This is a genomic window from Micromonospora sp. LHW51205 (genome assembly GCF_003315815.1).
Classification (GTDB): domain Bacteria; phylum Actinomycetota; class Actinomycetes; order Mycobacteriales; family Micromonosporaceae; genus Micromonospora; species Micromonospora chalcea.
In genome coordinates this window covers 57,187-113,162 of record NZ_QMEZ01000001.1, presented here as the reverse complement: position 1 = coordinate 113,162, position 55,976 = coordinate 57,187, and the positions used below count along the sequence as shown (strand labels likewise).

58 protein-coding genes (1 of these 58 running past the window's edge) are annotated in these 55,976 nt (G+C 73.0%); 33 read left to right on the top strand and 25 right to left on the bottom strand.

Features of this window, described 5'->3' with window-relative positions:
- On the top strand, positions 1-1,884 hold the 3' portion of the coding sequence (locus DQE82_RS00540; RefSeq protein ID WP_113971752.1) for a vitamin B12-dependent ribonucleotide reductase. 1,014 nt of this gene lie to the left of the window's left edge; 1,884 of the gene's 2,898 nt are visible here — the last part of the coding sequence; its start codon lies off the left edge, out of view; its stop codon occupies positions 1,882-1,884.
- Positions 1,885-1,954: 70 nt separating this feature from the next.
- Here the strand turns inward: DQE82_RS00540 and DQE82_RS00535 are convergent, their stop codons facing one another.
- The 3 genes from DQE82_RS00535 to DQE82_RS00525 are packed head-to-tail and all read right to left on the bottom strand — an operon-like array spanning position 1,955 to position 3,209.
- The gene (locus tag DQE82_RS00535; RefSeq protein ID WP_082931023.1) at positions 1,955-2,137 is read right to left on the bottom strand and encodes a DUF397 domain-containing protein; all 183 of its coding nucleotides are present in this window, start codon (positions 2,135-2,137) and stop codon (positions 1,955-1,957) included.
- A 52-nt stretch (positions 2,138-2,189) separates the two neighbouring features.
- Positions 2,190-2,357 (bottom strand): DUF397 domain-containing protein, encoded by a 168-nt coding sequence (locus DQE82_RS00530; RefSeq protein WP_082931024.1) that lies wholly within the window; start codon positions 2,355-2,357, stop codon positions 2,190-2,192.
- A gap of 9 nt (positions 2,358-2,366) precedes the next feature.
- Positions 2,367-3,209 carry a helix-turn-helix transcriptional regulator gene (locus DQE82_RS00525; RefSeq protein ID WP_147265108.1) on the bottom strand — a complete coding sequence of 281 codons (843 nt, stop codon included), beginning with the start codon at positions 3,207-3,209 and terminating at the stop codon, positions 2,367-2,369.
- A 129-nt stretch (positions 3,210-3,338) separates the two neighbouring features.
- Here DQE82_RS00525 and DQE82_RS00520 point away from each other — a divergent pair, with 129 nt between their 5' ends.
- From DQE82_RS00520 to DQE82_RS00485, 7 genes are all read left to right on the top strand, one after another.
- Positions 3,339-3,527 (top strand): hypothetical protein, encoded by a 189-nt coding sequence (locus DQE82_RS00520; RefSeq protein WP_064447123.1) that lies wholly within the window; start codon positions 3,339-3,341, stop codon positions 3,525-3,527.
- Positions 3,524-3,703, top strand: a complete 180-nt coding sequence (locus DQE82_RS00515) for a hypothetical protein (RefSeq protein WP_069089355.1) — start codon at positions 3,524-3,526, stop codon at positions 3,701-3,703. The genes DQE82_RS00520 and DQE82_RS00515 overlap by 4 nt, the downstream gene beginning before the upstream one ends.
- Before the next feature lie 211 nt (positions 3,704-3,914).
- Complete coding sequence (locus DQE82_RS00505) at positions 3,915-4,094, top strand: hypothetical protein (RefSeq protein ID WP_064447124.1); 180 nt, start codon at positions 3,915-3,917, stop codon at positions 4,092-4,094.
- Positions 4,095-4,143: 49 nt separating this feature from the next.
- On the top strand, positions 4,144-5,079 hold the full coding sequence (locus DQE82_RS00500) for a DUF2332 domain-containing protein (RefSeq protein ID WP_113971750.1): 936 nt from the start codon (positions 4,144-4,146) through the stop codon (positions 5,077-5,079).
- 156 nt (positions 5,080-5,235) lie between these two features.
- The gene (locus tag DQE82_RS00495; protein ID WP_113971749.1) at positions 5,236-5,886 is read left to right on the top strand and encodes a class I SAM-dependent methyltransferase; all 651 of its coding nucleotides are present in this window, start codon (positions 5,236-5,238) and stop codon (positions 5,884-5,886) included.
- Positions 5,887-5,944: 58 nt separating this feature from the next.
- Positions 5,945-6,178, top strand: a complete 234-nt coding sequence (locus DQE82_RS00490; RefSeq protein WP_104114418.1) for a DUF5522 domain-containing protein — start codon at positions 5,945-5,947, stop codon at positions 6,176-6,178.
- An 86-nt stretch (positions 6,179-6,264) separates the two neighbouring features.
- Positions 6,265-6,813 carry a hypothetical protein gene (locus DQE82_RS00485; RefSeq protein WP_064447128.1) on the top strand — a complete coding sequence of 183 codons (549 nt, stop codon included), beginning with the start codon at positions 6,265-6,267 and terminating at the stop codon, positions 6,811-6,813.
- Positions 6,814-6,819: 6 nt separating this feature from the next.
- Here DQE82_RS00485 and DQE82_RS00480 read toward each other — a convergent pair whose 3' ends face one another.
- Positions 6,820-7,506 (bottom strand): metal-dependent transcriptional regulator, encoded by a 687-nt coding sequence (locus tag DQE82_RS00480; RefSeq protein WP_030502956.1) that lies wholly within the window; start codon positions 7,504-7,506, stop codon positions 6,820-6,822.
- A 98-nt stretch (positions 7,507-7,604) separates the two neighbouring features.
- Between DQE82_RS00480 and DQE82_RS00475 the strand changes: the two genes are divergently transcribed.
- The 3 genes from DQE82_RS00475 to DQE82_RS00465 are packed head-to-tail and all read left to right on the top strand — an operon-like array spanning position 7,605 to position 12,271.
- On the top strand, positions 7,605-8,462 hold the full coding sequence (locus DQE82_RS00475) for a sulfurtransferase (RefSeq protein ID WP_113971748.1): 858 nt from the start codon (positions 7,605-7,607) through the stop codon (positions 8,460-8,462).
- A 47-nt stretch (positions 8,463-8,509) separates the two neighbouring features.
- The gene (locus DQE82_RS00470) at positions 8,510-9,691 is read left to right on the top strand and encodes an acetoin utilization protein AcuC (RefSeq protein ID WP_043325704.1); all 1,182 of its coding nucleotides are present in this window, start codon (positions 8,510-8,512) and stop codon (positions 9,689-9,691) included.
- A gap of 24 nt (positions 9,692-9,715) precedes the next feature.
- Positions 9,716-12,271, top strand: a complete 2,556-nt coding sequence (locus DQE82_RS00465; protein WP_113971747.1) for a bifunctional GNAT family N-acetyltransferase/acetate--CoA ligase family protein — start codon at positions 9,716-9,718, stop codon at positions 12,269-12,271.
- Positions 12,272-12,401: 130 nt separating this feature from the next.
- On the opposite strand, the gene DQE82_RS00460 is transcribed toward DQE82_RS00465, so the two are convergent.
- The 4 genes from DQE82_RS00460 to sigB form a co-directional block, all read right to left on the bottom strand.
- A complete protein-coding gene (locus tag DQE82_RS00460; RefSeq protein WP_043325703.1) occupies positions 12,402-12,809 on the bottom strand; it encodes a VOC family protein in 408 nt (135 codons plus the stop codon).
- Positions 12,806-13,297: an SRPBCC family protein gene (locus tag DQE82_RS00455; protein ID WP_113971746.1), complete on the bottom strand. Its 492-nt coding sequence runs from the start codon at positions 13,295-13,297 to the stop codon at positions 12,806-12,808. The genes DQE82_RS00460 and DQE82_RS00455 overlap by 4 nt, the downstream gene beginning before the upstream one ends.
- The gene (locus tag DQE82_RS00450; RefSeq protein ID WP_199495896.1) at positions 13,294-13,635 is read right to left on the bottom strand and encodes a helix-turn-helix transcriptional regulator; all 342 of its coding nucleotides are present in this window, start codon (positions 13,633-13,635) and stop codon (positions 13,294-13,296) included. Before DQE82_RS00450 ends, DQE82_RS00455 begins: the two co-directional genes overlap by 4 nt.
- A 103-nt stretch (positions 13,636-13,738) precedes the next feature.
- On the bottom strand, positions 13,739-14,725 hold the full coding sequence (gene sigB / locus DQE82_RS00445) for an RNA polymerase sigma factor SigB (RefSeq protein WP_043325701.1): 987 nt from the start codon (positions 14,723-14,725) through the stop codon (positions 13,739-13,741).
- Between the two features lie 220 nt (positions 14,726-14,945).
- On the opposite strand from sigB, the gene DQE82_RS00440 reads away from it, so the two are divergent.
- Positions 14,946-15,734, top strand: coding sequence for a sporulation protein (locus DQE82_RS00440; RefSeq protein WP_043330535.1), 789 nt, complete (start codon positions 14,946-14,948; stop codon positions 15,732-15,734).
- On the opposite strand, the gene dtd is transcribed toward DQE82_RS00440, so the two are convergent.
- Both dtd and DQE82_RS00430 read right to left on the bottom strand, forming a co-directional pair.
- Entirely contained in the window at positions 15,731-16,153 is a 423-nt protein-coding gene (gene dtd / locus DQE82_RS00435) for a D-aminoacyl-tRNA deacylase (RefSeq protein WP_069089362.1), read from the bottom strand. The two genes, DQE82_RS00440 and dtd, sit on opposite strands and share 4 nt — an antisense overlap.
- Positions 16,153-17,637 (bottom strand): methyltransferase, encoded by a 1,485-nt coding sequence (locus DQE82_RS00430; RefSeq protein WP_199495894.1) that lies wholly within the window; start codon positions 17,635-17,637, stop codon positions 16,153-16,155. The genes dtd and DQE82_RS00430 overlap by 1 nt, the downstream gene beginning before the upstream one ends.
- A gap of 180 nt (positions 17,638-17,817) precedes the next feature.
- On the opposite strand from DQE82_RS00430, the gene DQE82_RS00425 reads away from it, so the two are divergent.
- A complete protein-coding gene (locus DQE82_RS00425) occupies positions 17,818-19,038 on the top strand; it encodes a S8 family peptidase (RefSeq protein ID WP_104114413.1) in 1,221 nt (406 codons plus the stop codon).
- A gap of 74 nt (positions 19,039-19,112) precedes the next feature.
- On the opposite strand, the gene DQE82_RS00420 is transcribed toward DQE82_RS00425, so the two are convergent.
- The 3 genes from DQE82_RS00420 to DQE82_RS00410 form a co-directional block, all read right to left on the bottom strand.
- Positions 19,113-20,312 (bottom strand): type II toxin-antitoxin system HipA family toxin, encoded by a 1,200-nt coding sequence (locus DQE82_RS00420; RefSeq protein WP_043325695.1) that lies wholly within the window; start codon positions 20,310-20,312, stop codon positions 19,113-19,115.
- Position 20,313: 1 nt separating this feature from the next.
- Positions 20,314-21,897: a DUF262 domain-containing protein gene (locus DQE82_RS00415; protein ID WP_069089363.1), complete on the bottom strand. Its 1,584-nt coding sequence runs from the start codon at positions 21,895-21,897 to the stop codon at positions 20,314-20,316.
- Between the two features lie 131 nt (positions 21,898-22,028).
- Entirely contained in the window at positions 22,029-23,378 is a 1,350-nt protein-coding gene (locus tag DQE82_RS00410; RefSeq protein WP_147265107.1) for a DUF2716 domain-containing protein, read from the bottom strand.
- Between the two features lie 101 nt (positions 23,379-23,479).
- Here DQE82_RS00410 and DQE82_RS00405 point away from each other — a divergent pair, with 101 nt between their 5' ends.
- Both DQE82_RS00405 and DQE82_RS00400 read left to right on the top strand, forming a co-directional pair.
- Entirely contained in the window at positions 23,480-24,064 is a 585-nt protein-coding gene (locus DQE82_RS00405) for an HhH-GPD-type base excision DNA repair protein (protein ID WP_043325693.1), read from the top strand.
- Between the two features lie 72 nt (positions 24,065-24,136).
- Positions 24,137-25,369 (top strand): low temperature requirement protein A, encoded by a 1,233-nt coding sequence (locus DQE82_RS00400; RefSeq protein ID WP_064447136.1) that lies wholly within the window; start codon positions 24,137-24,139, stop codon positions 25,367-25,369.
- A 4-nt stretch (positions 25,370-25,373) separates the two neighbouring features.
- Here the strand turns inward: DQE82_RS00400 and DQE82_RS00395 are convergent, their stop codons facing one another.
- Positions 25,374-25,685, bottom strand: coding sequence for a hypothetical protein (locus DQE82_RS00395; protein WP_030502972.1), 312 nt, complete (start codon positions 25,683-25,685; stop codon positions 25,374-25,376).
- A complete protein-coding gene (locus DQE82_RS00390) occupies positions 25,675-25,986 on the bottom strand; it encodes a hypothetical protein (protein ID WP_043325691.1) in 312 nt (103 codons plus the stop codon). The genes DQE82_RS00395 and DQE82_RS00390 overlap by 11 nt, the downstream gene beginning before the upstream one ends.
- A gap of 107 nt (positions 25,987-26,093) precedes the next feature.
- On the opposite strand from DQE82_RS00390, the gene DQE82_RS00385 reads away from it, so the two are divergent.
- A complete protein-coding gene (locus DQE82_RS00385; protein ID WP_113972333.1) occupies positions 26,094-26,450 on the top strand; it encodes a DUF3099 domain-containing protein in 357 nt (118 codons plus the stop codon).
- Between the two features lie 40 nt (positions 26,451-26,490).
- On the opposite strand, the gene DQE82_RS00380 is transcribed toward DQE82_RS00385, so the two are convergent.
- Positions 26,491-27,387, bottom strand: coding sequence for a carbohydrate kinase family protein (locus DQE82_RS00380; RefSeq protein ID WP_064447137.1), 897 nt, complete (start codon positions 27,385-27,387; stop codon positions 26,491-26,493).
- Positions 27,384-28,310, bottom strand: coding sequence for a pseudouridine-5'-phosphate glycosidase (locus tag DQE82_RS00375; RefSeq protein WP_043325690.1), 927 nt, complete (start codon positions 28,308-28,310; stop codon positions 27,384-27,386). Before DQE82_RS00375 ends, DQE82_RS00380 begins: the two co-directional genes overlap by 4 nt.
- Before the next feature lie 88 nt (positions 28,311-28,398).
- Here DQE82_RS00375 and DQE82_RS00370 point away from each other — a divergent pair, with 88 nt between their 5' ends.
- The 3 genes from DQE82_RS00370 (at position 28,399) to DQE82_RS00360 (ending at position 31,221) form a co-directional block, all read left to right on the top strand.
- On the top strand, positions 28,399-28,617 hold the full coding sequence (locus DQE82_RS00370) for a DUF3039 domain-containing protein (protein ID WP_030502976.1): 219 nt from the start codon (positions 28,399-28,401) through the stop codon (positions 28,615-28,617).
- 40 nt (positions 28,618-28,657) lie between these two features.
- Positions 28,658-29,308, top strand: coding sequence for a trimeric intracellular cation channel family protein (locus DQE82_RS00365; RefSeq protein WP_043325688.1), 651 nt, complete (start codon positions 28,658-28,660; stop codon positions 29,306-29,308).
- Between the two features lie 191 nt (positions 29,309-29,499).
- On the top strand, positions 29,500-31,221 hold the full coding sequence (locus tag DQE82_RS00360; RefSeq protein ID WP_043325686.1) for a DEAD/DEAH box helicase: 1,722 nt from the start codon (positions 29,500-29,502) through the stop codon (positions 31,219-31,221).
- A gap of 152 nt (positions 31,222-31,373) precedes the next feature.
- Here the strand turns inward: DQE82_RS00360 and DQE82_RS00355 are convergent, their stop codons facing one another.
- Complete coding sequence (locus tag DQE82_RS00355; RefSeq protein ID WP_013284786.1) at positions 31,374-31,607, bottom strand: hypothetical protein; 234 nt, start codon at positions 31,605-31,607, stop codon at positions 31,374-31,376.
- Between the two features lie 244 nt (positions 31,608-31,851).
- Positions 31,852-33,456 carry an RNA polymerase sigma factor gene (locus tag DQE82_RS00350; protein WP_064447138.1) on the bottom strand — a complete coding sequence of 535 codons (1,605 nt, stop codon included), beginning with the start codon at positions 33,454-33,456 and terminating at the stop codon, positions 31,852-31,854.
- A gap of 287 nt (positions 33,457-33,743) precedes the next feature.
- Here DQE82_RS00350 and DQE82_RS00345 point away from each other — a divergent pair, with 287 nt between their 5' ends.
- Complete coding sequence (locus tag DQE82_RS00345) at positions 33,744-34,565, top strand: inositol monophosphatase family protein (protein ID WP_043325683.1); 822 nt, start codon at positions 33,744-33,746, stop codon at positions 34,563-34,565.
- A 71-nt stretch (positions 34,566-34,636) separates the two neighbouring features.
- Here DQE82_RS00345 and DQE82_RS00340 read toward each other — a convergent pair whose 3' ends face one another.
- Positions 34,637-35,152: a LytR C-terminal domain-containing protein gene (locus DQE82_RS00340; protein WP_181373764.1), complete on the bottom strand. Its 516-nt coding sequence runs from the start codon at positions 35,150-35,152 to the stop codon at positions 34,637-34,639.
- 439 nt (positions 35,153-35,591) lie between these two features.
- Here DQE82_RS00340 and DQE82_RS00335 point away from each other — a divergent pair, with 439 nt between their 5' ends.
- A complete protein-coding gene (locus tag DQE82_RS00335) occupies positions 35,592-35,888 on the top strand; it encodes a DUF4193 domain-containing protein (protein ID WP_013284790.1) in 297 nt (98 codons plus the stop codon).
- A gap of 236 nt (positions 35,889-36,124) precedes the next feature.
- The gene (locus tag DQE82_RS00330; protein ID WP_369830126.1) at positions 36,125-36,967 is read left to right on the top strand and encodes a hypothetical protein; all 843 of its coding nucleotides are present in this window, start codon (positions 36,125-36,127) and stop codon (positions 36,965-36,967) included.
- 62 nt (positions 36,968-37,029) lie between these two features.
- Here DQE82_RS00330 and DQE82_RS00325 read toward each other — a convergent pair whose 3' ends face one another.
- The gene (locus tag DQE82_RS00325; protein ID WP_064447141.1) at positions 37,030-37,521 is read right to left on the bottom strand and encodes a DUF3093 domain-containing protein; all 492 of its coding nucleotides are present in this window, start codon (positions 37,519-37,521) and stop codon (positions 37,030-37,032) included.
- 85 nt (positions 37,522-37,606) lie between these two features.
- On the opposite strand from DQE82_RS00325, the gene dut reads away from it, so the two are divergent.
- The 4 genes from dut (at position 37,607) to DQE82_RS00305 (ending at position 39,983) form a co-directional block, all read left to right on the top strand.
- Positions 37,607-38,104 carry a dUTP diphosphatase gene (gene dut / locus DQE82_RS00320; RefSeq protein ID WP_030502984.1) on the top strand — a complete coding sequence of 166 codons (498 nt, stop codon included), beginning with the start codon at positions 37,607-37,609 and terminating at the stop codon, positions 38,102-38,104.
- 25 nt (positions 38,105-38,129) lie between these two features.
- Positions 38,130-38,753: a DUF3710 domain-containing protein gene (locus tag DQE82_RS00315; RefSeq protein ID WP_043325677.1), complete on the top strand. Its 624-nt coding sequence runs from the start codon at positions 38,130-38,132 to the stop codon at positions 38,751-38,753.
- Between the two features lie 172 nt (positions 38,754-38,925).
- On the top strand, positions 38,926-39,306 hold the full coding sequence (locus DQE82_RS00310) for an OB-fold nucleic acid binding domain-containing protein (RefSeq protein ID WP_043325675.1): 381 nt from the start codon (positions 38,926-38,928) through the stop codon (positions 39,304-39,306).
- Complete coding sequence (locus DQE82_RS00305) at positions 39,303-39,983, top strand: DUF3159 domain-containing protein (protein ID WP_069089369.1); 681 nt, start codon at positions 39,303-39,305, stop codon at positions 39,981-39,983. Before DQE82_RS00310 ends, DQE82_RS00305 begins: the two co-directional genes overlap by 4 nt.
- A 7-nt stretch (positions 39,984-39,990) precedes the next feature.
- Here DQE82_RS00305 and DQE82_RS00300 read toward each other — a convergent pair whose 3' ends face one another.
- Positions 39,991-40,674 (bottom strand): TrkA family potassium uptake protein, encoded by a 684-nt coding sequence (locus tag DQE82_RS00300; RefSeq protein WP_043325670.1) that lies wholly within the window; start codon positions 40,672-40,674, stop codon positions 39,991-39,993.
- 3 nt (positions 40,675-40,677) lie between these two features.
- Positions 40,678-41,343 carry a TrkA family potassium uptake protein gene (locus DQE82_RS00295; RefSeq protein WP_043325668.1) on the bottom strand — a complete coding sequence of 222 codons (666 nt, stop codon included), beginning with the start codon at positions 41,341-41,343 and terminating at the stop codon, positions 40,678-40,680.
- A gap of 158 nt (positions 41,344-41,501) precedes the next feature.
- Between DQE82_RS00295 and DQE82_RS00290 the strand changes: the two genes are divergently transcribed.
- The 5 genes from DQE82_RS00290 to DQE82_RS00270 all read left to right on the top strand — a co-directional run bounded on the left by DQE82_RS00290 (position 41,502) and on the right by DQE82_RS00270 (position 48,692).
- On the top strand, positions 41,502-43,571 hold the full coding sequence (locus DQE82_RS00290; RefSeq protein ID WP_069089370.1) for an APC family permease: 2,070 nt from the start codon (positions 41,502-41,504) through the stop codon (positions 43,569-43,571).
- A complete protein-coding gene (locus DQE82_RS00285) occupies positions 43,568-44,848 on the top strand; it encodes a class I SAM-dependent RNA methyltransferase (protein ID WP_199495892.1) in 1,281 nt (426 codons plus the stop codon). Before DQE82_RS00290 ends, DQE82_RS00285 begins: the two co-directional genes overlap by 4 nt.
- A gap of 45 nt (positions 44,849-44,893) precedes the next feature.
- Positions 44,894-46,054: an anhydro-N-acetylmuramic acid kinase gene (locus DQE82_RS00280; protein ID WP_113971743.1), complete on the top strand. Its 1,161-nt coding sequence runs from the start codon at positions 44,894-44,896 to the stop codon at positions 46,052-46,054.
- A 58-nt stretch (positions 46,055-46,112) separates the two neighbouring features.
- Positions 46,113-48,056 carry a 1-deoxy-D-xylulose-5-phosphate synthase gene (dxs, locus tag DQE82_RS00275; protein ID WP_064447144.1) on the top strand — a complete coding sequence of 648 codons (1,944 nt, stop codon included), beginning with the start codon at positions 46,113-46,115 and terminating at the stop codon, positions 48,054-48,056.
- 129 nt (positions 48,057-48,185) lie between these two features.
- Entirely contained in the window at positions 48,186-48,692 is a 507-nt protein-coding gene (locus tag DQE82_RS00270; RefSeq protein ID WP_233514555.1) for a GNAT family N-acetyltransferase, read from the top strand.
- A gap of 318 nt (positions 48,693-49,010) precedes the next feature.
- Here DQE82_RS00270 and DQE82_RS00265 read toward each other — a convergent pair whose 3' ends face one another.
- Positions 49,011-50,201: a hypothetical protein gene (locus DQE82_RS00265; RefSeq protein WP_064447146.1), complete on the bottom strand. Its 1,191-nt coding sequence runs from the start codon at positions 50,199-50,201 to the stop codon at positions 49,011-49,013.
- Positions 50,202-50,534: 333 nt separating this feature from the next.
- On the opposite strand from DQE82_RS00265, the gene DQE82_RS00260 reads away from it, so the two are divergent.
- The gene (locus DQE82_RS00260; RefSeq protein WP_233514606.1) at positions 50,535-52,286 is read left to right on the top strand and encodes a hypothetical protein; all 1,752 of its coding nucleotides are present in this window, start codon (positions 50,535-50,537) and stop codon (positions 52,284-52,286) included.
- On the top strand, positions 52,244-54,031 hold the full coding sequence (locus tag DQE82_RS00255) for a hypothetical protein (RefSeq protein ID WP_113971740.1): 1,788 nt from the start codon (positions 52,244-52,246) through the stop codon (positions 54,029-54,031). Before DQE82_RS00260 ends, DQE82_RS00255 begins: the two co-directional genes overlap by 43 nt.
- A 13-nt stretch (positions 54,032-54,044) precedes the next feature.
- Here DQE82_RS00255 and DQE82_RS00250 read toward each other — a convergent pair whose 3' ends face one another.
- Positions 54,045-55,913 (bottom strand): hypothetical protein, encoded by a 1,869-nt coding sequence (locus DQE82_RS00250; RefSeq protein ID WP_199495950.1) that lies wholly within the window; start codon positions 55,911-55,913, stop codon positions 54,045-54,047.
- Positions 55,914-55,976 lie beyond the last annotated feature (63 nt).

Genomic DNA, 55,976 nt, shown 5'->3' with positions numbered 1-55,976 from the left:
TGCGCCGACCCGGGCCTGCAGTACGACGACACCATCAACGACTGGCACACCTGCCCGGAGACCGGGCGGATCACCGCGTCGAACCCGTGCTCGGAGTACCTGCACCTGGACAACTCCTCGTGCAACCTGGCCTCGCTGAACCTGATGAAGTTCCTGCGCGCCGACGGCGGCTTCGAGGTGGAGAAGTTCGTCAAGTCGGTCGAGTTCGTCATCACCGCGATGGACATCTCGATCTGCTTCGCCGACTTCCCGACCGAGAAGATCGGTGAGACCACCCGCGCCTACCGGCAGCTCGGCATCGGGTACGCCAACCTGGGCGCGCTGCTGATGGCCTCCGGCCTGCCGTACGACTCGGAGCAGGGCCGGGAGGTGTCCGCCGCGATCACCTCGCTGATGACCGGCACCGCCTACCGCCGGTCCGCCGAACTGGCCGGCATCGTCGGCCCGTACGACGGCTACGCCCGCAACGCCGAGCCGCACAAGCGGGTCATGCGCAAGCACGCCGCCGCCAACGACGCGATCAAGCCGACCGGCACCGTGGGCACCGCCGTGCAGCGCGAGGCGACCAAGCAGTGGACGCTGGGCAACAAGCTCGGTGACAAGCACGGCTGGCGCAACTCGCAGGCCAGCGTGCTCGCCCCGACCGGCACCATCGGCCTGATGATGGACTGCGACACCACCGGCGTCGAGCCGGACCTGGCGTTGGTGAAGTTCAAGAAGCTGGTCGGTGGCGGCTCGATGCAGATCGTCAACCAGACCGTGCCGCGCGCCCTGCGCAGCCTCGGCTACCCCGAGGAGCAGGTCGAGGCGATCGTCGAGCACATCGCCGACCACGGCCACGTGGTGGACGCCCCGGGCCTCAAGCCGGAGCACTACCCGGTCTTCGACTGCGCCATGGGTGAGCGCTCGATCGCGCCGATGGGCCACGTGCGGATGATGGCGGCCGTCCAGCCGTTCATCTCCGGCGCCATCTCCAAGACGGTCAACATGCCGGAGCAGGCCACCGTCGAGGACGTCGAGAAGATCTACTTCGAGGGCTGGAAGCTCGGCCTCAAGGCGCTGGCGATCTACCGGGACAACTGCAAGGTCGGCCAGCCGCTGTCGGCGGCGAAGAAGAACAAGAGCACCGTCGAGACCCAGGCCCCGGCCGCCGAGCCGGAGAAGGTCGTGGAGAAGGTCGTCGAGTACCGCCCGGTGCGCAAGCGGCTGCCGAAGAAGCGCCCGTCGGAGACCATTTCCTTCTCGGTCGGCGGCGCGGAGGGCTACCTCACCGCCTCGTCGTACCCGGACGACGGTCTCGGCGAGGTCTTCCTCAAGATGTCGAAGCAGGGCTCGACCCTGGCCGGCGTGATGGACGCCTTCTCGGTGGCCATCTCCATCGGTCTCCAGTACGGCGTCCCGCTGGAGACGTACGTCAGCAAGTTCACCAACATGCGCTTCGAGCCGGCCGGCATGACCGACGACCCGGACGTGCGGATGGCCGCCTCGGTGATGGACTACATCTTCCGTCGCCTGGCGCTGGACTTCCTGCCGTACGACCGCCGCGCCGAGCTGGGCATCTTCACCGCCAAGGAGCGGGCCGCCCAGCTCGCGGCCGAGGCGGAGGCGGAGGCGAGCGGTGCGGACCTCACCGCGATGGCCGCCTCCGCCCCGGTCGAGGCGCCGGAGCCGAAGACCGGCCCGATCGCGCAGCCGGCGCAGGAGATGGCCGACGTCGCCGCGGTCAAGCCCGCTCCGGTGGTGGGTTCCAGCACGGAGCTGCTGGAGGCCGTGATCGGCAAGGCCGCCGACGCGCCGCTCTGCTTCACCTGCGGCACGAAGATGCGGCCCGCCGGTAGCTGCTACGTCTGCGAGGGCTGCGGCTCCACCAGCGGCTGCAGCTGACGACCGACCGAAGACGCGAGCGCGGCAGGGACCTCCCTGCCGCGCTCGCGCGTGCTTTGGCGAGTCGGGCTCAGCGCAGGGTACGGAGGAACACCTGCCACGGCTGACGCCCAAAGCGCAGAACCGGGCCGGACGCATCCTTGCTGTCGCGGATCAGGATGCTCCCGTTGACTGCGGCAATCTCAACGCACGCTCCGCCGTTGTTGTCGCTGCGACTCGATTTGCGCCACTTGATGCCGATCCGGTCTGTCATGCCACCTCCATTTCCTGCCAGCGCCTGGCACGAGCACCGCCGAGGTGGGCGCTCAGCGCAGGGTGCGGAGGAACGCTTGCCACGGCTGACGCTTGAAGCGTAGAACCGCGCCGCCTGCATCCTTGCTGTCGCGGACTTCTACTGCCTGGTCGGCGTATCTCGCTTCGACGCAGGCTCCGTTGGTGCCGCTCCGGGTGCTCTTGCGCCACTGCGAGTCCACGTCCGCCTCCTACTCCACGGGCAGCGCGCCTCGGATTGCTTTGATCATTGCCGCCGAGTCGGTTGGCGACAGGGCCGCGGCGCGCAGGCTGTTGAACACCACCGTACAGCGGCGCACATCCTCGCCCTCCGCGTAGAGATCGCCCGTCAAACCCTCGATGTACACCACGCTGGGGCCGTCAGCGAAGTTGAGGATGTGGAAGCTCGACAGCATGGAAGCGTAGGCACCTTCCCGGAACGGGATCACCTGGACCGTGACGTTCCATCGGCTGCCGGCGTCGAGCAAGGCGGTGAGCTGGTCGGCCATGACGGCTGCACCACCGATCTGGCGGTGCAGGACTGCTTCGTCCAGTACAGCTACCAGGCGGAGCTTGCCCGACGAGATCAGCTCCTGGCGGTGCGTCCGGACGGCGACTCGCCTCTCGACCGCCTCGGGTGAAGGTTCGAAGGCATCCTCCGCCATCATCGCCCGCGAGTATGCCGGTGTCTGGAGCAGGCCCGGCACGACAAGCGTCTCGAAGGTCTGCACCTCCTCGGCTGCGGATTCCAATCCGATGTACTGCCGATACGACGAGGGTAGATCCCCGTATTTCGCCCACCAGCCGCGCTGCTTCCCGGTGCGCGCCATCGACAGCAGCGTGTCGCGCAGTTCGGCATCGGTGACGCCGTAGCGATCAAGCAGCGCGTTGAGCGCAGGGCCTTTGATACCGACCCGACCGGCCTCGATGCGGCGCAGGGTGCTCGCGGTCACCTCGATTGCCGCCGCTGCTTCCTCGGTGGTGACATCGGCCTGCTCTCGCGCTTTGCGTAACTGCGCCCCGAGCTGGAAGCGAACGAAGGTCGGACTTTCCATGCCGGTGATTGTGCCGCCAGCCGGCGTGCGGTGGACACGCGACACGCCCGCACGACATGCGCGCACATCGTTGACTGACTGAAAATGCGCGCGCAAAATTATCCGCGCATGAACAAAGTAGGAGGCGGCATGCGTGCTCGTGTGTCGTACGAGGAGTACGTGTTGGCGGTCGCGCTGACCCTCGCCCGGCGGCACCGTCCGGTGTGGTCCTGGCGACGCTGGCGGTGGATCTGCCGCTGCGGTGCGGAACTGCCGTGCCGCGCACGCCATCGCATCCCGATCCGTCGCGGCCACTGGCCGGGTGAGGAGCAGACGTGACGGAGCCGCAGGTCCGGCAGATCCTGTCGGTACACGTACCCGGCGTCGACGGCTTCTGCACGGGGTGCCGGGCATGGTGGGCGCGTCTGTGCCCGTACCCCTGTCAGCAGGTCGAATGGGCGGCCCGCAGGCAGGCGCGGACCGCCACCCGGCGCTTCCTGGACGGCCTCCGGTGACCACCCACGGGCCGGTTCTTCCGGTGTGGAGCTGCGGTGGGTGTGGCGCTCCGTGGCCCTGCCCGACGCGGCGTCGCGAGCTGCGGGCCGAGTTCGCCGGAGCGCCGGTGTCGTTGAGCTTGTACATGGGGTCCTATCTGGTGTGGGCGGCGGAGGATCTGACCTGGGTACCGGCCGGGGTGTTGCATCAGCGCTTCCTCGGGTGGGTGCGATGAGTGTCATTCGGCCGGGCGACGAACGGTTCCACTACTGCGACGGCTCGCACCGGTGGGTGCCGCTCGATCCGGACTTCGACCAGGAGGTCTGGGAGGCCATGGTGCGCGAGCACCAACAGCGGCACCTGGAGGAGATCTCCCGAGGGCTTCGTCCCCGTCGGCCCAAACTTCCGTAGGTGCCCACTGTCACAGCCCATCGCGTACGCGAGCTGGAATGCTCGGGGGATGAGCACGACCGACATCTATCGGGCGTTCGCCGAGCGTGAGGCGCGCGGCGTGTCCCCGGCGTACGAGCGGTTGTCGCGCGCGGTGGCGGGTGACCGGAAGCTGCTCGCGCTGCTCGACACGCTGCCACCGGCCAAGCGTCAGCCGAACCTGCTGTTCGGGGTGGTACGGCTGCGCGGCGGGCCGGTGGACGACCCGGCGGCGTTCCGCGCGTACGTGATGGGGCACTGGCCGGACGTGGCGGCGCAGATGCGGGTGCGGGCGACGCAGACGAACGAGGCGGGACGCTGCGCGGCTCTGCTGCCGGTGCTCGCCGCGTTGCCGCAGCCGCTGGCGTTGCTGGAGGTCGGCGCCTCCGCCGGGCTGTGCCTCTACCCGGACCGGTACGCCTACCGCTACGGCGATCGGCGGATCGGCGACGGCGAGCCGTTGCTCGACTGTGACCTGACCGGCGCCGAGCCGCCGGAGCGGCGTCCGGAGGTGGTGTGGCGGGCCGGGCTGGACCTGAACCCGCTCGACGTCACCGACCCGGCCGACGTGGCCTGGCTGGAGGCGCTGATCTGGCCGGAGCACCGGCACCGCCGGGACCGGCTGCGCGCCGCGGCGGCGGTTGCGGCGGCCGATCCGCCACTGCTGGTACGCGGGGACCTGGTCGACGACCTGCCCGCGCTGGCGGCGCAGGCCCCGCCCGGGGCGACGCTCGTGGTGTTCCACAGTTCCGTGCTCTACCAGGTGCCGCAGCCACGGCGGGACGCGTTCACCGCGCTGGTCCGGACCCTGCCCGGCCACTGGATAGCCAACGAGGACCCGTCGGTGCTGCCCCACGCCGACCTGCCCGAGCCATTGGCTGAGGGCTTCCACAACGTCCTGGCCCTCGACGGCCGTCCCGTGGCCTGGACGACAGGCCACGGCCAGTCCCTCACCTGGTTCCGCTGACCGCCCACCCCCGCCCGGCCCGCCGTCCTCGTCGATCATGAAGTTGACGGCGCGACACGCCGATGCGGTGGCCGCTAACTTCATGGTCAACGAAGGCGGGCGGGCGGGGCGCGGGCGGGCGGGGCGCGGGCGGGCGTTGAACTAGGGTCGGCGGGCGTGACCGAACCTGCCTGGCTGGTCGAGACGCGTGCCGCCTACGACGCCGTCGCCGAGGACTACGCGCGGCTGCTGCCCGATGTGGTGGAACCACCGCTGGACCGGGCGCTGCTGGCCGCGTACGCCGAGACGGTCGGGCCGGGCCGGCCGGTGCTGGAAGTGGGCTGCGGCACCGGTCGCGTCACCGCCCACCTGCACCGGCTCGGCCTGGACATCGGCGGCGTCGACCTGTCGCCCGGCATGGTGGCGGTGGCCCGCCGCGCGTACCCGGAGCTGCGTTTCGAGGTGGGCTCGCTGACCGAGCTGACCGTGCCCGACGCCTCGCTGGCCGGGCTGGTCTCCTGGTACTCGATCATCCACCTGCCACCGGAGCTGCTGCCCGGGGTGTTCGCCGGTTTCCACCGGGCGCTCGCCCCGGGCGGTCACCTGCTCCTCGCGGTCAAGGCCGGTGACCGGTGCGTACGGCTGGAGCGGGCGTACGGCCACGACGTCGCGTACGACGTGCACTGGCTGCCGCCGGAACGACTGGCCGCGCAACTCGCGACGGCCGGGTTCACGGTCTCGGCGACGCTGGTCCGCGCGCCGGTCGCCACGGAGCGGCAGTCCCAGGCGTTCCTGCTGGCCGAGCGGACCATCCGTGGGGGATGTTAAAAGGGGGCCCCTCCTATGCAGAAAACGTTAAGCAGGGGCCCTTCCTTACACTTCAGCGGTGCGTGACGAGCTGGCGGACCGGCCGCTTACCGAACCGCACCCGTCGCGGCTGTCGCCGGATCACCCGGGGCGGGACCGGATCCTGGCCGCGCACGCCGCCGCCCTGGCCGCCGGGGAGGCCGGCTACCTGGACCCGGAGACCGGACTGTTCGTGCTCAGCGCGGGCTTCCTGGCCCGGCGAGGGACGTGCTGCGGGCGAGGATGTCGGCACTGTCCGTACGTAACCGATTAGGGGCTTCCGTCCCCGCGCGGGCACGCCGTACGGTGTCCGACGGAACTCCGGCGGGTCGGACCCGCCGCCGACCGCGGAGGTCTCCCGTGCGTGCCCGAATCTGGCTGGCCGTGCCGGCCGTCCTGCTCGCCGCCGGCTGCGCCGAGGAAGCCCCGACGGTCGACGTGCCGACGGAGCCGCGCCCACCGGTCGCGGTCGCGGCCGCCTCCTCGGGCGGCGCCTGCCGGCTGCTCGACTTCGCGGTGATCGCCGAGCACACCGGTGGCGAGTTCGACGTGGCCGCCGCCACCGAGCGGGGCGACACGCACACCTGCGTGGTGCGCGCGGCCGGGGCGGTGCTGCCGGAGCTGACGCTGTCGGTCACCGAGACGTCGATCGACGCGGCCACGTTCACCCTCGACGTGCAGCCCAGCGGCGCCACGAAGATCACCAAGCTGGGTAAGGCCGGCTACCGGCGCACGCTGCCCAAGACCGCTAAGGCGGGCCCGGTCGCCGAGGTCGGCTGGCTGGCCACCGAGGGCCGGCTCGCCACCCTGCGCTGGACCGCCCCCACCGGCACCGCCAAGGCGGAGGCGGACAAGACGGCCGGCAAGCTGGTCACGCTGGCCAAGGTGATCGACACCCGCCAGCTCTGACCCGGGTCAGCGGGCCGCGACGAACACCCGGGACGCCACCTCGCGGGGCAGGCGGACCCGGTCGCCGGAGCGGTCGATGGAGACGCCGTCGCGTTCCTGCGCCACGGTCACCGTCGCGCCCGGGTCGACACCGGCTGCGTGCAACTGCCGGAGCACGTCCGAGTCGGTCTGCACACTCTCGCAGATGCGGCGCACCACGACCTGGCCGGACAGGCCCGGGAAGGCCAGGTTGCGCTCGCTCTCGCCGGCCTCGACCGTCGGCTGGCCCGGGTCGCCCAGCTCCTCCAGGCCCGGGATCGGGTTGCCGTACGGCGAGCGGGTGGGGCGGTTGAGCAGGTCGAAGACCCGCTTTTCCACCGCGTCGCTCATCACGTGCTCCCACCGGCAGGCCTCTTCGTGGGCCTCCTCGTAGGGCATCCCGATCACGTTCACCAGCAGCAGCTCGGCCAGCCGGTGCTTGCGCATCACCGACACGGCGGTGTTGCGACCCGCCGGGGTGAGGCTCAGGTGCCGGTCGCCCTCGACCGTGAGCAGGCCGTCCCGCTCCATCCGCGCGACGGTCTGGCTGACGGTCGGGCCGCTCTGCTTGAGCCGCTCGGCGATGCGGGCACGCAGCGGCGGCACACCCTCCTCCTCGAGTTCGAGGATGGTGCGCAGGTACATCTCGGTCGTGTCAACAAGGTCGTGCTTCACGTCAGCGGCCTCCCGGGCACCGATGGTACCCGTTACCACCGACCATCGACGGCAGGCGAAGCCGGAGGTGGCGGCCCGGATGGTGTTGACTGGACCGCATGTCCGCCACCGCAGACCTGCTGGTCGAGCCCGACCGGCTCGCCGCCGAACTCGATCATGCCGATCCGCCGACCCTGCTCGACGTCCGCTGGCGGCTCACCGGACCGCCCGGCCGCGCGGACTACGCCGCCGGCCACCTGCCCGGCGCGGTCTTCGTCGACCTGGACACCGAGCTGTGCGGGCGGCCCGGCGCCGCCGGCCGGCACCCGCTGCCGGACCCGGCGGCGTTGCAGGCCGCGCTGCGGGCGGCGGGTGTCCGCGCCGGTCACCCCGTTGTCGTGTACGACGGCGGCGACGGGATGTCCGCCGCCCGGGCCTGGTGGACGCTGCGCTGGGCGGGCCACCGGCAGGTGCGGGTGCTGCACGGCGGCTACCCGGCCTGGACGGCAGCCGGCCTGCCGGTCGACACCGGCGTACCCGCCCCGGCGCCGGGCGACGTGACGGTGACGCCGGGCGCGCTGCCGGTGCTGGACGCCGCGCGGGCCGCCCGGCTCGCCGCCGCCGAGCCCGGGGTGCTGCTCGACGTACGGGCCGCGCCGCGCTACCGGGGCGAACACGAGCCGGTCGACCCGGTCGCCGGGCACGTGCCGGGCGCGGTCAACCTGCCCGCCCCGGAGTACGTCACGCAGGGGCGGTTCCCGGACGCGGACGCGCTGCGGGAGCGGTTCGCCGCCGCCGGGGTGGACGCGGGCGCGCCGGTCGGCGCGTACTGCGGCTCCGGGGTGACCGCCGCGCAGGCCGTGCTCGCGTTGCACCTGGCCGGCCGCCCGGACGCCGCGCTGTACGTCGGCTCGTGGAGCGAGTGGGTGGCCGACCCGGACCGTCCGGTCGCCACCGGTGGCACGTCCGGCCGGTGAGCGTACGTCAGGTGGGCGCAACCGGGCCCACGTGCGACGATGGCCGCATGGCCGACGACACGGTGGTGGTGTGGGACGAGGCTCTCCTCACCTACGACATGGGCGACCATCCGCTGGACCCGGTCCGGGTCGAGCTGACCATGGCGCTCGCCCGCGAGCTGGGCGTGCTGGACCGGCCCGGCGTGCGGCTGGTCAAGCCCGAGCCGGCCGACGACGCGCTGCTCACCCGCGTCCACGATCCGGCCTATCTGGACGCGGTCCGGGCCGCGCCGCGCGACCCGCTGTTCGCCGGGTTCGGCCTGGGCACCTCGGACAATCCGGTCTTCGACGGCATGCACGAGGCGAGCGCGCTGATCGCCGGCGCCACAGTGGCCGCCGCCGAGGCGGTCTGGCGCGGCGACGCCCGCCGCGCCGTGAACGTGGCCGGCGGGCTGCACCACGCCATGCCCGCCCGCGCCGCCGGCTTCTGCGTCTACAACGACCCGGCCGTGGCCATCGCCCGCCTGCTCGACCTCGGCGCGCAGCGGATCGCGTACGTGGACGTGGACGTGCACCACGGCGACGGCGTGCAGGAGATCTTCTACCGTGACCCGCGGGTGCTCACCATCAGCCTGCACGAGACGCCGCTCGCGCTGTTCCCCGGCACCGGGTTCCCGGACGAGACCGGCGGGCCGGGCGCGGAGGGCACCGCCGTCAACGTGCCGCTGCCGCCCGGGGTCGGCGACGCCGGTTGGCAGCGCGCGTTCCACGCGGTCGTGCCGTCGGTGCTGCGCGCGTACCGGCCGCAGGTGCTTGTCACCCAGTGCGGCGCCGACGGGCACCGCAAGGACCCGCTGGCCGACCTGCACCTGTCGGTGGACGGGCAGCGGGCCACCTACCGCACGCTGCGCGCGCTCGCCGACGAGCTGTGCGACGGCCGCTGGATCGCCACCGGCGGCGGCGGGTACGCGCTGGTCGAGGTGGTGCCGAGGGCCTGGACGCACCTGCTCGCGATCGCCACCGGCGAGCCGGTCGACCCGGCCACGCTGACCCCGCCGGGCTGGCGGGACCTGGCCGCGCGGCGGCGACCCGGGCACGAGGTGCCGCTGCGGATGACCGACGACGTCGACCCGTCGTACCAGCCGTGGCAGCCCAGCGGCGAGCCGAACGCGGTGGACCGGGCCGTCGCGGCCACCCGCAAGGCCGTCTTCCCGCTGCTCGGGCTCGACCCGCACGACCCGCGCGACTGAGCCGGCGGCAGGGAGGACCGACCGGTGACCACCGTCGAACAACCGGTGGACGTGCTGCTCAGCGACGGTACGACCGTCCAGCTGCGACAGATCCGTCCCGAGGATGCGCCCGAGATCGTGGCCATGCACGGCCGCTTCTCCGAGCGCACCCGCTACCTGCGCTACTTCTCGCCGTACCCGCGTATCCCGGAACGCGACCTGAAGCGCTTCGTCAACGTCGACCACCGCGACCGGGAGGCGTTCGTGGTGCTCGCCGGCGAGCGGATCGTCGCCGTCGGCCGGTACGAGCGCCTCGGCCCCGCCTCGCCGGAGGCCGAGGTGGCGTTCGTGGTCGAGGACGCCTACCAGGGCCGGGGCATCGGCTCGGTGCTGCTTGAGCACCTGGCCGACGCGGCCGGACGCAACGGCATCGTGCACTTCGTCGCCGAGGTGCTCCCGGCCAACGGGGCGATGCTGCGGGTCTTCGCCGACTTCGGCTACCAGGTCCAGCGCCAGTACGCCGACGGCGTGGTGCACCTGACCTTCCCGATCGCGCCGACCGAGGCGACCCTTGAGGTGCAGCGCGGCCGGGAGCACCGTACCGAGGCCCGCTCGATCGCCCGGCTGCTCGCGCCACGCGGCATCGCCGTCTACGGCGCCAGCACCACCGGCCAGGGCGTCGGCGCGGCGCTGCTCGGGCACCTGCGCGACGGCGGGTTCACCGGCGCGATCGTGCCGGTGCACCCGAGCGCGGCGACGGTGGCGGGGCTGCCCGCGTACCCGTCGGCGGCCGACGCCGGCCAGGACGTCGACCTCGCCGTGGTGGCGGTCCCGCCGGACGCGGTTACCGACGTGGTCCGCGACGCGGCCCGGGCGGGCGCGCACGGCCTGGTGGTGATCTCGGCCGGGTTCGCCGAGTCCGGCCCGGCCGGCGCGGCGGCGCAGCGCGCGCTGGTCCGCGCCGCGCACCTGGCCGGCATGCGGGTGGTCGGCCCGAACTGCCTCGGCGTCGCCAACACCGACCCGGCGGTACGCCTCAACGCCACGCTCGCACCGGTGCTGCCCGCGGCGGGCCGGGTCGGCGTGTTCAGCCAGTCCGGCGCGTTCGGGGTGGCGCTGCTGGCCGAGGCGTCCCGGCGTGGGCTCGGCCTGTCCAGCTTCGTGTCGGCCGGCAACCGGGCCGACGTGTCCGGCAACGACCTGCTGCAGTACTGGCAGGACGACCCGGCCACCGACGTCATCACGCTCTACCTGGAGACGTTCGGCAACCCGCGCAAGTTCGCCCGGCTGGCCCGGCGCATCGGCCGCAGCAAGCCGGTGGTGGCGCTCGCCTCGCTGGCCCGGCCGCCGGGCGTGGGGGAGGCGCCCGCGCTGGACGCGGCGGCGGTGAGCGCGCTGTTCGCCCAGTCCGGGGTGATCCGGGTGGACACCGTGTCCGAACTGCTCGACGTGGGTGTGCTGCTGGCCCACCAGCCGCTGCCCGCCGGGCGGCGCGTCGCGGTCGTGGGCAACTCGTCGGCGCTGACCGGGCTGGCCGCCACCGCCTGCGCCGCTCAGGGACTGACGGTCGCCGACGGGTACCCGCGGGACGTCGGGCCGAGCGCCGGGGCCGCCGCGTACGCCGCCGCGCTCGGTGACGCGGTCGCCGGCGAGCGGGTCGACGCCGTGGTGGCGGTGTTCGCGCCGCCGCTGCCGGGCCAGCTCGCCGACCCGGTGGCCGACTTCGCCTCGGCGCTGCCCGACGCGCGGGTCACCGGCAAGCCGGTGGTGGCGACGTTCCTCGCCGGACTGGTGCCGGCCGGGGTGCCGGCGTACCCGAGCGTCGAGGAGGCGGTACGCGCGCTGGGCCGGGTCACCGCGTACGCGGACTGGCTCCGGCGGCCCGCCGGGGTGCTGCCGGAACTTCCCGACGTGGACCGCACGGCCGGGCACGCCGCGCTGCGCCCCGACCGGGCCGACGCGGCGGCGCTGCTGCGCGCGTACGGCATCGACGTGGTGGAGTCGGTCCCGGCGACGACGACGGAGGAGGCGTTGGCCGCCGCCGAGCGGCTCGGCTGGCCGGTGGCGCTCAAGGCCGCCGCCCCCGGGCTGCGGCACCGCCTCGACCTCGGCGCGGTACGCCTCGACCTGGCCGACGCCGCCGCGCTGCGCCGCGCGTACGCCGAGATGGCCCCGGTGTTCGGCGCGGAGGTGCTGGTCCAGCCGATGGTCGCGCCCGGCGTGGCGTGCGTGGTGGAGCTGGTGGAGGATCCGGCGTTCGGGCCGGTGGTCGGGTTCGGGCTCGGTGGCGTGGCGACCGAGCTGCTCGGCGACCGGGCCTGGCGGGCGGTGCCGCTGACCGACCGGGACGCCGCCGAACTGGTCGACGAGCCCCGGGCCGCGCCGCTGCTGCACGGGCACCGGGGCGCCGCGCCGGTGGACCGGGCGGCGCTGGTCGACCTGCTGGTGCGGGTCGGGCGGCTCGCCGACGAGCAGCCCCGGGTGCGGTCGCTCACGCTGAATCCGGTGCTGGCCCGGCCGGACGGCATCTCGGTGCTGCACGCCACCGTGCGCACCGGCGCGGAGGTCGCGCGCCCGGACACCGGCCCCCGCCGCTTGTAAGGAAGGGCCCCTTATTAACGCCTCCGGTAGAGGAAGGGCCCCTTCTTAACAGCGCCCGCCCGCGCGACCCGCAGCGCCCGCCCGCGCGACGGCCGCGCGCCGCCGCGCCCGACCGCGGGCGCCGCTGCGCTCAGCCGCGGGCGGAGATCTGCTGCACCGACCACCCGTTGCCGTCGGGGTCACGGAAGAAGACGAAGCCGACGTTGTCCAGCGGGTGCGGCACCGGGTGCGGGTTCTGGCCCATCACCTGGATCTCGCTCACCTCGACGCCCCGCTCGACCAGTTCGGCGCGCGCCCGTTCCAGGTCGGCCACGACGAGTTGCAGGCCCTTGAGTGAGCCCGGCGGCATCTCCGGTACGACGCCCCGGCCGAGGACGATCGAGCAGCCGGAGCCCGGGGGAGTGAGTTGCACGATCCGCCCCATCCCGCCGAGATCGGTGTCGTGGTCGACGGCGAAGCCGAGCCGTTGCGCGTAGAACTCCTTGGCCCGGTCCAGGTCGGAGACCGGTACGACCACCACTTCCAGCGTCCAGTTCATGTTGTCGCTCCTGTCGTCGCAATGGTGTGCAGCACGGCGGTGAGCCGGTCGAACGCCTCGCTCAGGCCGCGGATCATCGGGTAGCGCAGGACGGTGTCGCGGCCCTGCGGGGTGGCGTAGCGCAGGTGGGTGACGACTGTCGTCCGGTCCGCCGAGCCGGTGAAGTCGTGCCGCACCAGCGTCTCGCCCGGGTAGGACTGGTCGTCGAAGAGTTCGGTGCAGACCAGCCGCGCCGGCGGGTCGATCTCCCGGTACGTGCCGCCCTGGGCCATCAGGTCGCCGTCCGGCCCGCGGGAGACGAACCGCCAGCGTCCGCCCACCCGCAGGTCCACCTCGCACTCGACGAGATGCCAGCCGCGTGCGCCCCACCAGCGCATCAGCAGTTCGGGGCGGGTGAAGGCGGCGAACACCAGATGCCGGGGAGCGGCGAAGTCGCGGCTGAGGCGGATCTCCCGGTCGCCGTGCAGGGTCACGGTCAGGTCGGTCACCGCTGCTCCTCGGCGGTCAGTTCGGCGAGCACCTCGTCCAGGCGCGCGTAGCTCTCGGCCCAGTAGTCCCGGTAGTTCGCCAGCCACGCCACGGCCTCCCGGAGCGGCCGGGCGTCGAGCCGGCAGGGGCGGCGCTGCGCGTCCCGGCCCCGGGTGACCAGGCCGGCGCGTTCGAGCACCTTGAGGTGCTTGGAGACGGCCGGCTGGCTCATCGCGAACGGCTCGGCCAGCTCGGTGACTGTGGCCTCCCCGGCGGCCAGCCGGGCGAGGATGGCCCGCCGGGTGGGGTCGGCGAGCGCGGCGAAGGTGGCGTCGAGCACATCCGGGGGCACTTTCATAACCTCCTGGTTGTTTAACCATTCGGTTCTATACGCTGGGAGTGCCCGGGTCAAGCGCGACAGGCCCCGGCGAACCGCCGGGGCCTGTCGGGGTAGGGGTGGCTCAGCAGGCGTACGCCTCCAGCCGGTTCGCCCGCTCCGGGTCGCGCAGCTTCAGCAGCGTCACCTTCTCGATCTGCCGGATCCGCTCCCGGGACAGCCCGAACTCGCGGCCCACCTCGTCCAGCGTGCGCTGCCGGCCGTCGTCCAGGCCGAAGCGCAGCCGGATCACCGCCTGCTCGCGCTGGGACAGCGTGGCCAGCACGATCCGGACCTCGTTGCGCAGCTCGCCGTTGGTGGCGGCGTCACCGGGCTCGGTACGCGGGTCGACGGCGGCGACGAAGTCGCCGAGCGCGCTCTCGCCGTCCTCGCCGACGGCCTGGTCCAGGCTGACCGGCTCCCGGTCGTAGGAGATCAGCTCGATCACCTGGAACTCGGGGATCTCCAGCGCCACGGCCACCTCGCTCACGGTGGGCTCGCGACCCAGCGACACGGACAGCTCACGGCGCACCCGGACCATCCGGTTGACCTGCTCGACCATGTGCACGGGGATGCGGATGGTGCGGGCCTGGTCGGCCATGGCGCGGGTGATGGCCTGGCGGATCCACCAGGTGGCGTAGGTGGAGAACTTGTAGCCCTTGGTGTAGTCGAACTTCTCGACGGCGCGGATGAGGCCGAGGTTGCCTTCCTGGATGAGGTCGAGGAAGGCCATGCCGCGACCGGTGTAGCGCTTGGCGATGCTCACCACCAGCCGCAGGTTCGCCTCCAGCAGGTGGTCCTTGGCGGCGCGGCCCTCGGCCGCGATCAGCGCCAGGTCCGCGCGCAGCTCGGCGGAGACGGGGGTGCAGGTGGCCAGCTTCTCCTCGGCGAAGAGGCCGGCCTCGATCCGCTTGCTCAGCTCGACCTCCTGCGCCGCGGTGAGCAGCTTGGTGCGGCCGATGCCGTTCAGGTACGCCCGGACCAGGTCGGTGGAGACGCCGCGCTCGTCGGTGGCGTCGAGGTCCGTGAGGGTGACGTCCATGTCCTGGTGCTCGATCATCTGCTGGGTCATCTCTGTTCTCCCCGTGTCCGACGTGCCTACCGGTCCCGTGCCGCCCACGCGGTGGGGGCCGATGACAAACAGCTTGGCGGTCGGGGCGTGAGACGGGAGTGAGGCGATCGGGGACCCGACAGGAATCCACGTGGGAATCCGGCATTCCCTTGTCCGGCGCGGTTACCGTGCCACCGACCGGCCGTCGGGGCCGGCCCGGCACTGATGATCGGAGAACGTGGTGGTCTTCAAGCGGCTCATGCAGGCGATGGGTGTGGGCGGACCGTCGGTGGAGACGGTCCTGGCCAACCCGAACTGTCGCCCGGGCGGCGTTCTGGAGGGCCGGATCCAGGTGGTCGGCGGCGACCACCCGGTGGACGTGAGCTACGTCGCGCTCGGTCTGGTCACCCGGGTCGAGGTGGAGAGTTCCGATTCGGAGTACGACGTCAACCAGGAGTTCGGCCGCGCCCAGATGACCGGCGCGTTCCGGCTGGAGCCGGGGCAGCGCTACGACGTGCCGTTCCGCTACCAGGTGCCCTGGGAGACCCCGCTCACCGACCTGTACGGCCAGCACCTGCACGGCATGACGATGGGTCTGCGTACCGAGCTGGAGGTGGCCCGGGCGGTGGACAAGGGCGACATGGACGCCGTGTCGGTGCACCCGCTGCCCGCCCACGAGCGGCTGCTGGAGGCGCTGCTGCGGCTGGGCTTCCGCTTCGCGCGCGCCGACGTCGAGCGTGGGCACATCTACGGCGTACGCCAGCAGTTGCCCTTCTACCAGGAGATCGAGTTCTACCCGGCGCCGCAGTACGCGGGCGCGATGAACCAGCTCGAGGTCACCTTCGTCACCGATCCGCAGCAGGTGCACGTGGTGCTGGAGCTGGACAAGCGGGGCGGCCTGTTCACCGAGGGCCGCGACGCCTTCGGCCGGTTCACCGTGGACCACGCCACGGCGGAGCAGACCGACTGGGCCGCCCAGCTCGACGGCTGGCTGCGGCAGTCGCTGTCCCGCCGTGGGCTGTTCTTCTAGAGATCGAGCACGAGGGTCCGGGGACCGACGTTGACGCTCTCCACCAGCATGTGGGCGCGGAAGCGGCCGGTCTCCACCTTCGCGCCCCGGGCGCGCAGCTGTTCGACCACCGCGTCCACCAGGGGTTCGGCCACCTCGGCGGGAGCGGCGGCGGTCCAGCTCGGCCGCCGGCCCTTGCGCGCGTCGCCGTAGAGCGTGAACTGGCTGACCACCAGCAGCGGCGCGCCGACGTCGGCGGCGCTGCGTTCGTCGTCGAGGATGCGCAGCTCGTGCAGCTTGCGGGCCATCGTGGCGGCCACCTGCGGGGTGTCGGTGTGGGTGACGCCGAGCAGCACCAGCAGCCCGTCGGTGATCTCACCGGTCACCTCGTCGTCGACTGTCACCCGGGCCCGGCCGACCGTCTGCACCACCGCCCGCATCAGTCGGTCACCGGCTCGATGATGCCGCGCTCGACCAGGTGCGCCACGATCGGCCCGGCCGCCTCGGCCAGCTCGTCCGGCGCCACGTCGTGCGCGGCGGCCAGCAGCGAGAGCTGGTCGCGCAGCGGCAGCCGGCCGTCCGCGCCGCCGACCAGGGCGAGCACCAGCGGGTCGATCTCCTCCGACCAGCGCAGCCCGCGCGGCATGGCCAGGACCTGCCGGTCCACCGCCCAGCCGTCGTCGCCCATGGTGGCCTCCTGCCGGAGCTGGAGCCCTTCGGCGGCGCGGTAGCGGGCGGCGAGCAGGCCCTCGGTGTCCCGGGCGCGCAGCCAGTCCTGCCTGGTGAACCACTCGCCGATCCGGTCGCCCAGCGGCGGCTCGACCCGCTGGCGCAGGTCCTCCACCCGGACGACCGGCTGGGCGTGGCCCGAGCGGCGTAGCGAGACGATGCCGAAACCGATCGCCTCCACCTTGTGCGCGTCGAACCAGTCCAGCCAGGCTGCCATCCGCTGCGGGTCGGCGCTCTCGCCGACGTCGGTCAGCCAGAGGTTCACGTACGCCATCGGGTCGGCCACCTCGCGCTGGATGACCCAGGCGTCCAGGCCGGTGCCGGCGAACCAGCCGGTGACCCGCTCGGCCCAGTCCTCACCGGTGACGTGCACCCAGTTCGCCAGGTACTGCATGGTGCCGCCCTCGGTGAGCAGGTCCGGCGCGGCGGCGGCCAGTTCCGCGCCGATCGCGTCGCCGACCCGCCCGGAGTCCCGGTAGACGTGCGTGGTGGTGCCCGGCCCGACCACGAACGGCGGGTTGCTGACCACCAGGTCGAAGCGGCGTCCGGCCACCGGGGCGACCATGTCCCCGCGCAGCAGTTCCCAGTCCTGTCCGTTGAGCGCGGCGGTGGTGGCGGCGAACCGCAGCGCCCGCTCGGAGACGTCGGTGGCGGTGACCCGGCGGGCGTGGGTGCCCAGGTGCAGCGCCTGTACGCCGGAGCCGGTGCCGAGGTCGAGCGCGGTGTCCACGACCGGGCGTACGGCCGCCGAGATCAGCGTCTGGGTCGCGCCGCCGATGCCCAGCACGTGCTCGGCGTGCAGCGGACGGCCGGGCCGGGCGCTGGCGGGCACGTCGGCGAGCACCCACCAGTCGTCGCCGTACGGCTCCAGGTCGACAGCGGCGCGAAGGCCGTCGCCGTGCCGCTCGACGATGCCCCCGGCCAGCGCCTCGTCCAGCGCCAGCGGGGCCAGCGCGTCGGCGACCGCCGCCTCCGGCTCGGTCTGGTCGCAGATGAAGACGCGGATCAGCGTGGCCAGCCGGTCCCGGTCCTCGGTGGCGCGCAGCGCGGCCCGGTAGTCGTTGCGGGCCACGCCGCCGGTGCCCTGCGGGCCCAGGCGGTCGGCGATCCCGTTGGCGGTGAAGCGGGCGAGTGTCAGCGCGGTGCGCAGCGCGTCGACCCCGGCGGGGGAGAGCAGCATGTCGTGACGGTCCACGTGCTCATCCTGCCTCGGGCGCCGTCCGGCGTGGCGCGCACCCGCCGATCCATAACGTGGACCGTATCTATCGGCAACTATCTCTTTCATGTTTGTCGATCTCTGGTTAGCATTCCTGCCAACATCCGTCGATGGGGTGATCCGGCCACAAACCGGGCTGCCCCGGTAGGGAGCCAGACGATGCCCGACGTGTCCCTTCCCCGGCGCCGCGCGCTGCGTGCGCTCGCCGTCACGGCCGCCGCCGCGGCCTTCGCCGCCGCCGCCTCCACGCCCGCTCTCGCCGCGCCCACCGGGGAGATCCGGTACGCCGGTGCCGCCGACGCCGTCAGCGGCAGCTACGTGGTCGTGCTCAAGGGCGACGCGGTCGGCACCGCGAACACGCTCGCCGCCCGTACCGCCGTCCCGGACCGGGCCGCCGGCCTGGCCAAGCGCTACGGCGGCAACGTCGGCACGGTGTGGAGCTCCGCTCTCACCGGCTACAGCGCGAAGATGACCGCCGCCCAGGCGCGCCGGCTCGCCGCCGACCCGGCGGTCGCGTACGTCGAGCAGGACCGCGTCATGACCACCCAGGGCACCCAGACCGGGGCCACCTGGGGCCTGGACCGGATCGACCAGCGCAACCTGCCGCTGAACAGCACCTTCACCTACCCGAACACCGCCAGCAACGTGCGCGCCTACATCATCGACACGGGCATCCGCACCACGCACAGCGACTTCGGCGGCCGGGCCACCTGGGGCACCAACACGGTCGACACCAACAACACCGACTGCAACGGCCACGGCACCCACGTCGCCGGCACCGTCGGCGGCACCACGTACGGCGTGGCCAAGGGCGTGCGCCTGGTGGCCGTCAAGGTGCTCAACTGCTCCGGCAGCGGCACCACCGCCGGCGTGATCAGCGGCGTCAACTGGGTCACCTCGAACGCGGTGAAGCCGGCCGTGGCCAACATGAGCCTCGGCGGCGGCGCCAGCACCACGCTGGACAACGCGGTGGCCAACTCGATCAACTCCGGCATCACGTACGCGCTCGCGGCCGGCAACTCCAGCGCCAACGCCTGCAACTCGTCGCCGGCCCGGGTCGCCGCGGCGATCACGGTGGGCGCCACCACCAGCACCGACGCCCGTGCCTCCTACTCCAACTACGGCTCCTGCGTGGACATCTTCGCCCCGGGTTCGTCGATCACCTCGGCGTGGCGGACCAGCGACACCGCCACCAACTCGATCAGCGGCACCTCGATGGCGTCCCCGCACGTGGCCGGCGCGGCGGCGCTCGTGCTGTCCGCCAACACCTCCTACACCCCGGCTCAGGTGGCCAGCTACCTGACCAGCAACGCCACCACCGGCAAGGTGACCAGCCCGGGCTCGGGCTCGCCGAACCGGCTGCTCTTCGTCGTCAACTGACGACACGGGTGACCTGACCACACCGTGGGCCGCGGCCCGGTGGACCTCCCAGAGGTCCGCCGGGCCGCGTCACGTCAGTGAGCGGACTGACAGATCGGCAGGCTCGTCAGCCGCTGGGAGTAGTGGTCGGCCAGGGCCGGAAAACGGGCATGAGTCTCGTTCATCAGGCCGCTGTGCCACGCCTCGCGGAGGCGGTCCACCGTCCGGGCGACCGTCTCCAGTGTGCGGCCCGGATCACCGCCTGCACCGTCCGCCAGTCGGTGGAAGTGCTCCTGGTCGATGAGCGCCGGGACGGTCTCGGCGCCGAGGCTGAGCGCCAACGGCGACCAGCGGTAACGGGAATAGACCGACAGTGAGTGGAAGTCGTAGACCGGAGCCAGGCGTGGCGTGCGGCCGTCCGGATAGATCAGGGCCCAGTTCTTCAGGTGCCCGTCGGTGTTTCCGACCACCAGCATCGCGACCAAGCGGCTGATGAAGTCGAGGTAGCCGTCCTCTCCGGTGAGTTGGAGGATCGCTGCGGCCAACGTGTCGTAGCTCGCGCCCGACTCGCTGTACTTGAACATCGGCCCGATGTCCGCAACCTGGGCGAAGTCCTCCACGTGGATACGCCCGGTGGTCGACCGGTCGAACCGCCGGATGAGGTAGACGAGGTCACCGGGATCGATCATTCCGTCGGGGAGACCCTTCACGGCATCCGCCCGGATCAGGTCCACCGGCGGCACCGGGAAGTCAGCCGCGCGAAGCCAACTCATCGTGAGGTACTCGTTGACGGGAAGATTTCGCAGGCCCTGGTCGGGCAGCTTCACGATCCACCAGGAACCCTGCCCGCTCACGGGAACAGCCAGGCGGTCTGCGGAGATCGAATACTTGAGCTGCACGCCTGCCAGGGAATGCCGCAGAGGATGGTTCGCTTCATCCAGCGCGTTGGAGATCACGTCATCCGCCGGCTCGACATCGGCGTGAACCGTCACCGCCCCCGGCAGGTTGCCGCCCACACGTAGCAGCAGCGTGAAGTCGCCGATGTTCCCCCCGCCCAGTTCCCGGACGATCTGGCGGCGGAGGGCACCCTCCGGCAGGAGGTTGGCGAACCAGGCGGGCAGGCCCACCCTCGCCCGCCGGATCGCCCGCGGATCGTCCTCGAAGACCTGCCCCAGCACTTGGTGCCGGGGCGAGGCGAGATCGTCGTCGTAGCTGAACTCCGAGCCGCCCTGCCGGAACCTCAGCTCGCCTACCTGTCTACCGTGCAGCCGTACTTCGGCAGTGACGACTGCCATGTCAGGCGACCGGTCGGAGAATGTCAGCCATCGCGCGGCCGTCCCGCGCGCCCCACTCGGCCATGCGGTTGACGTGCTCGGTGATGGTCCGCTCGCACGACCTGCCGCGTAGCTCGAGGAAGGCTGGCCAGTCTTCGCGCGCCAATCGTTCCTGCGCTTGCTCGTCGATCAGGTGGCTGGCGGCGACGGCCGGTTCAGCCGACGCGAGGAGCTGCGGTGACGGGCGTTCCCCGGGCGGCAGGATGAACCGGTTGGCGATCGTTCCGCCAGCGTGTCCACTGACGGCCAGGAGTGGTCTCAACGGGCTCCCTTGGTCGAGCAGGCGGCTGACGTCCAGAATCTCGCCCCGGAACGGGTCGCGAGGTTCGGCAGAGAGCAACCCGAGCGTGTTGAGCTTCGCCATCGCGTGATTGAAGTGGACCTTGTCCAGTTCCGCGACGAAATCCGGGAACTGCTGCACCTGCCGCAGCAGGTTCGTTGCCGCAGCTTGCGCGGTGGAGGTGCCGACCGCCTCGACCTGGCTGCGGATGTCCGCGACGCTCACTGCGCGGGCCCGCGTTCCAGCGACCGCGCTCCGCCAGACCCAGCGTCGAAGCAGAGTCGCCGGCCGGCCGGCCGGTACGCCGTGCAAGCGGATGAAACGGACCAGGATCGGCAGCACGTGGGAGTAGGGCAGCAGCCTGATGTGTGGGATGCCGCAGGTACCGCGGAGGAATTCGACGGCCTCACGCAGTCGTGCGGCGACCTCGCGCAGCGTCTCGCCCGGGTCGTCCCGCGGCCCGAACTCCTGGCGGAAGTCCTCCCGGAAGATGTCTCCACCTCGGTACGCCAGGACGCAGCGGAGGGTCAACCGATCGTCAAGCGCGCCGAATCCCAGGACGGCGGGAACCTGACCCAGTTCGTGCAGGCTGCTCAACTCGTCACCGACGGCGCCGGCATGCAGAGCCTGGAAGACCTCGGACTTGGTCAGGCGTTTGCCGGTCGAGTTCATCCGCGTGAAGATCTCGAGCAGCGCGTGCTCATCGGCGGAGTGCACCACGTAGGTCGGGATCTGGTACTCGCGGATCGCTTTGGCGGCTTGGTCGGCCAGCGCTAGCTGACTCTCTGACAGCCACGAGTTGTCGCGCATCCAGCGGAGCAGGACCGCGGTGTCGAGCAGGAAGCTGACGGGCACCCAGGTACGTGGGGGCCGTTGACGGGTGCCGGCGGTGTGAAATTCGCCGGTGTCGAGATCGAGGTGGATGCGAAATCGTGGATCGACAGCTTGGTCAGCCATGGTCAGCGCGCCGACGATGGACACGATGCGCTGCTGCCCGTCCACCACCCAGAGGGCGGCGGTTACCTCGGGAGCCTCGATGTCGAGCGGCCCCACCTGGAGCCGCTGGGCCGGTGCGGGGCGTTGCCAGAGAAGCAGATTCCCGATTGGAAATCCGCGCAACAGACTGTCGAAGAGCCGGACGATGTCCGATCCCTCCCACTTGAAGGAGCGCTGAAAGGGGGGAATCCGCACCAGCCCTGCCGTGACGTCCCGGACCAGATCTTCGGGCGTGCGGTACTCGACGCGGGGCCTCTCCAGACTCGGCACGGCAACCTCCGTTGGGACGACGCACCGAGGGTAACCGTTCTGCTCCTCGCGGCTTGTTCAGGCACTCGATGTCTCCTGTCGGAGAGTCGGCACCCACGACCGCCGACCAGAGCGGCAACCCAGGGAGACGTTCACGGGCCGCTGACGCTGTGCCCGTCCGGGCCGAAACTCCAGATGTTGCCCACGGGACGGCCCCCACGGCGGAGAACGGTTCCGAGCAGGGCGGTGAGGTCGGCCTCGACCTCGGCGAGCAGATCACCGCCGAAGACGCAGAGCGATTGGCCCCACGGGTCGCCGAACGTGCCCAGCCGCAGGTCGGCTGTGGTGAAAAGGCGGTGGTCGCCGCGGTCCGGGAAGGCGCAGCGCGGCGTAGGCGGTTGCCCCGGCCCGCCGGTCCGTCGCGGGTCGAAGTGGTATCCCTGGACGAACGGATGAAGGGCATACACGCGCTCGCCGGGGCGAACGGTGGCCCGCAGGCCGCGCTGGACGATCGACTCCAGTGCCGCGATGCCTGCCTCGTCCTCCTCGATCGCGGCGAGGTGCCAGGCCACCGACTCCGGCGGCTCCACCAGCCGAGGATGAGCCTGCGTCGCGGCCGAGAACTCCCACTGAGAGGCGAAGCGCCCCCAGATCTCATCCCCCTGCGGATCGTCGAAGACCAGCACCACCGGACGCTCCCGCGCCGGCGGGTTCGGGGGAGACCAGTGGTAGGAACGGACCGTCGTCACATCATGGAAGCCCACGCCGAGAAGCATCGCCCGGAGATCACCGGTGGCCTCCGCGACAACGTATCGCCATCGGCAGCCATCCGGCGGACGAGAATCCCCCGGGTGCCGGGTACGCAGGTCGATCCAGGCCCGCCAACCGGGCAGGAATGCGGGCTCAGGCAAGGTCATGCCGCCGATGGAGACGAACTCGGTGCCGTCGACGAGGATGGCCCAGCCGGCTGCCAGAGCCCATCCGTCGAGTTCTCGCACCGCCAGGTTTCGGCACCAGCCGATGGCGTCGCCGTCCGCCTCCGACTGCGCCAGCGTCGTCCGGTGCGGGCCGGAGGCCGCAGCCATCGCCTGTACCCGCGCCAGCAGTGGGTGCTCCCCGAACGTGACCTCCCGGACGCGCTGTCCGACGGGAAGCGGAAACGGTGCGGAGGGCAGGGAGTCGATCGGAGCCACCAGCACGTGACGTTCCCAGCCGGGGGTGAATCGGGCGGCGACGAGGTGCTCGGCGAGCTGCGGTGGATCGTACGCGTGGACCTTCCACTCGACCGGCTCGCCGCTTGCGGCGAAGGCTTCTTGCTGCCGCCGGATCAGGGCGCCCAGCCCGGCCCCGGGCAGGTCACGGTGGTCCACCGTGCCGTGGGTGCCGAAATGCGCCCGTACGACGGGTCCGTCCTGCTCGAAGACGACTCCGAGTGGGCCGAGGGCCGGCGGTGTCCAGGCCCGCAACTGAGTGTCGTAGGCGGCGAGCAACTCATCGGCCACGGACGGCACCGGCTGTTCCCCCGTTCCCGTACTGGATCCGTAAGTATTCCTCCTGTGTGCCGTACGCGTGTCCCCGTCGTCGGCCGATGCGGGGTGACAGCATGTTCGCCATGACGCTGTCACTGCCCATCGACCCGCAGGCCAACGAACTGCTGGCGCGCAGCCCGCTGGCCCTGCTCCTCGGCATGGTGCTGGACCAGCAGGTGCCGATGGAGAAGGCGTTCTCCTCCCCGTACGTGCTGGCGCAGCGGCTCGGCCACGAGCCGGACGCCGCGGAACTGGCCGGGTACGACCCGGAGGCGCTGGTGGAGCTGTTCGCCCGGCCGCCGGCGCTGCATCGCTTCCCGAAGGCGATGGCGGCCCGCGTGCAGGAGGTGTGCCGGATGCTCGTCGAGCGCTACGACGGCGACCCGGCCCGGCTCTGGTCGGACGTGGCCGACGGGCGGGAACTGCTGCGCCGGGTCGGCGAGCTGCCCGGGTTCGGCCGGCAGAAGGCGCAGATCTTCGTCGCGCTGCTCGGGAAGCGGTTCGGAGTCACCCCGGACGGCTGGCGCGAGGCGGCCGGTGACTACGGCGACGCGGATGCCCACCGGTCGGTGGCGGACGTGACCGATCCGGAGTCGCTGCGCCGGGTACGCGAGTTCAAGCAGCGGATGAAGGCGGAGGCGAAGGCCGCGAAGGGCTGATCCGCCGCCCGCCGCCGCAACCGGCCCGCCGCCCCTGTCGTTTGTTGCCAGGACGGGGGACGGGGGCGGACGATGACCGAGCAGCGGGGCGGGGCGCTGCTGCGCACCGCGTCCAGCCCCGGCCGGGCCACCTTCCTGGAGCTCTTCTTCGACCTGGTCTTCGTGTTCGCGCTGACCCGGGTCTCGCAGCGCCTGATCGACGGGCTCGACGGCTCGGCCGGTGCGGTGGCCGCCGACGTGGGCAAGACCCTGCTGCTGTTCCTGGTGCTCTGGCAGGTCTGGACCCTCACCACCTGGGTGACCAGCCGGTACGAGCCGGAGCGCACGGTCATCCAGGTCGTGGTGGTCGGCACCATGTTCGGCAGCCTGGTGCTGGGGGTGACGCTGCCCCGGGCGCTGGAGGAACGGGCGCTGCCGTTCGCGCTCGCGTACGTCGCGGTGATGGTCGGCCGGCCGCTGCTGATCGCGGTGGCGCTGCGGGGGCATCCGCGCCGCATGGTCCCGCTGCGGCTGGCCGCCTGGGCGGGATTCAGCGCCCCGCTCTGGCTCGCCGGCGCGCTGATGCCCGGTCCGCGCCTGGCGCTGTGGGTCGTCGCGCTGGCGGTGGACCATCTCGGCACGCTCCTGGGCTGGCCGCTGCCCCGGCTCGGGGCCTCGCGGGTCCGGCAGTGGCTCGTCGCCGGGGAGCACCTCGCCGAGCGCTACCAGCAGATCTTCCTCATCGCGCTCGGCGAGTCGATCCTGGTGATCGGCGTGACCTACAGCGGCAAGGAGTTCTCCGGCGACGCCGCGGTGGCGTTCGCGATCTCGTTCGTGATCACGGCGTTGCTCTGGCGGATCTACTTCTACCGGGCCGGTCACCTGCTCGCGCAGGCGCTGCGGACGGCCGGCACGCCGGGACGGCTGGCCGAGTCGGCGGCGCAGACCCACCTGTTCATGGTGCTCGGGGTGATCGGCGCGGCGGTCGGCTACGAGTTGGTCATCGCCCACCCGTACGACACGGCCCGGCCCGACTGGCTGGTCTTCGTGGTGGGCGGTCCGGCGCTGTTCCTGGCCGCCCGCTCCCGGTTCGAGTACGAGATCTTCGGCCGGGTGTCCCGCCCCCGGCTGGCCGGGCTGCTGGCCCTGGTGCTGCTCCTGCCCGCGCTGGTGGCCGTGCCGGCGATGTTCGCGCTCGGCGCGGTGGCCGTCCTGCTGGCGCTCGTCGCGTTCGCCGACGCCCGCCGGGCCTGGCACCGGCCGCCGGAGTCCTCCGCCTCGCCGATCGGGCGGGAGGCGCTCGGCGAGGGTGGCCCCGAGGCGTGAGTCGTCAGGCGGCGGTCGGGCGGGACAGCGAGGCCAGCGCGCGGCGTACGTCGGCCAGCGAGACGGTGGCCGAGTCGTCCAGGTCGGCCAGGCCGGCCTCGATCCACTGCCGCATCAGCGTGGTCACGCCGATGCCGCGCGCGTCGGCGGCGGCGCGGACGCGCTCGTACGTCTCCAGCGGCAGCCGGACCGACCGGCTGACCATCGGCACGTCGGTGTCGGGGGTGGGCAGTTGGGCCGGTGACGTGTCGTCGATCAGGTCGGCGAACGTGTCGCCCCCGGCGTGGAACCGCTTGGTCGCCTCGTCACGGTGCATCGTGACCGCCTCCTCGTCGGCGTGAGTTCCGCACCGCCTCGTCGTAGCGCTTGGCCTCGACGTCGCTCAGTTCGCGGGCGGAGAGGATGTCCCAGTCGTTGTCGGTGCCGTCGGCCTCGGCCAGCAGCACGGCGAGTCGCCGGCCGCGGTGCTCGGTGGCGTAGACCACCATCACGTCGTCACCGAGGTGCCGGATGACCCGGTGCCTGCTGTGCAGGGCCTCCCAGACTTCCCCGGGTGTGACGTCGTAGACCCGCAGGTTCGCCAGCGCCTCGTCGGTGAAGCTGAACCGGTTGGCCACGGATCGAAGCGTACCACCCACGTAACACGCGACCGCTCGTCACGAATTTCGCCGATCATCCGTCCGGAGTGACAGGATGGGCCGTATCCCCTCGTAGGAGGTCCGTGGTGAAGCGTCAGGCGTACCAGCCGATCCTGATCACCGACGCCCCGCGCAGCCAGAACGACCAGCTCAACAGCCGGCAGAAGCGTTACGTGCTGATGATGGCCATCCGGGTCGCGTGTCTGGTGGCGGGCGCGATCCTGGTCGGCGCGAAGGCACCGCTGCTCTGGCTCTGGCTGCCGCTGTGCGCGCTCGGCATGGTGCTCGTGCCCTGGCTCGCCGTGCTGCTCGCCAACGACCGTCCGCCCAAGGAGGAGCACCGGCTGGCGAACCGGTTCCAGAACCGGCGCCGCGAGGAGCCCGCACCCACCGCCCTCACCGCCGAGGAGAACCCGCACAAGATCATCGACGCCGAGCCCTGACCGGCCCGGGCGGAGCACCCGCCCGGACCGGCCACCGCCGTCAGGGCGCCGGGCGGGCGCCCACCGTCGTCACGGCGAGCGCGCCCAGGTCACCGGCGCGGGCCAGCGCGGCGCGCGGGTCGGCGCCGGCCAGCCACGCGGTGAGCAGCCCGGCGGCGAACGCGTCCCCGGCTCCGGTCACGTCCACCACGTCCACCCCGGGTGCCGGCGCGAACTCCACCACACCGCCGCGCTCCACCCACACCGCGCCCGCCGCGCCGCGCTTGACCACCACCCGGTGCGCCACCGCGGTCAGCGCCCGCGCCTGCGCCGCCGGGTCCAGCCCGCCGGCCAGCACCGTCGCCTCGTCCGTGTTGACCAGCAGCAGGTCGACGTCGCGTACCCAGGTCAGGAACGCCCCGCCGACGCGCCGCAGCGGCGCCGCGGACGCCGCGTCGACGCTGACGGTCAGCCCGCGCTCGCGGGCCGTGGCCAGCGCGCGCAGGCCGGCGCCGCGCGACCCGACGTCCAACAGGGTGTACGCGGACAGGTGCAGATGCCCGGCGTCGGGCGCGGCGGCCAGCGCCGCGTCCACGTGCGCGGCGGTCAGCCGCAGGTTCGCGCCCCGCTGACTGATCATCGTGCGCTCCCCGTCGTGGGCGAGCACGATGACGGTGCCGGTCGGGTAGCCCTCGTGCCGCTCCACCGCGCAGTCCACACCGATCCGGGTCAGCTCGGCCACCCGTTCCCGGCCGGTCTCGTCGTCGCCGACGGCGGCGACCAGCGTCACCGCCGCGCCCTGCCCGGCGAGCCAGGCCGCGGTGTTCGCCGCCTGCCCGCCGCCGCTGAACCGGATCCCGGCCGCGGTGTCCGAGCCGGTCGCGAGCGGCCCGGACAGCACCGCGAGCACGTCGGTGATCACGTCGCCGACGACGACGATGCGCGGCGTGGCGCTCATGGGGCGCGACGGGTCGCCGCGGCGACCGCGATCCGGGCCGCGAGGTCGGCGTTGCGCAGGATGATCCGGACGTTCACCGCCAGGCTGGCGCCCTCGGTCGCCGAGTGGAAGTGCGACAGCAGGAACGGGGTGACCGCCTTGCCGGTGATCCCCTCGCGGGCCAGCGCGGCCAGCCCTTCGGCGAGCGTCCGGTCGTGCAGCGCCGGGTCGAGCTGCTCGTCGGCGGGCAGCGGGTTGGCCACCACCAGGCCGCCGTGGTGCACGCCGTGCGCCGCGCGGGCGGCCAGCACGTCCGCCACCTGCTCCGGCGACTCGACCGACCAGTCCAGGTCGAAGCCGGCGTCGGTGAGGTAGAAGCCGGGGAAGCGGCGGGTGCGGTAGCCGACCACGCCCACCCCGAGCGTCTCCAGCCGCTCCAGCGTGGCGCCCACGTCGAGGATCGACTTCACCCCGGCGCAGACCACCGCGATCGGGGTCCGGGCCAGCGTGACCAGGTCCGCCGACTCGTCGAACGTCTGCGCCGCCTCCCGGTGCACGCCGCCGAGCCCGCCGGTGGCGAACACGCCGATCCCGGCCGCCGCCGCGACCGCGCTGGTGGCCGCGACGGTGGTGGCGCCGTCCGCGCCGGTGGCCGCCGCCGGGGCCAGGTCGCGGACCGAGAGCTTGCTCACGCCGTCGACGGTGGCGAGGCGGGTGAGCTGGGCGTCGTCCAGCCCCACCCGCAACTCGCCGGCGACCATGCCGATGGTGGCCGGCACCGCGCCCGCGTCCCGTACCGCCTGCTCGATCTCGCGCGCCACGCGCAGGTTGTCCGGCCGGGGCAGCCCGTGCGAGACGATCGTGCTCTCCAACGCCACGACCGGGCGGCCGTCGCGCAGGGCGTCGGCCACCTCACTACCGAGACTGATGTGAAAGTTGGTCACGTCGGCTACCGTACGGCCCGCTCCCGCCCGGGGCCCAGGTGGACCAGGACGGACCGACCTGGAAAACTGGAACGCCGGAGGTGGAGTCGTGAGCACAGAGGTTCTCGAGCGTCCCGAGCTGAAGGACGCGGACACTGGTCCGGAGATGTTCCACTACGTCCGTAAGGAGAAGATCGCTGAGAGTGCCGTCATGGGCACCTTCGTGGTCGCGCTCTGCGGCGAGACGTTCCCGGTCACCAAGGCGGCCAAGCCCGGCTCGCCGGTGTGCCCGAAGTGCAAGGAGATCTACGACTCGTACGCCGAGTGACAGCGGGCGGCTCCGCCGCCCCTCGACGTAACCTGCGGCGGTGACCACCTCCACCGCCCTGCTTGTCGCCGACCTCACCGGCGTGGCGGTCTTCGCCGCCTCCGGCGCCTCCGCGGCGGTGGCGAAACGGCTCGACCTGTTCGGCGTCGTCTTCGTCGGCGTGGTCGCCGCGCTCGGCGGAGGAATCTTCCGTGACCTGGCGATCGACGAGGTGCCCCCGCTGGCGTTCGCCGACTGGCGGTACGCCGCCACCGCGTCCGTCACCGCCGCCGCCGTGTTCTGGCTTCACCCGCAGCTCGCCCGGCTGCGCACCACGGTGCTGGTGCTCGACGCCGCCGGCCTCGGCCTGTTCACCGTCATCGGCACGCTCAAGGCCCTCGACGCCGCCGTGCCCCCGGTCGGCGCCTGCATGATCGGCATGCTCACCGCGATCGGTGGCGGGCTGGGCCGCGACCTGCTCACCGGCGAGATCCCGGTGGTGCTGCGCCGGGAGATCTACGCCCTCGCCGCGCTCGCCGGCGCGGTCACCGTGGCGCTGCTGTCGGCGTCCGGACAGGCGACCGCCGTGCCGCTCACCGCCGCCGCCCTGCTCGTGTTCGGGCTGCGCCTGATCGCGCTGCGCCGGCGCTGGTCCGCGCCGGTGGCGACGCTGCGGCCGCCGCGCACCGGCACCCGGGGACCACTGCCCTGACCCGCTTCCCACCGGGGTGGGCGGATGTGACAGGCGTGGCGTCGAGTGGGGCGTACGGCCCGCGCTGGTTATGCTGAGTCCGCCTTCGCGGCACCGGATGCGCGAGGGCGTTTTCATGGGCGGCGGCTCCCGTGGCCCCGGTCGGGCCCGCCGCCGTCCGCGGCGGAGAGGAGCTACGCGTGCCACCGCGGATGCCGGCGCTCGACACGTTCCCGCCCCTGCGCGCCTGGCAACGCAAGGCGCTCGTGGAATACCTGCGCCGCCGGACCGAGGACTTCACCGCGGTCGCCACGCCCGGCGCCGGTAAGACCACGTTCGCGCTGCGCATCGCCGCCGAGCTGCTCGCCGACGGCACCGTCGAGGCGGTCACCGTGGTCGCGCCGACCGAGCACCTGAAGACCCAGTGGGCGCAGGCCGCCGCCCGGGTCGGCATCCAGCTCGACGCCGCGTTCCGCAACGCCGACCTGCACTCCGCCGCCGACTTCCACGGCGCGGTGGTCACGTACGCGCAGGTGGGCATGGCGCCGCAGGTGCACCGGCGGCGCACCATGACCCGACGCACGCTGGTCATCCTCGACGAGATCCACCACGCCGGCGACTCGCGTACCTGGGGCGACGGCGTCAAGGCGGCCTTCGAGCCCGCGGTACGCCGGCTGATGCTCACCGGCACGCCGTTCCGCTCCGACGACAATCCGATCCCGTTCGTCAGCTACGAGCGCGGCGGCGACGGGCTGCTGCGCTCCCGCGCCGACTCGGTCTACGGCTACTCCGACGCGCTGCGCGAGGGCGTGGTCCGGCCGGTGCTGTTCCTGGCGTACTCGGGGGAGACCCGGTGGCGCACCAACGCCGGTGAGGAGCTGGCGGCCCGCCTCGGCGAGCCGATGACGCAGGACCTGATCGCCCAGGCGTGGCGTACCGCGCTGGACCCGGCCGGCGACTGGATGCCGCAGGTGCTGCGCGCCGCCGACGCCCGGCTCAGCGTGCTGCGCGACAACGGCATGCCCGACGCGGGCGGCCTGGTCATCGCCAGCGACCAGCAGGTGGCCCGCGCGTACGCGAAGCTGCTGGAGCAGGTGACCGGTGAGAAGGCCGCCGTGGTGCTCTCCGACGACCAGGGCGCGTCCGCGCGGATCGCGACGTTCGCCGCCTCGCAGCAACGGTGGCTGGTAGCGGTGCGGATGGTGTCCGAGGGCGTCGACATCCCCCGGCTCGCGGTCGGCGTGTACGCGACCAGCGCCAGCACCCCGCTGTACTTCGCGCAGGCGATCGGCCGGTTCGTCCGGGCCCGCCGTCCCGGCGAGACCGCGTCGGTGTTCCTGCCCAGCGTGCCGCACCTGCTGGGACTGGCGAGCGAGATGGAGGCCGAGCGGGACCACGTGCTCGGCAAGCCGAAGGACCGCGAGGGCTTCGACGACGACCTGCTGGAGCGCGCCCAGCGCGACGACGGCGCCAGCGGCGAGCTGGAGAAGCGCTTCGCCGCGCTCTCCGCGACCGCCGAGCTGGACCAGGTCATCTTCGACGGCGCCTCCTTCGGCACCGCCGCCCAGGCCGGTACGCCGGAGGAGGAGGAATATCTCGGCCTGCCCGGTCTGCTCACCGCCGACCAGGTCTCGCTGCTGCTGACCAAGCGGCAGGCCGAGCAGCTCGCCGCGCAGAAGCGCCGGGCCGCCCAGCGGACCGCTGAGCCGGCCGCTGCGGCCCCGGCGGCGGCGCCCCCACCGATGAGTGCCGCCCAGCGCCGGGTGGCGCTACGGCGGCAGCTGAACGCTCTGGTGGCCGCCCGGCACCACCACACCGGCCAGCCGCACGGCAAGATCCACGCCGAGCTGCGCCGGATCTGCGGCGGCCCACCCAGCGCGCAGGCGACGATCGAGCAGCTCGAAGAGCGCATCGCCACCGTGCAGACCCTGTAAGGAAGGGCCCCCTGTTAACGCCTCCGGTAGAGCAGGGGCCCCTTCTTAACACCGGGCGGCGCCAGGCGGCACCGGCACGAAAAACCGGCCGGAGGCGACCCGTGTGGGTGCCTCCGGCCGGTTATGTCGTGATGTGGATTTCCTGTCGGACCTCAGTTCGCCATGAGATCGGCGCCACGCCAGCTGAACTCCGGGTCCGACGCGTAGCGCACGGTGATCTTCACGAGATCCTCCGCGTACTTGTTCGCGTGGTGCCCACAGAACACCAGCTCACTCCCACCCGCCAGAGTGATCCGGAGCTTGCCGGCAGCATTGCAGCGGTCGCACCGTTCATCGGCGGCCGGGGGGCTCACCGTCTCGGGCGGCGGCGTGAGGGTCGGGGTCATCGCCTTCCTCCTCTGGTCGTCACCGATGAACACTCTCTTCGGTTGCTCACCTATCGTGCAACACCCATCTCGGGCCCTGCCTTCCCTGTGTGCCCGCGGGGGACCGAGGTCACACATGGCGTGGGGGACAGTGTGCCGTGCACCAAGGGTGCCACGTCAACGATCACAAACAGGCAACCGATCGATCACTGATGAGTGTTCTACGGCTGGTGATCAAACCGGCACGAATTGTTGACGTACGCGGTCAGTCCAGGTAGTCGCGGAGCACCTGGGAACGCGAGGGGTGCCGCAACTTGGACATGGTCTTCGATTCGATCTGCCGGATGCGTTCCCGGGTCACGCCGTACACCTGGCCGATCTCGTCCAGGGTGCGCGGCTGACCGTCGGTGAGGCCGAAGCGCAGGCGCACCACGCCCGCCTCACGCTCGGACAGCGTCTGGAGGACCTGCTGGAGCTGGTCCTGCAGCAGCGAGAACGACACCGCGTCGACGGCGACGACCGCCTCGGAGTCCTCGATGAAGTCGCCGAGCTGGCTGTCACCCTCGTCACCGATGGTCTGGTCGAGCGAGATGGGCTCCCGGGCGTACTGCTGGATCTCCAGCACCTTCTCCGGTGTGATGTCCATCTCCTTGGCCAGCTCCTCCGGGGTGGGCTCGCGGCCCAGGTCCTGGAGCAGCTCGCGCTGGATCCGGCCGAGCTTGTTGATCACCTCGACCATGTGCACGGGAATGCGGATGGTGCGGGCCTGGTCGGCCATGGCGCGGGTGATGGCCTGGCGGATCCACCAGGTGGCGTAGGTGGAGAACTTGTAGCCCTTGGTGTAGTCGAACTTCTCGACGGCGCGGATGAGGCCGAGGTTGCCTTCCTGGATGAGGTCGAGGAAGGCCATGCCGCGACCGGTGTAGCGCTTGGCCAGCGAGACCACCAGGCGGAGGTTGGCCTCCAGCAGGTGGTTCTTGGCGCGCTCGCCGTCCCGGGAGATCCACATCAGGTCGCGCTGCAGGTCGCGGACCAGCTTCTCCTCGCCCTCGTCGGCGGCGCGCAGCCGCTCGGCGGCGTAGAGGCCGGCCTCGATCCGCTTGGCCAGCTCGACCTCCTGCTCGGCGTTGAGCAGCGGAACCTTGCCGATCTGCTTGAGGTACGCCCGCACGGAGTCGGCGGAGGCGGTCAGCTCGGCGTCCCGGCGCGCCTGCTTGAGCGCCTCGGACTCCTCGTCGTCCCACTCGAAGTCGTTGTCGGTGGCGGAGCTGGCCGCGTCGGCCTCGGCGGCCTGGGTCAGCTCGGCCGGCTCCTCGACCACCACGTCCTCGATCTCGGCGGCCAGCTCCTCCGGGTCGATCTCGCCGTCGGGGCCCTCCGCCTTGCCGCCGGCCTTCCCCGGCTTCGCCGCGGCGGTCTTGGCGGCCACCGTGGCCTTGGTGGCGCGGGTCGCCTTGGTGGCCTTCGCCGGGGCGGCGGCCTTGGCGACGTCGGCCGTGGTGGCCTTGCGCGCGGTCGCCTTCCGGGGGGCCGGGGCGGCGGGCGCCTCCTCGGCGGCCGGCGCCTGCTTCGGGGCGGGCGCGGCGGCCTTCTTCGTGGTCTTGGCGGTGGTCGCGCGGGAGGCCGGGGTGGCGGACCGGGCGGCGGCGACGCGGCGGCGGGTGCTCGCCGAGCCGTCCACCACCACCGTCACGCCCGCCTCGGAGAGCGCGCGGAGGATCTTCTTGGCCTGGGCCGGGGTCACCTCAGCGGACTCGACGGTGCGCGCGAGCTGGGCCGACGTGAGCTGACCGCCGGCGCTCTGCGCGTGGGCGATCAGGGTGTCGGTGAGCGAGCGAACGTCGGCGCCGGTCTGGCGGGGATCTGTCACGAAGACCTTCCGGAGGCGAAAAGAGCGAGCACGGCCGGGTCGTCCGGCGCAGCATGGGACGGCCGTGCCGGGCGAGTCGTTGAGGACCCCCGTGTCCCGGGCCGTCCGGTCGCTGGCGGTCCGTGGCGCGTGGGCAGGGTGAATTGTAACGCCGTCTGCCGCGATCATCCCGCGCCGCACGGCGGACCGGCGGTCCGGGACCGCCGAATCGGCGCAGATGTGGACTTTGTAAGGATGATACCCGCGCACGGGTGGGCCGGTCCCGATCGTGCGGGAAGGGGACAAACATGATCACCGCGACGCCTACGGCGCGGGAGTTGCTCACGATCGCGGTCGAGGTGGCCCGGGAGGCCGCCGCCACCGCGTACCGGATGCGGGTCGAGGGTGTCTCGGTGGCCGCGACGAAGAGCACGGTGACCGACGTGGTCACCGCCGCCGACCGGGCGGTGGAGCGGCAGGTGCTGGCCGCGCTGCGGCAGCGGCGGCCGGGCGACGCGGTGCTGGGCGAGGAGTACGGCGCGGGGGAGACCGGCCCCGCCGGCGCCGACGGGGTGCGCTGGATCCTCGACCCGATCGACGGCACCGTCAACTACTTGTACGGGCTGCCCTACTGCGCGGTCTCGCTGGCCGCTGAGGTGGCCGGCGAGGTGGTCGCCGGGGTGGTCCGCAACGTCGTCACCGGCGAGGAGTGGACCGCGACGCTCGGCGGCGGCGCCTGGCGCGACGGGCAGCGGCTGAGCGGCTCGACCGCGACCGATCTCGGCCAGGCGCTCGTGGCCACCGGCTTCGGCTACGACGCCGGCCGCCGGGCCCACCAGGCGCGGGTGGTGACGGAGCTGATCCCGCACATCCGGGACATCCGCCGGATGGGCGCCGCCGCGCTCGACCTCTGCCTGGCCGCCGAGGGGCGGGTGGATGCGTACTACGAGAAGGGCCTGGCCGACTGGGACCTGGCCGCCGGCGGGCTGGTGGCCCGGGAGGCCGGGCTGCTGGTGACCGGCCTGTCCGGCCGCCCGGCCGGACCGGACCTGGTGCTCGCCGCGCCGCCGGCGCTGCACGGGCCGCTGCACGCCCGGCTGGTCGACCTGGACGCCTCCGGCGGGCCGTGACCTGCCCCGCACACGCGACAGGGCGGCCCTCCCGGAGGAGGACCGCCCTGCGTCGTCGGGCCGCCGGCCGCCTACTTCTCGACCGGCTTCGGGCAGGTCTCCGGCGGCGCCTGCGGGGCGCCCAGGTCGCCGAGCGACTGGTTGACCTCGGTGGTGGTGGCGAGCTGCTGGAACTGGTTGCCCAGGACCACGTCGACCACGTCGTCCTTGCGGTTCGCGTCGAACTTCTGGCTGGCCTCGTTCAGGAAGTACGCGCGCAGCAGGTGCGCCGACCCCACGGCGTTGGGCCCGAACCGCAACTCGGCCACGCCGTCGAACGCCTTCTTCTCGTTGCCGACCTTCTTGACCTGGAACTTGCGGTTGCGGAAGTCGTCCGCGACGCTGCCGGCCCGGCCGGCCTCGTCGGTGGCGTTGTAGACGTTGATCTTGACGTCCTTCTGCTCCCGCAGCCGCAGGTCGACCAGCGGCCAGCCGTCCGGGCAGGCGGCCGCCGTACCGGCTGTGCCCTGGCTGTCCTTCAACACGGCGACGACCACGACGACCAGGGCGACGACCGCCAGCAGTCCGACGACAACGAGTGCCCGCACTCGCGCAAAACTCATCCTGGGCGCTCCCCGGACAGTGATTGGGTGGTGGCGGGCGACGCGGTCGGGCCGCGACCGGTCGGCCGTCCAGTACGCCGCTGAGGTTAACCGTTGTCCGGCTCAGGCGTGGAAACAGTCCGACATACCGGCGCGCCACGCGGTGAACCGGTAGGACTACCCCTATCTTCGTGTCGCCTGAGTCACATTGGGAACAACTTCGGGCGCCGAGGCGTACATCTCCCCCGCGAGGGCGGTATACATGCCTCGCCCACAGGGGGGGTAAGGTTCCGCGCTCACCGGGGGCATTTCGCACCGGCGAGCCCGGCCCACCGCTCGTCGGGTCGGGTGCCCGACAGAGATGGTGGCCGGTCAGGGGAACCGAAACGGCGTCGTCCGGCGTTACAACCGGCAGCGACAATATCGATATTGGAGAGTGAAACCGATGGCCACCGACTACGACGCCCCGCGTCGCGACGAGGTCGACCTCGGCGAGGACAGCCTCGAAGAGCTCAAGGCCCGGCGGGTCGACTCACAGTCGGGCGCCGTGGACGTCGACGAGGCCGAGGTGGCCGAGAGCTTCGAGCTGCCCGGCGCCGACCTGGCCGACGAGGAGCTCACGGTCAAGGTCCTTCCGATGCAGCAGGACGAGTTCCGGTGCGCCCGCTGCTTCCTGGTCCACCACCGCAGCCAGCTGGCGGTCGAGCGCAACGGCGACCTGATCTGCCGCGAGTGCGTCTGATCCCGACCGGGGACACCGGCGGCGGCCTCCTCGACGGGGCCGCCGCTGTTCGAGCCGCCGCCGTGCGCCGGTGGCCGGTTGCTGCTTGACTCGTTACGGGCGGCTGCCACGCCGCGCGGAGCAAGGAGGGCGGACGGGTGAGCGAGCGCAGCGAGGGGACCGGCGCCGACCGGAGCCCGGCTCCAGCGGCGAGACCGGCACCGACCGGGCCGGATGCGACACCGACCGGCTCCGCCGTGCCCGCACCTGGCGGCTCCACCGTGCCGCCGGCCTCCACCGAACTCGCCGCGACGGCGGCCACTACCGGCTCCGGTTCGACGTCCGGTGAGCCGGGCGCGGACGCCGGGGAACTCGGCGCGACGGTCGCCGCCCTGACCGCCGACGACATCGCCCCGGCCCGCCGGCGGCAACTGCTGACCCGGCTGGTCGGGCAGGCCCGCGCCCGGGGGATCACCGACCTGTTCAAGCCGAGGGCGGCGGTTCGCTGGATGACCGACACGGTCGCCGAGATCGCCCCGCACGTGCCGATCCGCGACCTCGCCACGCTGCGGCGGCACTTCCCCGGCCTGGACGACGACGCGCTCGCCGACCGGCTGGTCCGCAACGCGTCCCGGGCCACCGCCGGGGTCGGCGCGGCCGGCGGCGGAGTGGCAGCTGTCGAGTGGGCGGTGACGCCCACGCTGCTCTCCGCCCCCGTCCTGCTGGCCGCCGAGACGGTCGCGGTGGTGGCGATCGAGCTGAAACTCATCGGCGAGCTGCACGAGGTCCACCGGGTGCCGCTGCCGGCCGGCGGCACCGGCCGCGCGGTGTCGCTGGTGCAGTCCTGGGCCACCCAGCGCGGGGTCAACCCGATGATGCCGGGCGTCGGAGTGAGCGCGGTGCTCGGCACCGCCGCCCGCCGCGAGCTGCGGGACAGTCTGATGCGCCGATTCGGGCGCAACCTCACCACGCTCGGGCCGTTCCTGACCGGCGCCGCCGTGGCCGGCTACCTCAACCGCCGGGCCACCCGCGCGCTCGGCGAGCAACTGCGCAAGGACCTGCGGCGGACCGCCCGGGCACTGCCGGACAAGCCGTCCTGACCGGCGTCGGACCGGCCGTTCGCGGGCGGCGTCGGGTCAGGCCGCCTCGGGGCGGCGTCGGATCAGGCCGCGTCGCGGGCGGCCAGGACGGCGGCCGCCAGCTGGACCGGGTGCCGGGTGCTGACCACCCAGAACGGGGTCGGGTCCTCCGGGTCGTCCAGCACCACCTGCACGGCGCCGTCGATCCACGGACGCTGCACCACGAAGGCCAGCGGGTCGGAGCCGACGCCGAGCACCTCGCGCCGGCCGGCAGCGTCCAGCGGCACCACGTCCGCGACGTACCGCACCGGGAGGTGGGCGTCGTCCACCCGCAGCTCGCCGTCGCGCACCTCGACCCGGATCCGGCCCAGCCACCACAGGGCGGCCACCGCGGCGGGGATCAGCAGCACGAACGGCAGCCAGGCGCGGACGCCGGTCGCGCCCATCCACAGTTCGACCGCGAGCAGCGCGGCCGCGGCCAGCCCGAGCGGCCAGGCCCACCAGGGCAGACCGAGGCGCTCCGCGTACGGCGCGGCGGTGGCCGGCGGCGCGGCGGGAGATGACGACTGACGCACACTGACGAGGGTACGGCGCGTCGCGGGCCCGGCAACCGGCAGGATGACAGGGCACCCCCGCAGGACCGGACGGAAGAGGATGACCGTGACAGACGTCGTACCCGTGCCCGTGCGGCTGCTCGACCCGGAGCTGCCGCTGCCGGCGTACGCCCATCCCGGTGACGCCGGCGCGGACCTGGTGGCCGCCGCGGACGTCGAGCTGCCCCCCGGCGGCCGGGCCCTGGTGCCCACCGGCGTGTCGGTGGCGCTGCCCGACGGGTACGTCGGGCTGGTCCACCCCCGATCCGGTCTGGCGGCGAGGCTCGGCGTGACGGTGCTCAACGCGCCCGGTACGGTCGACGCCGGCTACCGGGGTGAGATCCTGGTCAACCTGATCAACCACGATCGGGACACGCCAGCCAAGATCAGCCGGGGCGACCGCATCGCGCAACTGGTGGTCCAGCGGGTCGCCCGGGCCGAGTTCCGGCCGGTGGCCGAGCTGCCCGCGTCCCGGCGTGGCACGGGCGGGCACGGGTCCACCGGCGGGCACGCCGGCCTGGTCCCGGCGCCGTCCGGCGGGCAGAGCGAAGAGGTGGCAGGGTGAGTGCGAACAGCGGAGGGTGGGCGCAGTGATCTTCTCCCGGAAGCGGGCCGACGAGGCGCGTGACAATGGGGTCCTCGACGCCGAGGAGACCCCGTCGGCGCCGGACCGCGGACCGTACGACGTCAGCGAGGCCCCCGACGCGCCCCGGCTCGACCTGGGCAGCCTCCAGATCCCGGCGGTGCCGGACGTGGAGGTGCGCGTCCAGGCCGACCCGCAGGGCGTGATCCAGCAGGTGGTGCTGGTGCACGGGCAGAGCGCGCTGCAGCTCGGCGTCTTCGCCGCGCCCCGCTCCGAGGGCATCTGGGACGAGGTGCGCGAGGAGATCCGCCAGTCGCTCGTCGCCGACGGCGCCACCGTCCAGGAGGTCGACGGGGAGCGCGGTCCCGAGCTGCGCGCCCGGGTGCGTACCCCGGACGGCCCGACCGACCTGCGCTTCGTCGGCATCGACGGCCCGCGCTGGATGGTGCGCGGCGTCTTCCAGGGCCTCGCGGCCACCGAGGCGGCCACCGCCGGGCCGCTGACGGCCTGCCTGGACGGCCTGGTGGTCGACCGCGGGCAGGAGGCCAAGCCGGTGCGCGAGCCGCTGCCGCTGCGGCTGCCCCGCGAGGTCGCCGAGCAGCAGGCCGCCGCCGAGCAGCAGGAGGTCTGATCCACACGTGCCCGGGCCCGGCGTCGAATGGCGCCGGGCCCGCGGCGTGCCGGCGTCCCGGGCGGCGGTACGCGTACCACGGCGCTCCCGCCGGCGGGCCGTGTCGGCGTACTCTGGCGGGACGGTTCCGCCACCAGTGGGGCCCCGCTGTGGAGAGGGTGACGCGGAGGTCATGACGACCGACGAGAGCCGGGGGTCGCTGCGGCGGCTCCTGCACCGGCTCACCGCCAGCGAGGCCGAGATCGAGGCGCAGGAGCTGCGCCGGGAGAGCGCCGAGTCCGGCGGCACGCCGGCCCGCCAGTGCAACAGGGGCCAGGTGGTGTCGGTGGCCGGGCGGCTGCGCACCGTCGTCTACACGCCGCGCACGAACCTGCCCACGCTGGAGGCGGACCTCTACGACGGCACCGACGTCGTCACGCTGGTCTGGCTGGGCCGTCGGCACATCGCCGGGATCGAGCCGGGCCGGCACCTGACCGCGCGCGGCCGGGTGGCGGTGCGTGACGACCGCAAGGTGATCTACAACCCGTACTACGAGCTGGAGTCGCCGAAGTGACGACCGGACAGCAGCACACCCCGTCGGGTCTCGGCCCGCAGGACGAGGAGCGGCTGCCCAGCCTCGCCGAGCAGATGGCCGACCAGCTCGGCGGATGGCGCGGGCTGGTCGAGTCGAGCATCCCGGTGGTGGTCTTCGTGGTCGCCAACGTGATCGGCGAGCTGCGCCCCGCCGTGTACGCCTCGGTGGCGGTGGCGCTGCTGATCGCCGGCCTGCGGCTGGCCCAGCGCAAGCCGGTGCGGCACGCGGTGAACGGCCTGTTCGGCGTCGGCATCGGCGCGCTGCTGGCCCTGCGTACCGGCGACGAGCGCGACTTCTACCTGCCCGGCATCCTCTACGGCATCGGCTACGGCCTGGCGCTGCTGCTCTCGGCCGCGATCCGGCAGCCGCTGGTCGGCTGGATCTGGTCGGTGCTGGTCGCCAAGGGCCGCTCCGAGTGGCGCGACGACCCCAAGCTGGTCCGCACCTTCACCCAGCTCACCGTGCTGTGGGGCGTGGTGTGGCTGGCCAAGGTCGGCGTACAGGCCGGGCTCTACCTGGCCCACCAGGACACCGCGCTGGGCGTGGCCCGGCTCGCGCTGGGCTACCCGCCGTACGCGCTGCTGCTGCTGATCACCGTCTGGGTGGTCCGCCGGGTCACCCGGGAGGGCGCGCCCACCCCGCTGCCGGGCGCCTGAGGCCGCTTCAGGAACGGTGGCGGTCCGCGCTGGCCGGGCCGAGGATCACCGCGCGTACGTCGTCCTCCACCGCGGCGGTGCAGACGAACACCAGCTCGTCGCCGGCCTCGATCGGGTCGTCCGGGGTGGGCACCAGCACCCGCTTGCCGCGCACGATCGCCACCAGCGCCGCGTCCCGGGGGATCGGCACCGCGTGGATCGCCTGCCCCACGTAGGGCGCGGTCGGCGGCAGGGTGATCTCGACCAGGTTCGCCTCGCCCTGCCGGAACGTCATCAGCCGGACCAGGTCGCCGACGGTGACCGCCTCCTCGACCAGCGCCGCCATCACGCGCGGCTTGCTGACCGCGACGTCGACGCCCCACTGCTCGGTGAACAGCCACTCGTTCTCCGCCCGGTTGACCCGGGCCACCACGCGGGGCACCGCGAACTCGGTCTTGGCCAGCAGCGACACCACGAGGTTGACCTTGTCGTCGCCGGTGGCCGCGACGACCACGTCGCACCCGGCCACGTCGGCCTCCTCCAGGCTGGCCAGCTCGCACGCGTCGGCGAGCACCCAGTCGGCGGCGGGCACCCGGTCGGGCCGCAGCATCTTCGGCTGCCGCTCGATCAGCATCACCTGGTGGCCGTTGTCGATCAGCTCCTGGGCGATCGAGCGGCCCACGTTGCCGGCGCCGGCGATGGCGATCCGCATGGCTCAGTGCCCCCCTTCCGGCGGCGCCGCCGCCACCGACGTGACCGGGCCGTTGATGTCGTCGGTCACCAGCATGAAGACCTGGTCGCCCTCCTGCACCACGGTGGAGGCGGTGGGCAGGGTGCCGATGCCGAACCGGTTCAGGTAGGCCACCCGGGCGCCGGCGGCCTGCTCCAGCTGCCGCAGCGGCCGGCCGATCCAGTCCTTGTGCACCGGCACCTCCATGATCGACACGGTGCTGGTCGGGTCGCGGAAGATCTCCACGTTGCCCTCGGGGACCAGGTGGCGCAGCATCCGGTCGGCCGTCCACCGGACGGTCGCCACGGTGGGGATGCCCAGCCGCTCGTAGACCTGCGCCCGGCGCTGGTCGTAGATGCGGGCCGCGACCCGGGACACGCCGAACGTCTCCCGCGCCAGCCGGGCCGAGATGATGTTGGAGTTGTCACCGCTGGAGACCGCCGCGAACGCGTCGGCCCGCTCGATGCCGGCCTGGCGCAGCACCTCACCGTCGAAGCCCGCGCCGGTCACCGTGATGCCGGCGAAGTCCGGCCCGAGACGGCGGAACGCGTCCGCGTCCTGGTCGATCACCGCCACCGAGTGGCCGCGCGACTCCAGGCTGTGGGCCAGGGTCGACCCGACCCGGCCGCAGCCCATGATCACCACATGCACGGTGTCCGCTCCTCCCACGGCGCCGCCCGCCGACCCGTCGCCTGCGAGCCTGCCACGTCCCTCCACGGGACGGGGGACCGAACCGTACCGCGCGGGCGCGCAGGCCGGAGATCGACCACCCCCGCGCCCGGCACCAGGTGGTCGTACGCTTGGCGGTTGTGGCCCGACCCACCTCGCTGCTGAAGCGACTCCTCCTCGGTCGACCGTTCCGGTCCGACCGCCTGCAGCACACGCTGCTGCCGAAGCGCATCGCGTTGCCGGTCTTCGCCTCCGACGCGCTCTCCAGCGTGGCGTACGCGCCGGACGAGATCCTCCTGACGCTGTCCATCGCCGGCGCCTCGGCGTTCTTCTTCTCGCCGTGGGTCGCGCTCGCGGTGGTAGTCGTCATGCTCACCGTGGTGGCGAGCTACCGGCAGAACGTGCACGCCTACCCCTCCGGCGGCGGCGACTACGAGGTCGCGACGGTCAACCTCGGTCCCAAGGCCGGCCTGGCGGTGGCGAGCGCGCTGCTCGTCGACTACGTGCTCACCGTCGCCGTCTCGGTCTCCTCCGGCGTGGCGAACCTCGGCTCGGTGGTGCCGTTCGTGGCCACCCACAAGGTGCTCATCGCGGTCAGCGCGGTGGTGCTGCTCACCGCGATCAACCTGCGCGGCCTGCGCGAGTCCGGCACCGCCTTCGCCATCCCCACGTACGGCTTCGTGATCGTCATCGGCGGCATGCTGCTGACCGGGCTGGTCCGCGTCTTCGTGCTCGGCGACGACCTGCGCGCGCCGAGCGCCGGCCTGGAGATCCAGGCCGAGCACAGCGTCACCGGGTTCGCGCTGGTGTTCCTGCTGCTGCGCACGTTCTCGTCGGGCTGCGCGGCGCTCACCGGCGTGGAGGCGATCTCCAACGGCGTACCCGCCTTCAAGGCCCCGAAGTCGAAGAACGCGGCGACCACGCTGCTGCTGCTCGGCGGCATCGCGGTCACCATGCTGGTCGGCATCATCTGGCTGTCCCGGCTCACCGGCCTGCAGTTCGTCGAGGACCCGAGGACGCAGATCGTCTCCGGCCCGGTCGACTACGTGCAGAAGACGGTGACCGTGCAGCTCGGGGAGACCGTGTTCGGCGGCGGCTCGGTGCTGCTCTACGTGGTCGCCGGGATGACCGCGCTGATCCTGTTCCTGGCCGCCAACACCGCCTTCAACGGCTTCCCGGTGCTCGGCTCGATCCTCGCGCAGGACCGCTACCTGCCGCGCCAGCTGCACACCCGAGGCGACCGGCTGGCGTTCTCCAACGGCATCCTCTTCCTGGCCGTCTTCGCGGTGGTGCTGATCATCGGCTTCCAGGCCGAGGTGACCAAGCTCATCCAGCTCTACATCGTCGGGGTGTTCGTCTCGTTCACGCTCTCCCAGGCCGGCATGATCCGGCACTGGAACCGGCACCTTCGCAACGAGCGGGACCCGGAGGCGCGCCGCCGGATGCTGCGCTCCCGGGCGATCAACACGTTCGGCATGGTGATGACCGGCGTGGTGCTGGTCATCGTGCTGGCCACGAAGTTCCTGCTCGGGGCGTGGATCGCGATCGTCGCGATGGCGGTGATGTACGTGGTGATGCTCGGCATCCGCCGGCACTACGACCGGGTCGCGGAGGAACTGGAACCGACCGAGCAGCGGGGCGTGCTGCCCGCCCGCAACCACGCCATCGTGCTGGTCAGCAAGCTGCACAAGCCGACGCTGCGGGCGGTCGCCTACGCCCGGGCGACCCGGCCGGACACGCTCACCGCGGTCACCGTGAACGTCGACGAGCAGGACACCCGGGAACTGCAGGCCGACTGGGAGCGCCGCGAGCTGCCGGTGCCGCTCACCGTGATCGACTCCCCGTACCGGGAGATCACCCGGCCGATCCTCAACTTCGTCGCGTCGGTGCGCCGGGAGTCGCCGCGCGACGTGGTCACCGTCTTCATTCCCGAGTACGTGGTGGGGCGCTGGTGGGAGAACCTGCTGCACAACCAGAGCGCGCTGCGGCTCAAGGGGCGGCTGCTGTTCGAGCCGGGCGTGATGGTGACGAGCGTGCCCTGGCAGCTCGCCTCCACCGCCAGCAAGAACCTGGACCGGCTGGACGCCACGCTCAGCCGGGGTCCGGCGCGCGGCCCCCGGGTGGCGCCGCAGAGCACGCTGCCGCCGCCGGTGGCGTCCACCCCGTCCACGCCGTCCGCGCCCTCCGCCGAGCGGGAGGAGCGGCCGTGAGCGCCGACGAGCGTCCCGGTCCGGTGCCGACGGCGGAACGCCCCGGGCTGGAGGAGGCCGAGCGGGTCGAGCTGACAGTCGACGCGGTCGCGCCGGGCGGGCACTGCGTGGCCCGCGTCGGCGGGCAGGTGGTCTTCGTCCGGCACGCGCTGCCCGGCGAGCGGGTGATCGCCGAGGTGACCGAGCTGCACCGGGGCTTCGCCCGCGCCGACGCGGTGGAGATCCTGGACGCCGCACCGGACCGGGTCGCCCCGCCGTGCCCGTACGCCCGGCCGGGCCGGTGCGGCGGCTGCGACCTCCAGCACGTCGCCCCGGCCGCCCAGCTCGACTGGAAGCTCGCCGTGGTGCGCGAGCAGCTCACCCGGCTGGGCGGGCTCACCACCGCGCAGATCGACGCGCTCGGCGTACGCGTCGAGGCGCTGCCCGGCGGGCCGCTGGGCTGGCGTTCCCGGGTCCGGTACGCGGTCGACGCGGCCGGGCGGGCCGGGCTGCTCAAGCACCGCTCGCACGAGGTGGTGCCGATCGAGCGGTGCCTGATCGCGCACCCGGCGATCCAGGAGCTGCCGGTGCTCCCGCCGACCGGCGCCCGCTGGCCCGACGCCGACGCGGTGGAGACCGTCGCCAGCACCGGCGGGGACGTCGCCGTGGTCGCGTACGCCGAGGGGGTTCCGACGGCGGTGAGCGGGCCGGAGCGGGTCCGGGAGACGGCGGCCGGGCGGTCCTTCACGCTGCCCGCCTCCGGGTTCTGGCAGGTGCACCCAGCGGCGGCGGACGCGCTGACCGGCGCGGTGCTCGACCTGCTCGACCCGCAACCGGGCGAGACGGCCTGGGACCTGTACGGCGGCGCCGGGCTGTTCGCCGCCGCGCTCGCCGAACGGGTCGACGGGGCCCGGGTGACGCTCGTCGAGTCCGCGCCGGACGGCGTGGCCGCGGCCCGGGAGAACCTCGCCGACCTGTGCGGCGTCGAGGTGGTCGCGGCGCGGGTGGAGACCGCGCTGGCCCGGCGCCGGATCACCGGCCCGGTCGACCTGGTGGTGCTCGACCCGCCGCGCTCCGGCGCGGGCGCGCCGGTGGTCCGCGACGTGGTGGCCGCCGGGCCGCGCGCGGTCGCGTACGTGGCGTGCGACCCGGCCGCCTTCGCCCGGGACGTCCGCACGTTCCGCGAGGCGGGGTGGCGGCTGGCCGAGTTGCGCGGGTACGACCTGTTCCCGATGACCCAGCACGTGGAGCTTGTCGGCCTGTTCCTGCCCGCGCACGGCCCCGGCCCCGCGCGTTAAGAAGGGGCCCTTTTACTACCGGATCCGTTAAGAAGGGGCCCTTCCTTGCGCATCGTCGGGCTGATGTCGGGCACGTCCTACGACGGCGTGGACGTGGTGGCCGCCGAGTTCACCGCCGACGGCGACACGCTGCGGCTGCGGCCGATCGGGCACCGCGAGCTGGCGTACCCGGACGACCTGCGGGCCGAGATCGGCGCGCTGCTGCCCCCGGCGGCCACCACCATCGAGGCGGTCTGCCGGCTGGACAACCGCCTCGGCGAGGTGTTCGCCGAGGCGGCGGCGGCCGGCGTCGAGCTGGCCGGGGGCGCTGCCGACGCGGTCGTGTCGCCCGGGCAGACGGTCTTCCACTGGGTCGAGGCGGGCCGGGTGCGCGGCACGCTCCAGCTCGGCGCGCCGGCCCGGGTGGCCGCCCGGGTGGGCGTACCCGTGCTGCACGACCTGCGCTCGGCGGACGTGGCGGCCGGCGGCCAGGGCGCGCCGCTGGTCCCGGCGTTCGACGCGCTGCTGCTCGACCCGGCTGCCGGCCCACGAGCGGCGTTGAATCTCGGCGGGATCGCGAACCTCACCGTGGTCGCGCCCGGCACGCCCGTCCTCGGGTACGACGTGGGCCCGGCCAACGCGCTGCTGGACGCCGCCGCCCGGCGCTTCCTGGACCGGCCCTGCGACGTCGACGGAGCGCGGGCCGCGGCCGGGCGGGTGCACGAGGCGCTGCTGGCCCGGCTGCTCGCCGAGCCGTACTACGCCGCGCCGCCGCCCAAGTCGACAGGCAAGGAGCTGTTCCACGGCGGCTACCTGGACGCGGCGCTGGCCGCGCTCGGCGAGCCGGTGGCCGCCGACGACGTGCTGGCCACGCTCACCGAGCTGACCGCCCGCACGGTGGCCGACGCCTGCGACCGGCACCGGGTCACCGAGGTGGTGGCCGCCGGCGGGGGAGTGCGCAATCCCACACTCCGGGCGCGGCTGGCCGCGCTGGGCGCGGGACGCTGGCGGCTGCGCACCACCGACGAGCTGGGCATACCCGCCCAGGCCAAGGAGGCGTACGCGTTCGCGCTGCTCGGCTGGCTGTCCTGGCACGGCCTGCCGGGCGCGGTGCCGTCGGTGACCGGCGCGTCCCGGGCCGCCGTGCTCGGCTCCTGGACGCCGGCCGGCCCGTCCGCCGCCGCGCCGCGCCCACCCGCGCCCCGGCGGCTGGTGGTCGACGCCTGACCTGGGTCGATGCACGGCCGGGCTGCGGACTGTCGCGCGGCCGATAGACTCTCCGGTCATGAGTGTTGAAGAGGGCACGGCCAACCACGGTCGGCTGCTGGGCACCGTCCGCGGCCCGCAGGACGTGAAGCGGATGACCGCCGAGCAGCTGGACATCCTCGCCGCCGAGATCCGTGACTTCCTGATCGCCAAGGTCTCCCGCACCGGCGGCCACGTCGGCCCCAACCTGGGTGTGGTCGAGCTGACCCTGGCGATGCACCGGGTCTTCGACTCCCCCCGCGACCGGCTCCTCTTCGACACCGGCCACCAGGCGTACGTACACAAGATCCTCACCGGCCGGCAGGAGGGCTTCGACAAGCTCCGCCAGCGCGGTGGCCTCTCCGGCTACCCCAGCCAGGCGGAGAGCGAGCACGACCTGATCGAGAACTCGCACGCCTCCACCGCCCTGTCGTACGCCGACGGCCTGGCCAAGGCGTACGCGCTGCGCGGCGAGAAGCGCTCCGTGGTGGCCGTGGTCGGCGACGGCGCGCTCACCGGCGGCATGTGCTGGGAGGCGCTGAACAACATCGCCACCGCCGGCAACCCGCTGGTGATCGTCGTCAACGACAACGGCCGGTCCTACTCGCCGACCATCGGTGGCCTCGCCGACCACCTGTCGTCGCTGCGGCTCAACCCCGGCTACGAGAAGGTGCTCGACACCGTCAAGGACGCGCTGGGCAACACCCCGTTCGTCGGGAAGCCGATGTACGAGGTGCTGCACGCGGTCAAGAAGGGCATCAAGGACGCGGTCGCCCCGCAGGCCATGTTCGAGGACCTCGGCATCAAGTACGTCGGCCCGGTCGACGGCCACGACGTGCCGGCCGTCGAGGCGGCGCTGCGCGCGGCCAAGAACTTCGGCGGCCCGGTGATCGTGCACGCGGTCACCCGCAAGGGCTACGGCTACCGTCCCGCCGAGGACGACGAGGCCGACTGCCTGCACGGCCCCGGCGCGTTCGACGCCGAGACCGGCAAGCTGCTCGCCGTGCCGTCGGTGAAGTGGACCAACGTCTTCGCCGACGAGCTGGTCGCGATCGCCGACGAGCGGCCCGACGTGGTCGGCATCACCGCCGCCATGGCCGAGCCCACCGGCATCGCCACGTTGGCCCGCAAGTACCCGGAGCGGGTCTACGACGTGGGCATCGCCGAGCAGCACGCCGCCACCTCCGCCGCCGGCCTCGCCATGGGCGGGCTGCACCCGGTGGTGGCGGTCTACGCCACGTTCCTCAACCGCGCGTTCGACCAGGTCCTGCTGGACGTGGCGATGCACAAGCTGCCCGTCACGTTCGTGCTGGACCGCGCCGGCATCACCGGCCCCGACGGGCCCAGCCACTACGGCATCTGGGACATGTCGGTCTTCGGCGTGGTGCCCGGCCTGCGGATCGCCGCGCCCCGCGACTCGGCCACGCTGCGTGAGGAGCTGCGCGAGGCGATCGCCGTGGACGACGGCCCGACCATCCTGCGCTTCCCGACCGGCACCGTCGCCGCCGACCTGCCGGCCGTACGCCGGGTCGGCCCGGTCGACGTGCTGGCCGAGTCGGCGCGTACCGACGTGCTGCTGGTGGCGGTCGGCTCGTTCGCCGGCCTCGGTGTCGAGGTCGCCGCCCGGGTCGCCGAGCAGGGGTACGGCGTGACTGTGGTCGACCCGCGCTGGGTGCGCCCGGTGCCGGCCGAACTGGTCGAGCTGGCGTCCGCGCACCGGCTCGTGGTCACCGTGGAGGACGGCGTACGCATCGGCGGCGTCGGCTCCGCGCTGGCGCAGGCGATGCGCGACGCGGACGTCCGCGTACCAGTGAAGGACATGGGCGTGCCGGCCGACTGGCACCCGCACGGCAGCCGCGCGCAGATCCTGGCCGACCTGCGGCTCACCGCGCAGGACGTGGCACGCGACGTCACCGGCTGGATCTCCAGCCTCGACGCCACCCCGGTCGACCCGGCCGCGAACGGAGCCCGAGCCCAGAGCTGACCCCGCTCTCCGTCGCGCCCGCCCGCCCGATCGATCTTGCACTTGCGGCCCTCCTGATGTCGGCTTCGCCCGAATAGGGGAGGGCCGCAACCGCAAGATCGCTGGATGTCTTGTGTCGAGGGAGGGGCGGTGGAGATTCGGGAGGCCGGGCTCGGGGATCTTTCGGGGATCGTCGAGTTGCACAGCCGGGCGCGGGTCGCCTACTACGGGGCCGGTGGGTTGCCGACCGAGGAGATCCTCACTCCGGAGCTGGCTCGGGAGCAGCGGGAGGGCTGGGCGGCGGCAATCACCTCGGCGCGCAAGCAGGTGCGAGTCGCCATCGTGGACGGTGTCCTGGCCGGGGTGCTGGCCATGGGTCCGCCGCACTCGTCCGACCTGGATCCGCGGACGACCGCGCAGCTCTACCAGATCCACGTCGATCCGGGACTCTGGGGTCGAGGCGTGGGTGGCGCGCTGCACGCGATGTTCGTGCGGCACCTGGCGGACGAAGGGCTGGTGCTGGGCGTGCTGGAGGTGTGGGAGCGCAACACTCGGGCTCGCGCGTTCTACACGCGCCACGGTTGGCGCCCCGACGGCACCTCCCGCCCCGGCCCGGCCCGAACCCCCTACGTAGGCATGCAGCTGACCCACCCTTAGCCCGTCGCTTAGCCCTCACCCTCACCTCAGCCCGCCCTGAACCCGTCGATCTTGCACTTCCGACCCCGAGGTTGCCGGTTTTGCCCTGATCGGCGGGGCCCTCACTGCAAGATCGCCGAGTCCCTCCAGCCCTGGCCCCGCCCTGGCCTGCCCTGTTGACCAAGGAGTTTGGGTGCGTGGAGAGCCTCCCGGGTGACACAAACTCCTTGATCACCGAGCCAGTCGGGTGATCATGAGGTTGGCGGGGATTGGTGTCCGGTTTGTCGCCGTCAAGTTCATGATCGACGGGGTGGGCGGCGGGGCGGGACAACGGCGGGGTTACGGGGTGGGGAGGGAGCGGTACCAGGTCTTCTCGGTGCCGGCCAGGCTGAACGTCTGCCGCTGGTCGGTGTGCTCGACGACCACCAGGCCGGGACGGTCCACCAGGCGGGTGGTGCCGGGCGGGGCGGAGAACGACACCTCGCCCGTACGCCAGCTCAGCACCGCCAGCGGCCGGCCGGGCATCGGCAGGTGGTACGCCTGGAGCGTGGTGGACCGGTCGGCGGGGGAGACCACCGGCGTGCCGCCGTCCGCGGGCCGGTAGACCACCGCGGTCATCGTCCCGCTGGGACTGTCCCAGCTCAACTGTTCCAACTCGCCCGGCTCCCCGTCGCCGAGCGCCACCGAACCGAGCGAACGGGTGGCGATCTTCGCCATCGGCCAGGACTCCGGCGCGGAACGGGGCGCGTCCCGGTCGCCGATGCGGCGCGGCACACTGCCGAACGGGCCCCGCTCACCGGCCAGCACGCAGGTGTCCAGCCCGGTCAGCGCGCGCTTCCCGGCGCCCGTGTCGTCGCGTACCAGGGGGTAGCGGGGCGCTTCGGTGGCCGTACCCAGGTCGAGGACGCGGTCCGCGGCCTTGCCGCGCGGCAGTGACGTCGTGGGCCGCAGCGCCGCGGTCAGCTCGACGGCCCGGCACGCCGGCACGGCGACCGGCTCGGTGACGCCGTCGGTGCTGGTGACGGCCTTGCCGTCGGGGCCGAGCAGGCGTGCGACGCGGGCCGAGGTGAGGTAGCGGCGGCCGTCCGGGTCGCGCACCGGCAGCACGTCGGAGTAGACCAGGTAGCCGGGATCGGTGTACTCGGTGGCGTGGGCCACCCGCCAGCGCTGCCCGTCCCGGTCGAGTTGCAGCAGCCAGGAGGCGGCGTCACCGGGCACATCGGCGGCGACCAGCGCCAGCGCGGAGCCGGCCACCTGACCGGAGAAGAGGATGCCGGAGGTGGGCACGTGTACCCGGTCGTCCACCGGGGAGCGCCACTCGCGTACCGCTGTGGTGATCGCGGCGGTCGCCGCCGCGTCGCCGGCCAGGCTGCCGCGCGGCGGCCACACCGCGAGGTTGCCGTCCAGGCTGTCGTAGCCGACCCGCAGATCCGCCGGCTTCCGGTCCGCGATCGGTCCGCAACCCGCGGTGACCAGCAGCAGAGCTGCCAGCGCGGTGCCCGTCGTAGCGCTTCGGCGGGCTGAAAGCACCCTGATCCCCTCGCCGGTCGTCGGTCGGAAGCCCACATGGTACGAGACGGCCCGCCGCCCGGCCGCGCCCGGCTCACCCTTTCGGTCGAGTGACCACTGCGGAACGTGACGGGCGATTCGGGTATCAATATCCGGCTCCGGTAGACTCCGCCGATTGTGACGCCTGCCGAGACCCGCGGCGCCTCGACGCCGGACGCCGCCGCCCCGACGGGCCACCGCTCCGTCACCCTTGATCCACCACCGGTCACCGTCGCCGAGCCGGAGCCGGCGACCACGACACCTCCGCAACCGCCGGCCGAGCCCGAGGCGCCGGCCACGCCGGGCGCGCGGCGCGTGCGCCGGTGGCGGTGGACCCGCCGCCGGATCGACCTCATCGTGTACGGCGGATTCCTGCTCGCCGCGATCTGGGTGACCAGCGGCATCTGGGCCGACCCGGCCGGGCGGGTGGCCGCGCTCTACAGCAGCGACCCGGCGCAGGTGCAGTTCTTCCTGGCCCACTCGGTACGGGTGGTGCTGCACGGCGAGTTCCCGTTCTTCACCGAGCAGTTCAACTACCCCGACGGCGTCAACCTGATGGCGAACACCGCCATCCTGGCGCTCGGCATCCCGATGGTGCCGGTGACCCTCCTGTTCGGACCGGCGGTCTCCTTCGTCACGCTGGTCACGCTCGGCCTGGCCGGCACCGCCGCCGCCTGGTACCGGGTGCTGTCCCGGCACGTGATCCGGCACCGCCCGGCCGCCGCCGTGGCGGCCTGGTTCTGCGGGTTCTCGCCGGCCATGCTGTCGCACGCCAACTGGCATCCGAACATCATCAGCCAGTTCCTGCTGCCGTTCATCGTGTGGCGGGTGCTGGTGCTGACCCGCTCGACCCGGCCGGTGCGCGACGGCGTGCTGCTGGCGCTGCTGGTCACCGCGCAGGCGTTCATCAACGAGGAGATCCTGCTCTTCACCGCGCTCGCGCTGGGCGTGTTCCTGATCGCCGTGGTGGTGCAGCAGCGCGAGCGGTGGACGACCGCGTGGCGTCCGCTCGGCGCCGGGCTGGCGGTCTGCGCGGCGCTGGCCGGCGCGCTGCTGGCGTACCCGCTGTATGTGCAGTTCGCCGGCCCGATGGCGTACCACGGGCTCAGCGACGCGGTACGCGACTACGGCAACGACATCGCCGCGTACTTCGCCCCCGGCTCGCCCACGTTCGGCGGCAACGAGCGCGCCAACGTCAACCTCGCCCCGAACTACTCGGAGGAGAACGCGTTCTTCGGCTGGAGCCTGTCGCTGCTTGCCGTGGGCATCGTGATCTGGCTGCGGCGCGACGTGATCGTCCGGGCGCTGGCCGCGACCGGGCTGTTCTTCGCCGTGCTCTCCCTCGGCGAGCGGATCTCCTGGTGGGACCGGGAACTCGTCACCGGGCCGTGGGAGTTCCTGGTGCGGCTGCCGCTGCTGGACGCCGTGGTGCCCACCCGCTTCGGCCTGATCACCAGCGTGACGGTGGCGATCCTGCTCGCGTACGCGGTGCGCCGCGCCTGGGCGCTGCGGGGCGTGGACCGGCGGACGGCCCGCAAGCTCACCGCCGCCGGCCTGATCCTCGCGCTGCTGCCGATCGCGCCGATGCCGTTGCGGGTCACCACCCGGGAGCCGGTGCCGAAGTTCATCACCGCCGACCGGTGGCGGCAGTACGTCGGCCCGGACCAGACGCTCGTGTCCGTGCCGGTGCCGGCGATGGGCAACACCGACCCGATGCGCTGGGCGGCCAGCACCAACCTCGACTTCAAGATCCCCGGCGGCTACTTCCTCGCCCCGCGCAACGGCGTCACCGGAGACCCGGGACGCTTCGGCGGGCGGCCCAGCGGCATCGGCGAGATGCTGCGGGAGGTGTCGTCCACCGGCCGGACGCCGAAGCTCGACGACCGGCAGCGCCGCCGCTACCTGGACGAGCTGCGGCACTGGAACGCGGCGGTGGTGGTGCTGCCGCTGGCCGAGCAGAACGCCGAGCCGCTGCGCCGCACGGTGGAGCAACTGGTCGGGCCCGGACGGCAGGAGCTGGACGTGTGGCTGTGGGACGTGCGGAAACTGACCAGCCGGCCCGCCTGACCGCACCCGAGCAGCCCGCTCCCGCTCCCGCTCCCGCGCCCCGCCGCCGGCCGGTCGACGCGCTGGTGGTGGCCGGCTACCTCGCGCTCGCGGTGCTGCTCACCAGCGACCAGTGGCGCCGCCCGGAACGGCTGTTCCACCAGGCCGGCGACCAGATCCTGTTCGAGTGGATGCTGGCCCGGGCCGCCCGCGCGGTCACCGGCGGCGAGAACCCGCTGCACAGCGCCGCGCTGAACGCCCCGGACGGGGTGAACCTGATGGCGAACACGTCGGTGCTCGGGCTGGGCGTGCCGCTCACCCCGGTCACCGTCGCGTTCGGCTCCCAGGCGGCGTTCCTCGTCGCCGTGACGATCAGCCTCGCCGGCACCGCCACCGCCTGGTACGCGCTGCTCGCCCGCCGGCTGGTCCGCTCCCGGGCCGCCGCCGCGGTGGGCGGCCTGGTCTGCGGCTTCGCCCCGGGCATGGTGGCGCAGGCCGGCGCGCACCTGCACATGGCCGCCCAGTTCCTGGTGCCGGTGATCCTCGCGCTGGTGTTCCGCCCGGCCACCGACCGGGTACGCCGCGACGGCGTGCTGCTCGGGCTCGCAGTCGCGTACCAGGTGTTCCTCGGCGAGGAGGTGCTCGTCTTCCTGGCGCTGGCCGCCGGGGTGTTCGCCGGGGCGTACGCGCTCGCCGACCGGGCCGCCGCGCGTCGCCTGGCGCCGGTGGTGGCCCGCCGGCTTGGCATCGGCGCGCTGGTGGCGGGCGTGCTGCTGGCGTATCCGCTGTGGTCCCAGTTCGCCGGGCCGGGCCACTACCGGGGGATGCCGTTCCACACCGGGGGCTACCGGCTGGACCTGGTCTCGTTCGTCGCCTCCGCCCGGCAGACAGTTGCCGGGGACGCCCACCGGGCCGGGCTGCTGTCGCCGAACCCGACCGAGCAGAACTCGTTCTTCGGCCCGTTCCTGCCGCTGCTGGCGCTGCTCGTCGTGGTATGGCTGTGGCGGCGGCCGCTGGTACGCGCGCTCGCCGCGTGCGGCCTGCTGTTCGCGGCGCTGTCGCTCGGCGCCTCGGTGGTGGTGAACCGCGACGACACCGGGCTGCCCGGCCCGTACCGCCTGCTCGCCGGGGCGCCGCTGCTGGACCTGGTGGTGCCGGCGCGCTTCGCGCTGGTGTGCGTACCGGTGCTCGGGGTGCTGCTGGCGCTCGCAGTCGACCGGGTCCGGCACGGCGCCGTGCGCGCCTGGGCGCCGTGGGCCGGCGCGGTCGCCGCCGCGCTGCTGCCGCTGACGCCGACCCCGATCCGCACGGTGCCGGTCGCGCCGGTCCCGGCCGTCGTGTCCGGCGGCGGCTGGCAGGCGTACGTGCCGCAGGGCCGCACGCTGGTGCCGGTGCCGCCGGTGACCGGGGCGGCGGTCAGCCCGGCCATGTTCTGGTCGGCGCGCACCGCGCTGGCGTTCGACGCCCCGGGCGGCTACTTCATCGGCCCGCGCTCGGCGGACGAACCGGCCGCCCGCTGGGGCGCGCCGGACCGGCCCACGTCGCTGCTGCTGCGCCGGGCCGCCGAGACCGGCCAGGTGCCGCCGGTCGGCGACGCGGAACGCCGGCAGGCGGTCGCCGACCTGCGGCACTGGCGGGCGGCGGCGCTGGTGCAGGCCGACTCGACGCCGGCCGACCCGGTACGCGCCACGCTGGACGCCCTTCTCGGCCCCGGCCGGGACGTGCCCGGCGGGCACCTGTGGGACGTCCGGGCGCTGACCGGCTGACCGGGACGCCGGCTCAGACCCGGCCGCGCACGTCCCAGAGCCACACGTCGTCCACCCGCTGCGGCGGGCCGAGCAGCTCGGCCATCAGGTCGCGCAGCACCGCCTCGCGCGGACCGGACCCGAGCACCACCACCGACGCCCGCCAGAAGCGCAGGTCGTCCACGGCCTGGCGGCGGTTCTCCTCGGTGATCTCCGGCACCACGTTGGCGTCCATCGTGGAGTAGATGAGCGTGCTGGTGGGGCGGTTCGGCGCGCCGAAGACACCCTCACCGCGCTCGTTGGGGCCGATGAAATAGCCGCCCGGGATCGGGAACTCGTGTCCGGTCAGCGCGCTCCAGCGCAGCGTGTGCAGCCCGTGCACGTTGCTCGGGATCGGCACCGGCACCAGCGTGCGGCCCTCCGGCACGTACGGCCGCCAGCCACCGGCGGTGATGAAGCGCGGCGGCGGGTCGATGTGCTCCGCCGGCAGCGGACGCGGGATCAGCGGCACCAGGGCGGCCACGATCGCGGCGTACCCGGCCAGCCGCAGCACCCGGCGGCGCGTGTCGCGCGCGGCCGTCCCGTCGCCGTCGCCGTCCGTGCTGTCGTCGGCGGCGGCGCGGGGGGCGGGCACCGGCGGACGGCCGGCACCGGCCAGCGCGTCCCACGCCAGGGCGAGCAGCACACCCACGGCGGCCACCACGACCAGGCTCAACCGGGTCGGCATCATCATCTCGACCAGCGGCAGGTCGTCCGGAATGTACGCCCACGGCCCGTCGACGCCGGTCTCCACACCGTTGAACCGCACCACCGGGCCGATCGAGGCGATCGTGAAGACGACCACCAGCACGGCCAGGATCCGGGCCGGCACCGACCGGCGGACCAGCAGCACCAGCGCGCCCAGCGCCACCAGCACCAGCGGCCAGCCGAACCAGGTGTTCTGCTCGGTCAGCCCGATGGTCTTCTCCACCGCCTCGTCACCGGCGATCGTGTCCCGGGCGAACGTGACGAAGGCCACCAGGTCCTCGCCCCAGTTGTGGAAGACGCCGCCCTGCAATCCGCGGTAGGACTGCGGCCCGTTGAACTGGAACCAGATCGGGTACGCGGTCAGCAGCAGCGCCAGCCCGCCGCCGAGCCCGAGCGCGGCCAGGAACGACCCGGCCCGCTCGCGGGCCGCCCGGGGCCGCTGCACCGCGTACGCCACCACGACGACCAGGCAGGCCAGCGCGGTGAGCAGCAGCATCTCCTCGTTGATGAAGACCTGGTACGCCACCAGCAGCCCGAGCGCCAGCCCGTTGCGCCGCCACCGCCCCGGCTCGCCCAGCCGCAGCACCCGCGCCACGATCAGCGGCAGCAGGAAGTTCGACACGAAGTTGGGCTGGCCGTTCGCGTGGTGGACGATGCCCGGCGCGAAGCCGAGGAACGCGCCACCGGCGAACGCGGCGGCCCGGGACCGGACCAGGTGCCGCGACAGCACCCAGTACGACGTGGCGGCGGTCGCCGACAGCGCCGCGCCCAGGTAGAGCGCGTACATCACCTGCGGGCCGAGCAGCAGCGTCAGTGGCGCAAGCGGCAGCGTCACCCCGAGCAGCGAGGTGTTCGCCATCATGTTCACCCCGTCCGGCGCGTTCTGCCGGGTGGTGAACAGCGGGTTCTCCAGGTGCTGCACCGAGTACGCGCCGTGCGCGAACAGCCACTCGAACCAGCTGTGGTCGGTCGGCAGGTGCGAGGAGACCCGGTGCTCCACGTCGCCCCAGTAGTTGAGGCAGACGAGAACACCGAGCAGCACATAGGCTCCGATGGCCAGCAGATCGGCGCGGGCCGGCCGGCGACGGGCACGGCGCGGCGGATCGGTCACGACGGCGTCCGTCTCGACGGACGAGGGGTTCAACGAGGGGTCCACCACGGGCACGGCCACGACGCGCCATCGTACAGGCGAATTGTGGCAATGCCGGTCACGGCCGGA

Bases quoted from the DNA above. Each gene is read 5' to 3' on its own strand.
- DQE82_RS00310 (WP_043325675.1), top strand. From the start codon at position 38,926: ATGACGACCGACGAGAGCCGGGGGTCGCTGCGGCGGCTCCTGCACCGG.
- DQE82_RS00345 (WP_043325683.1), top strand. From the start codon at position 33,744: ATGATCACCGCGACGCCTACGGCGCGGGAGTTGCTCACGATCGCGGTC.
- DQE82_RS00395 (WP_030502972.1), bottom strand. From the start codon at position 25,685: ATGCACCGTGACGAGGCGACCAAGCGGTTCCACGCCGGGGGCGACACG.
- DQE82_RS00450 (WP_199495896.1), bottom strand. From the start codon at position 13,635: ATGAAAGTGCCCCCGGATGTGCTCGACGCCACCTTCGCCGCGCTCGCC.
- DQE82_RS00535 (WP_082931023.1), bottom strand. From the start codon at position 2,137: ATGACAGACCGGATCGGCATCAAGTGGCGCAAATCGAGTCGCAGCGAC.
- DQE82_RS00470 (WP_043325704.1), top strand. From the start codon at position 8,510: ATGGCCGACGACACGGTGGTGGTGTGGGACGAGGCTCTCCTCACCTAC.
- DQE82_RS00460 (WP_043325703.1), bottom strand. From the start codon at position 12,809: ATGAACTGGACGCTGGAAGTGGTGGTCGTACCGGTCTCCGACCTGGAC.
- DQE82_RS00520 (WP_064447123.1), top strand. From the start codon at position 3,339: ATGCGTGCTCGTGTGTCGTACGAGGAGTACGTGTTGGCGGTCGCGCTG.
- DQE82_RS00500 (WP_113971750.1), top strand. From the start codon at position 4,144: ATGAGCACGACCGACATCTATCGGGCGTTCGCCGAGCGTGAGGCGCGC.
- dxs (WP_064447144.1), top strand. From the start codon at position 46,113: ATGAGTGTTGAAGAGGGCACGGCCAACCACGGTCGGCTGCTGGGCACC.
- DQE82_RS00360 (WP_043325686.1), top strand. From the start codon at position 29,500: ATGCCGGCGCTCGACACGTTCCCGCCCCTGCGCGCCTGGCAACGCAAG.
- DQE82_RS00475 (WP_113971748.1), top strand. From the start codon at position 7,605: ATGTCCGCCACCGCAGACCTGCTGGTCGAGCCCGACCGGCTCGCCGCC.
- DQE82_RS00525 (WP_147265108.1), bottom strand. From the start codon at position 3,209: ATGGAAAGTCCGACCTTCGTTCGCTTCCAGCTCGGGGCGCAGTTACGC.
- sigB (WP_043325701.1), bottom strand. From the start codon at position 14,725: ATGACCCAGCAGATGATCGAGCACCAGGACATGGACGTCACCCTCACG.
- DQE82_RS00425 (WP_104114413.1), top strand. From the start codon at position 17,818: ATGCCCGACGTGTCCCTTCCCCGGCGCCGCGCGCTGCGTGCGCTCGCC.
- DQE82_RS00420 (WP_043325695.1), bottom strand. From the start codon at position 20,312: ATGGCAGTCGTCACTGCCGAAGTACGGCTGCACGGTAGACAGGTAGGC.
- DQE82_RS00405 (WP_043325693.1), top strand. From the start codon at position 23,480: ATGTTCGCCATGACGCTGTCACTGCCCATCGACCCGCAGGCCAACGAA.
- dtd (WP_069089362.1), bottom strand. From the start codon at position 16,153: ATGCGGGCGGTGGTGCAGACGGTCGGCCGGGCCCGGGTGACAGTCGAC.
- DQE82_RS00335 (WP_013284790.1), top strand. From the start codon at position 35,592: ATGGCCACCGACTACGACGCCCCGCGTCGCGACGAGGTCGACCTCGGC.
- DQE82_RS00400 (WP_064447136.1), top strand. From the start codon at position 24,137: ATGACCGAGCAGCGGGGCGGGGCGCTGCTGCGCACCGCGTCCAGCCCC.
- DQE82_RS00300 (WP_043325670.1), bottom strand. From the start codon at position 40,674: ATGCGGATCGCCATCGCCGGCGCCGGCAACGTGGGCCGCTCGATCGCC.
- DQE82_RS00355 (WP_013284786.1), bottom strand. From the start codon at position 31,607: ATGACCCCGACCCTCACGCCGCCGCCCGAGACGGTGAGCCCCCCGGCC.
- DQE82_RS00380 (WP_064447137.1), bottom strand. From the start codon at position 27,387: ATGAGCGCCACGCCGCGCATCGTCGTCGTCGGCGACGTGATCACCGAC.
- DQE82_RS00505 (WP_064447124.1), top strand. From the start codon at position 3,915: ATGAGTGTCATTCGGCCGGGCGACGAACGGTTCCACTACTGCGACGGC.